Genomic DNA, 57671 nt, shown 5'->3' on the forward strand with positions numbered 1-57671 from the left:
TATCCAGATGATGAAGAGAAACGGTTCGCCGTGCGAGAGCACGGTGATTGGGTCGAGACGACCCGTATTTGACATTGTGAATGGGTTTTTTAAAATCGATGCCGTGAGGTGCTCGATTTTGGGGACGAGGATTGCTTAGGCAGTTCGTGAAGCGCTTCGGCGTAACGCGATCTGGACGAGCGGTTCGAGGCTCCAGATATCGACATCATCATAATATATAATCTGGCTGAGATTATAATCATCCGCACCTGACAAAGACCACGACGCACTGCTCTGCCGAGTTGGTGACCTCCTCTGGAGGCACCCAGTGATGTCGTTGGTGGTGTGGACTCTCAAGCGTGAGGTAAGGGCAATTCGTGGATGCCTTGGCATGTACAGGCGATGAAGGACGTGGCACGCTGCGATAAGCGCGGGTGAGCTGTGAGCAAGCTTTGACCCCGCGATTTCCGAATGGGGAAACCCACCTATCCCGATTAATCCGAACTGTGTGGCAACGCACAGGTTGGGTTAATTAGGTTAGGTATCACTTAGCTGAATAAAATAGGCTTCGTGAAGCGAACCCGGCGAACTGAAACATCTCAGTAGCTGGAGGAAAAGACATCAACCGAGATTCCGTTAGTAGTGGCGAGCGAACGCGGACCAGGCCAGTGCCTGAATTTCAACTAGTAGAAGTCTCTGGAAAGTGACGCCATAGCGGGTGACAGCCCCGTATACGAAAGTGAGAATTCAGGACTCGAGTAGGGCGGAACACGTGAAATTCTGTCTGAACATGGGGGGACCACCCTCCAAGCCTAAATACTCGTACATGACCGATAGCGAACTAGTACCGTGAGGGAAAGGTGAAAAGCACCCCGATGAGGGGAGTGAAACAGTACCTGAAACGGATTGCCTACAAGCAGTTGGAGGGCTTTTATGGCCTGACAGCGTACCTCTTGCATAATGGGTCTGTGACTTAATGTATCAAGCAAGCTTAAGCCGATAGGTGTAGGCGCAGCGAAAGCGAGTCTGAATAGGGCGCCAGAGTTTGATGTATTAGACCCGAAACCCGGCGATCTAGGCATGACCAGGATGAAGGTGCAGTAACATGCACTGGAGGTCCGAACCGATTAACGTTGAAAAGTTACCGGATGAGTTGTGTTTAGGGGTGAAAGGCCAATCAAGCCGGGAAATAGCTGGTTCTCCGCGAAAACTATTGAGGTAGTGCCTCGCACGAACACCTTAGGGGGTAGAGCACTGGATGGGCTAGGGGGTCGCGAGATCTACCAAACCTAACCAAACTCCGAATACCTAAGAGTGATATGCGGGAGACAGACGGCGGGTGCTAAGGTCCGTCGTCAAAAGGGAAACAGCCCTGACCTACAGCTAAGGCCCCCAAATCGTATCTAAGTGGGAAAGCATGTGGGACTTCCAAAACAACCAGGAGGTTGGCTTAGAAGCAGCCATCCTTTAAAGAAAGCGTAACAGCTCACTGGTCTAAACAAGAGGTCCTGCGGCGAAGATGTAACGGGGCTCAAGATACGTGCCGAAGCTTAGGGTGTGCCACTTATGTGGTACGCGGTAGCGGAGCGTTCCGTAAGCCTGTGAAGCGATCTGGTAATGGGTCGTGGAGGTATCGGAAGTGCGAATGCAGACATGAGTAGCGATAAAGAGGGTGAGATGCCCTCTCGCCGAAAGACCAAGGGTTCCTGCGCAAGGCTAATCCGCGCAGGGTGAGCCGGCCCCTAAGACGAGCCCGAAGGGGGTAGTCGATGGGAACCACGTTAATATTCGTGGGCCTGGTGGTGTGTGACGGATCATGTGTGTTGTCATCCCTTATCGGATTGGGATGGCTTCGAAATGGTTCCAGGAAATAGCCCCACCGTATAGACCGTACCCGAAACCGACACAGGTGGTCAGGTAGAGTATACCAAGGCGCTTGAGAGAAGTGTCCTGAAGGAACTCGGCAAATTGCCTCCGTACCTTCGGAAGAAGGAGGCCCTCACTATGCGCAAGCACTTTGAGGGGGCACAGGCCAGGGGGTAGCGACTGTTTAGCAAAAACACAGGGCTCTGCTAAGTCGGCTTCAAGACGACGTATAGGGCCTGACGCCTGCCCGGTGCCTGAAGGTTAAGTGGAGGGGTGCAAGCTCTGAAATGAAGCCCAGGTAAACGGCGGCCGTAACTATAACGGTCCTAAGGTAGCGAAATTCCTTGTCGGGTAAGTTCCGACCTGCACGAATGGCGTAACGACTTCCCCACTGTCTCCAGGACATGCTCAGCGAAATTGAATTCTCCGTGAAGATGCGGAGTACCCGCGGTTAGACGGAAAGACCCCGTGCACCTTTACTGCAGCTTCAGAGTGGCATTAGGAAGAAACTGTGTAGCATAGGTGGGAGGCTTTGAAGCATCGGCGCCAGCTGATGTGGAGCCATAGGTGAAATACCACCCTGTTTGTTTCTGATGTCTAACCTCGTTCCGTAAGCCGGAACAGGGACCCTCTGTGGCGGGTAGTTTGACTGGGGCGGTCGCCTCCTAAAGAGTAACGGAGGCGCGCAATGGTGGGCTCAGGACGGTCGGAAACCGTCTGTTAGAGTGCAATGGCATAAGCCCGCCTGACTGCGAGACTGACAAGTCGAGCAGAGACGAAAGTCGGTCATAGTGATCCGGTGGTCCCTCGTGGAAGGGCCATCGCTCAACGGATAAAAGGTACGCCGGGGATAACAGGCTGATAACCCCCAAGAGCTCATATCGACGGGGTTGTTTGGCACCTCGATGTCGGCTCATCACATCCTGGGGCTGGAGCAGGTCCCAAGGGTTTGGCTGTTCGCCAATTAAAGTGGTACGTGAGCTGGGTTCAGAACGTCGCGAGACAGTTTGGTCCCTATCTGCCGTGGGCGTCGAAATTTGAGAGGAGTTGACCCTAGTACGAGAGGACCGGGTTGAACATACCTCTGGTGTACCAGTCGTTCTGCCAAGAGCGCAGCTGGGTAGCTATGTATGGACGGGATAACCGCTGAAAGCATCTAAGCGGGAAGCCTCCCTCGAGATAAGATTTCATAGAGCCGTCGGAGACCACGACGTTGATAGATCGGATGTAGAAGTGCGGTAACGCATGGAGCTAACCGATACTAATTGCTCTATTCGCGCTTGAGAGTCTCACACCATCAATGACAACACTGGGTTCGCCCAGCGTCAAAGATGCGTGCGGATGATTAAGACGACGCCAGATTGCCAATCCCCTCGCCGTCGAGGGATTGGTCATAAATACCACTAACCTTGCACGGTATCGATTTTAAAACCCTCAAGACCCGTCGCAAGGCAGGCCTCGAGGGACCCAGATATCACAGTGACGCATGTCGCACCGGCTCCATTGCCTGGTGGCTATAGCGTCGGTGTCCCACCCGATCCCATTCCGAACTCGGCCGTGAAACCCGCCTGCGCCAATGGTACTATCGCTCAAGCGATGGAAGAGTAGGTCGTCGCCAGGCATTGAAGCCCGTGCGACATGCATCACACGATATCTAAACCCATTCACAATCTCATCTACCCTTACGTCCCTAACCGGACCGTCGCGGGGTGGAGCAGCCCGGTAGCTCGTCAGGCTCATAACCTGAAGGTCACAGGTTCAAATCCTGTCCCCGCAACCAACGGTATCACAACAGGCCCGTCTCGTAAGAGACGGGCCTGTTGTGCGTTTGGCGCGCACGCTTCCTCCGCGAACGCCAGCATCCGGTACAGGTCACCGTACAGCTGGATGGGGCGGCGCTTGCCACCACGCGCGCTGCCTGGCTGCACCACGATCTTCTCGATGAGCGGGCGGATGGTCTGCCGGGCGCTCGCACCGTCGGTGGAGGCGAGGTGCGTGTCGAGCTCGGCAATCGCGCGCGTGTACAGGCTCTCGTAGTTCGCCGGCAGGCGCACGACCGGCGACGCTGGCGTTGCAGCGATGATCTCCTCCAGTCGCCGTTCCTCGGCTTCCAAATCCTTTACCCGTGTCGTCAGTGCGCGGGGGGCGTCCTCATCTTCCTCAATCTGGGTGACGAGATTGGCGATGCGCGTGCGGATCTCCACCAGTTTGTGCTCGGCCGTGGCACGCTCAGCGTTTCCGGCCTGCGCCGCAGCGGCGAGTTCCTGCTGGAGCAGAACGGCGAAGCGCTTGATGACTGCTGGCGTCAGCAGCCGCTCCCGGATGCCCGCCAGTGCGCGGGCTTCCAGCTCGATGGTGGTGATCGAGCCGTTGTCGCATGTTCCCGTGCGGTGCCCCTTGCACCGCCACCGCCCGGCGCCGGTGGCCAGGAACGCGGCGCCGCACGCGCCGCAGGTCACCAGCCCGGAGAGGAGGTGGGTGGGACGCTTGGCACCCGCCAGCGGGTTGCCGGTCAGTTTGAACTTCGCGTCACGCGCGCGGCGTGCTTCGGCTTGCCGCCCCTTCACCTGCTCCCACAGCAGCTGGTCGATGATGCGGAGCTGCGGCTCGTCGCGGATGATCCACTCCGCCTCGGGGTTGAGGCGCGGGCGGCGCGAGAAGCCGCGCCGCTCGTTGGGCACCTCGACCCACGTCCGGCGGTTGAAGATGCGGCGGCCGATGTAGAGCTCGTTGTTGAGGATGCCTTCGCCGAGCGTCACGTCGCCCGACAGCGTCGAGGGGTTCCAGACCCCGGCATTGTACTTGCCGCGCTCGCGGGCGCGCGGAGAGGGGATGCCGTCGGCGTTGAGGGCGTTGCAGATCCGCTTGAGGCTCCAGCCCTCCGCGTACAGGCGGAAGATGCGGCGGACGAGTTCGGCCTGTTCGTCGTCGATCTCGAGCTGGTCGAGCTCGCGACCTTGCGCGTCCTCTCCGGTCACCGCGCGGCGATAGCCGAGCACGCGACCGCCCGTGGCGCCGCCGCGCGTCGCCTTGCCGCGCAGGCCGCGCCTGGTCGTATAGGCGATGCGCATCCGCTGCTGCTCGCCGATGATACCCTTGAACGCGAGCACGAGGTCGTCGACCTTGCCCGCCACCACCGTGTGCACCGCCACCTGGTGCAGCCGGAACAGCTTGACCATGTAATGGAGATGCTCGGCGTCGCGGCTCAGCCGGTCGACATCCTCGATGATGAGGTTGCGGACCTGGCCTTTGGTGATGAGCTTCAGGACCTCCTGTAGCCCCGGGCGCTCCATCGTCGCGCCGGTGATGCCGTCGTCGCCGTGGAAGGCGATGACCTCCAGCCCGCAGCGCTCGGCATAGCCTTGCGCGAACAGCTGCTGGTCGTCGACCGACGACGTCCGCTCGTCGGGGTCGTCGAAGCTCTTACGGCCATAAGCGACGGCGGCGTGGGTCATCGGTCGGCACCTTGCAGCGGACGGAGGATCAAGAGTGCGAATCCGACTGCGCGGAATCAAGCCGTGGTTGTGTGATCTCCGTCGCCATATCGGCTTCCGCTTCCAGCAACAGCGCACGTGCAAGCCGCCTCGCCAGCAGGAGCAGCAGCGCCTCGTCGACCGCAGACAAACATAGCCGCGGCTCGGCGGTGCTGTTGTTCGAGGAGGTGGCGGGAACGGCCATGACGGCGTTTTGGGAGAGGCTTCAAGGCTGTGTGCAAAAACTCGACATTCGGCTGTTCAACTATTTAAGCCGCGTATAGGTGTGGCGCGGTGTCCCAGCCGGATCGTCCCAGCCGCATGTTGCTGCCGCGAGGCGCTGTCCGGCTGCGGGCCGATTTTGGTGGGTTCCTGAAGCGTCATCGCCAGGGCAAGCTGGAGGGTGCGGCATTCGGGACTCAGGCCCAGGTCGCTGCACGTGCCGGTATCACGCGAGGGGCGCTGTCCGACATCGAGCGTGGTGCCGCGTGGCCGGGGCCTGCCACGCTCGACGCCTTGCTTGACATCCTCGAGCTTGGTTGGGAGCATGTCGCCCATGCCGTCGAGACGGACGCCGACCCCCGCAACTTCGTCAACGACATGTCGGGAGGGGGGCGGCTCGCCAGCGTGCCGGCGGAGGAGGCGCCGCGACGGCACCGCACCTTCCTTGAAGGCGTCAAAGGAAACCAGATCATCGCGCTCGGCGAGCGGATCAGATTCGCGCGACGGCAAAAGGAGATGACGCTGGTGGGAGCGGCCCAGGCCGCCGGGATTTCTGCCGCGCTGCTCTCACGCCTCGAGCGGGGGCAGCTTCGGCGGTCCAACGTGTTCAAGTTTATTCCCGGAACTGACCTACGCGACCCGCCGGTACTGGTGATCTGCAATCCGTGGATCGCGCGGCTTTGTGACGGCGGCGACGAGGAAGGAGATTAAACGCTGCGCAGCCCCGGCCGCGATGCGGTCGGTGGCCACGCAGAGCAGCCGGTCGGCTTTGCATTCTTTGGTGGAAAGCAGCCTGTCTGCTTTCGGCAGGCGATCGGCATAAACGGACGTTCGTTCAGAAGAAGGGGCGGGCGGGGCGAGTGTTGCTCCTTGGTGGAAAGCCGGCAGTCCGCATTAGGTGGCACTTTTAGCGTAAAGCGCCGTATGTTCAGGTGTGCCCCGTCGCCCTTCAAGGCGTCCCGTTCCGGACGTAGTTCCGATCATCAGGGGCGGCGACGCGGTCGCGCCCCATAATGACCTGCGTATGATCAAACGCGCTATCGTCCGATCGGACGCGTCATTTCCGGGAGGTTCCAGCCTCGTAACGTCACCGCCGCCGGTGCCGCGCCGACCGTCTTTGGATAGCGGATTTCAATGCGCCGAGTCTCACCGGGCAGGAGCGCGATATAATTGTCGTTGTAGAATGCCGGCAGGATGCGCTTTCCCGCCGTATCGACCAGCGTCAGCTTCGCATTGAGCGCGGGCACCTTGGTGGCATTGGTGAGCGTCACGGCGACCATCATGTCGTCACCGACGGATATCGGGGCGGCGACCGAAGTGCTCAGGGTAACGCTCTGCAGGCTGTTGAGCATCTGATAGGCAGCCTCGTCCTTGCCGCGCCAGTAGAAATTCTCCGCAACCGTCTTGCCGGACTGATCGGTCATGTCGAGCTTGACCAAAACCATCGGATGCGATGCGAACAGGCGGTTGAGTGGCACGGCGGCAAGCGGGGTTGCCGCATTCGCCTTTGCATCGAGACGATCCTCGCGACTGAACAGTTCGGCATTGTCGAGCCCGACCACCCGCGTGCGAACGCGAAGGCCGGGGCTTGGCTCGCGGGTGGTATTGAGCACGACCAGTTCGTTGCCCGGCAGGTTCAGCTGAACGTGGAGCGGCTCCGCGGCCTTTTTCGCCCCGTAATATGCCGCATGGGTATCATAGTCCCAGCTGTAAATCTGCCATGCGTTCGACGGCCAGGCCGGGTGGGTCATCCACAAGAGCCGGCCGGAGTTCTTGGTCCAGAGATGGCCCAGAAACCCTTCATACATCGCCTTGTGCGTCTCGAGATTCATCATCTGCGCTTTCCGCTCGAAATCGGCGAAACTCGTCGCAGGCCCGAACATCGTCGCCAGCGTCGTCATGAACGTTTTGGTGTCGCCGTTCCCGGCAAAGTGCCAGTCGTGATAGGCCAGCGTGTCGCTGAGCGGCCAGGTCTCGCTATCGGGCATGGTGGCGCGGACGGATTCAAGCGTCGAGAGCGACGGCGTTCCCGTTTCGACTGAGAAGCCGCTGGCCAGATCGGTGAAATAGCCCACCGGTGGCCGGTAGTTGTACGGCCCCGATCCCTGCAGATTGACGACGTTCGAGCTGCCCGTGAACCAGCGCGTGCCATCCTCGCGCGCGATGAGATCGTCGAGCCCTTCGTTGAGCGCGGGATAGGGCACGCCTTCGTTGCGGCCGAACCACAGGATGATCGACGGGTGATTGCGGTAGCGCCGCACGACGTCGTCCGCATTCTTCAGGAAGAGCTCCGGGTCCTGCGGCTCGACCTGGAAATTCTGCGTTGATTGCCAGAAATCGTTGAGCACCATCATGCCGGTCTCGTCGGCGAGGTCGAAAAACTCGGCTTCGGTGTTATTGCCCATCCAGTTGCGAATGACGTTCATGTGCGCCTCCTTCTGGAGACGGAAATAGGGCGCCAGCCGGTCCCGGCCGACGCGTTTCATCGCATCGTCCATGCCCCAGTTGCCGCCGCGCGCCGCGATCTGCACGCCGTTCACGCGGATGGTCAAATGCGGCTCGGGCATCGTCTCCGCGACGGGTGTCACCGCAGGGGAGCGCTCGCCAGCCGCGGTCATCGATTCGGTCCAGCCGTTTGGCGACTGCTTGATCGCTTCGTGACGGACGTCGATAAGACGTTCGCCGCGCAGGCTGCCATCGGTGAACTGCAGATTGACCCGCCGGAGCGCGCCCGCGGTATCGAACAGCGACAGGTCGTAGCTCACCTCACGGATGCCGAACCGGTCGGTACGCGTGTCCGACAGCCGGCCATCGGCCAGCGCCTCGAGCGACAATTGGTACAGCGCCTGCTCGCCATAGCCGTTCGGCCACCAGAGTTTCGGATTTGCGACGCGCAGCTGGGCGAAGTCCTTGGGTGAGAAGGCGACCTTCGTCTCGCCGGGCGATACGGTCACCGTCTTCTCGACATGCACGTCGCCAAACGCCGCGCGAACGGTGACGCTGCGCGGCGTGGTGCCGTCGTTGTGAACGGGGACGGTGATGTGGACATCGGCACGGTCGGTACGCGGCAGCGGCAGATCGGTGACGACCTGCGGGTCGAGCAGGCTGACGTCGCCATGCGCCAGCAGTTCGACCGGACGCCACAGCCCGGTGTTGCGGTCGCGGATGCCGGGAATCCAGTCCCACCCTTCGGTGGCGACGAAGGTCGGGCCGTCGATCGCAAGCTGCCCGCCATTCTCGCCGACGCCGGCGCTGATCGACTGTTCGTGCGGAATGCCGGGATGGGGCGGCGGCGACACGCGCACCGCGACGACGTTCTCACCGGCGACGGGGACGAGATCGAACTGGCCGCGGATGAACGCGCCGCGCGTGCTGCCGAGCTTGCGGCCGTTTGCCCAGACGTCCGCGGCATAGTTGATGCCGCCGAAGACGAGCGTGAGCCGCCTCCCGGCGGCCTCGGACGGGACCGCGAAGCTGGTGCGGTACCAGTAATCCTGCCGGGCGAGGCTTTCGGGGATCTTGAGGTTGTTCAACCCGTAATAGGGGTCGGGATAGACTCCGCGATCGACCAGCGTGGTCAGCACGGTGCCCGGCACGGTTGCGGCACGCCATGTGCCGCTGGGCACCCCCGGACGTGACAGCGTCGCGCCATCGTCGCGCACGTCCGGCGCGGCGGCGAGCTGCCAGCCGTTTACCAGCCAGCGGCCGTCGCGTGCCGGCGCCAACCCCGTCGGCGGCAAGGGCATGTTTACGACCGGCGGCGTGGTGGCGTCGCCGCGTGCCTTTGGCAGCGTCCACGGATCCTGTTGCTGCGTCAAACCGATATTGGCTTGTTTCTGAAGCGGCCAGCCGACGCCGACCTGCCAGAACTGGACGAGCGCGAAGTCTGGCTGGGCGCGGGCCGCGTCGGCCAGTGCCGCGGCGCTCCGCGCGCGCGCGTCGAACGTCGCGTTGGCCAGCGATCCGCCGAAATGCTGCTTCGCGCGGCCGGTGCCGGTGACGGGTGCCAGTGCCAGACGGGGCGTGACGGCGACCGAGCGGCCGGCGCGCGACGCGACCGGCCGGCCGTCGACATAGAGCGTCAGCGTGCGACCGTCAGACACGGCGGCGACATGCGTCCAGCGACCGGCGGCGAGCATGCTTCCGCCGGTGACGCGAACGCTGCCGTCGGCGCTGGTGACGCGGCCATCGACGAGCGAGAGACAGCGGCAGCCCCCCAGCGGATCGCCGACGGCCAGCAGGGTGCCGGTCATGCGCGTTGCACCGGGCCGGACCCAGGTCGACAAAGTCCAGGGCGCATCGGCGGCGACCCCTGCCTGCGCGCCGGTCAGGTCGCGCTCGACGCCGATCCCGCCGGCGAGGATGTCGACGTTATAGGGGCCGGCGTTGCCGATCGCTGCTGGCGCGTCGGCTGGCGCGGTTTGCGCTGCAACCGCGCCCGACAGGGCCGTTCCTAGCAGTAACAGGGTGGTAAGTGTCGCCAGTCGCATGAATAGTCCCTCCTGAGGTGCCGGCTTGGCAATGCTGCCGGTCAGTTTTGTGCCGCGGTATGCCGGGTCAGTGACCGACCTGCGGATCCTTTGTCCATAATCTTGCGGCACCGCGAACGCCGGAGGAGTCGCCCCAGCGTGCGGGCACGATACGGCCGTCCCACAGGTCGGAAAATGTGTGGCGGCGCACGACATCGGGCAGGCCGGCGTAGATTTCGGTGACGTTCGACATGCCGCCGCCAAGGACGATCACCTCGGGGTCGAGCAGGTTGACGACGAGCGCGAGCACACGCCCGAGGCGATCGACATAGGCATCCAGCGCGGCGCGGGCCGCGGGGTCGCCGGAGCGCGCCGCGGCAACGATGTCGGGCGCGCTGAGCGCCAGCCCGTGTTCGGTGGCCGCGGCCCGCGCAAAGCCGGTACCCGAAACCCAGCTCTCGATGCAGCCCGACAGCCCGCACCAGCATGGCGGAGGATCGGCCTCGCGTCCGCCGGGCCAGGGCAGGGGCAGATGGCCGATCTCGCCAGCGATCCCGTGCGCACCATCAATCGCGGCGCCGGAAAGCACGACGCCACCACCGACTCCGGTACCGATCACCAGCGCAAAGACGCTCTGCGCACCCGCAGCGGCACCATCGATCGCCTCCGACAGGGCCAGGCAATTGGCATCGTTGACCAGCCGTACGGGGCGACCGAGCGCCCGGGCGAGGTCCTCGCGAAAGGGGCGGCCATTGAGATAGGTAGAGTTGCTGTTGCGCATGATCCCGGTTCGCGGTGACGGCGAGCCCGGTGCACCGATCCCGACCGTGCAGCGCGCGCCCCCGGCGTCGTCCGCCGCGGCGACCAGGTTCGATATCGCGGTCAGCGCGCTGTCGTAGCTGCCGGGATTGGGAATGCGTTGCCGCCACGCAGCCGCGCCGTTTTTCGAGAGCAACACGGCTTCGATCTTCGTACCGCCGAAATCGATACCCAGCGCCGGCGCTGCGTCTTCGCATACCAGCCCGCCGATGTTGGCAATGGTACCACTCTCCCCCACGATATCCTCCCCCCATGCTCGTGACCACTGCACGGCCATCCTGATCGACAATGCCAGTTCGAAAAATAAACGCAAATTGATTATCCAATTGACGGCGCTTTGCGGCGCGGTAGAACACGGGTGCCAAGACAACGGTAAGTTGCGGCTGGCACGTGGGAGAGGGGTAGGGCGCCGCGGCGCCGATCAACTTCATTCTCGCAGGCTAAAGCGTTCGCCAATCGCTGGCGGTGTTGATTGTGAGGGAGAGGGTCGGAATGTTGCGCGCAAAATCCAAGAACATGTTGATGGTCGCCGCGTCGGTGACGGCGTTGGTCAGCAGCAGTACTGCGCTCGCGCAGCAAACATCGACGACGCAGGGGGTGTTGCAAAGCGCGCCCACAGATCAGGCTGCATCGCCGTCCGCGGCTGCGGCCGATCAGGCGAGCGAAACGCAAACCCCGACCACCCCGACGAGTGATGCCGCCGCAGAAAGCGAGGACATCGTCGTTACCGGCATTCGCGGCGCGCAGCGGCGTGCGGTCAACCTGAAGCGCGATGCCGCGTCGGTCACCGATTCGATCTCCGCCGAAGACATCGGCAAGCTGCCCGACGTGACCATCTCGGATTCGCTCCAGCGTATCCCTGGCGTGCAGATCCGCCGCGACGCGGGTGAGGGGGCCGCAATCAACATTCGCGGCCTGCCACAGGTGACGACGCTGCTCAACGGCGAGGCCTATCTCGGCGCGCAATCGATCACGACGATCCAACCGAATTTCAACGACATCCCGTCGCAGCTGTTCGCCGGCGCCGACGTCATCAAGTCGAGCACGGCGGACCTGCTCAACGCGGGCATCACCGGCACCGTCAACCTGCGTACGCGCCGTCCGTTCGACCTGAAGAAGGGCTTCACCTTCGCGGCTGCCGCCGAGGGCGCGTACGGCGACAAGACCAAGGAATTCGATCCAAACCTGAACGGCTTGTTCGGCTTCCGTGGTGAGAAGGTCGGCTTCCTCGTGTCCGGGGCCTATTCGAACCTGCATTTGTCGAACTCGCACAACGGCATCCAAGAAGGCTATGGCGCAGCGCTCCACAACGAGCAGTTCAACACCGCCGCCAACCCGACTGGCGACGTCAACCTGAGCAGCGGCTTTTCGCCCGCCAATCGTCCCAAGGGCACGATCGTCGGTACCGGCCGCGACGTGAACGGCGATGGTGACTCGAACGACGCGTTCATCGTCCCACAGGGTTTCACCGCCTGGGACAAGGTGAACCAGCGCGAGCGGATCGGTATCAATGCCTCGGCGCAGTGGGAGATCAGCGATGCGCTGACCTTGAACGCCGACGCGTTCTTCACCCGCCAGAACGAGAACGACCGGACTGCCGGCATTCAGATGCAGAACGTCAACTGGCAGGCGGCCGAATTCGTCCCGGGGCAGTCGCGTAACACGGGTTCGGTTGTTTCGCTCAGCAACGGCGGCGTGACTCGCGACTATGACCTGAACACCACACAAGTCTATAATTACGATCTCGGCAACTTCGACTCGTACGCGCAGAATGATCGCTTCAAGTCGCAGTCGCAGAACTACAATGTCGAACTCAAGTACGACAATGGCGGTCGCTTCAAGGCTAGCCTGCGCGGTATCTACGGCAAGGCCTATTCGAATTACGACCAGAGCTATCTGCAGTTCAGCCCGTCCAACGGCGCGCAGTGGCAGCCGGGCGGGATCGGTCATTATCCGACGGGAGACGTCGCGTTCAATCCCGGCGGCTATGTCGTCAACACCTTGGCGGGCGCGGCGTCGCTACCAGCGACGGTCGATTTCACCGGCAACCAGCCCGTATTTACGCTGCCATCGCAGCTGACGAACGCGCTCGGCAATATCGACAGCTACACGATGAAGACGACCTCTTCGGAGGGCAATTACCGGCGCAAGGGCGACCTCAAGCTGATCCGCGGTGACGTCTCCTACGAGGCGAACGACAATGTCAGCCTGGCCCTGGGTGGCCGGTATAGCGAGCGCACGGTCGACGATTTCGAATTCGATCGCGCGGCACCGCTCTATGCCGGGCAGGCGTCGCAGGCGGGTGGCTGCCTGGTCAAATGGAAGGCATTCGACGTCCCCCTGAACGATGCCTCGTGCCGTGCCGGTACGGGCACGTTCGGGACCGCCAGCTTCGCTCCCTACACCGCAGGGCAGGTCCGCAAGGCGAGCGATCCGATCTTCAACGGGCAGGTCAAGCAGTACAACCTGCCGGGCGCTGGCCTGCCGCCGATCTACGTGCTGGATCCCAAGGTGATGGACAACGCGCTGGCGTTCCAGAACAGCTTTTATCCCGGCAACGTGGAAGTGCAGAACCCCGGCGCGTCGTTCAACGTCGGCGTGAAGCAGATTTCGGGCTACGCGCAGCTCAACGTCAAGGGCGACGTGTTCGGCATCCCGGTGTCGGGCAATGCGGGCCTCAAGGTCATCAACACCAAGCTTGACATCACGCAGTTTGTCACCGGTTCGCCACAGCCCTATGGCCTGGCCAATCTGAGCAACGGCACCGTCGAGACCAAGCGCAGCTTCACCGACTTCCTGCCCGCCTTCAATCTCGCGTTCAACCTCGCCGAGAATGTGAAGCTGCGGCTTGCCTATTCGAAGACGATGACGTTGCTCGACCTCAATCAATGGGGCGGTGGCCTTAACCCGACCTATGCGATCGACACGAGCAACCCCGGTTCGCCCGTGTTCCGCGTCACCGGCGGCAGTTCCAACGGCAACCCGCAGCTCGATCCGTGGCGCGCCACCAACGTCGAGGGATCGCTCGAATATTATATCGGCGCGAGCAGCCTGATCAGCGTCGGTGCCTTCTACATCGACGTTGCGAGCTTCATCCAGTCGGGCAACATCGTCCGCACCGACCTGCCCGACAATGACGGCGTCGTTCGCAACCGAACGGTCTCGATCAGTACGCCGGTGCAGGGCGATGGCGGGACGCTGAAGGGCGTCGAGGCCGGCTGGAAACAGTCGTTCAGCGACCTAGGCTTCATGCCGTCGATCCTGACCAACTTCGGTATCGACGCGAACATCACCTATTCGCCGTCCGACTCCGGCGCGGTCGATCTGAAGGGCGATGCGATCCCGTTCCAGGATAATTCGAAGATCCAGACCAATCTGGCAGGCTTCTACCAGGACGATCATTTCCAGGCGCGTGTCGCGTGGAATTATCGCTCCAAACGCGCGGTGCAGCAGAATTTCGGCGGTATCCAGGGTCTCGAACTCTATCAGCAACCAACCAACTATGTTGACGCGTCGATCAGCTACGACTTCACGCCGAACCTGACGCTGTATGCGCAAGGGTCGAACCTGACCGGAGAATACGAGAAATACTATCTGACCTTCCCGGACGAGAAGGCCTACAACAACATTTACGAGCGCCGGTTCATGGCGGGTGCACGCTTCAAGTTCTAAGGCGTAATGTGTGAAGCAGATGCTCGCCGGCTTTCATCGGGGTGGCGGGCACCTGTACGCCGGACTGCGTTGACGGGGAGTTGGTCATGACGGGCAGAACACCGGGTCCGGCATCCGCCCGCGGGCCGCTGCGCTCGATCGTCATCGTCGGGGGCGGCACGGCGGGGTGGATGGCGGCAACGTTGCTCGCCCGGCGGCTCGACCGCCAGCCGGTCAAGATCACGGTCATCGACTCCAGCGCGATCGGCACGGTCGGCGTCGGCGAGGCGACCGTGCCGGGCATCCGCGATTTCTTCCGCGAAATCGGCGTCACCGAGCAGGAGGTGATGGCGGCGACGCAGGGCACGGTCAAACTCGGCATCGAGTTCGTCGACTGGAAGCGCGAAGGCGAGCGCTTCTTCCACCCGTTCGGCCTGTACGGCATGCGATCGCGCGGCGTGGCGTTCCATCATTACTGGCGCAAGATGAACGCTGCCGGTCACGCTTCGCCGCTGGCCGATTTCTGTCTCGCGACCGCGCTGGCGAAGCGCAACCTGTTCATGCCGCCGACCGACCGGCCGGTTCACGATCTGCTGTTTTTCGACTGGGCGGTGCACTTCGATGCCGGGCTATTCGCACGGTTCCTGGCGCAGAAGGCGATCGCATGGGGCGTCGAACACATCGATGCCACTATCACCGATGTGCGCGTCGACGGTCGCACGGGGTTCATCAGCGGGGTGGACACCAGTTGTGGCAAGGCGATCGACGGCGATCTGTTCATCGACTGCTCGGGGTTCCGGTCGCTGCTGCTCGGCGACGCATTGGGCGTGGCGTATGAGGACTGGACGAACCTGCTGCCGTGCGACCGGGCAGTGGCGATGCCATGCACGCGATCGGGGCCGCTGACCCCGTATACACGCAGCACCGCGCTCGAAGCCGGTTGGCAGTGGCGGATCCCGCTCCAGCACCGCGTCGGCAACGGCTATGTCTATTCGAGCCGTCACATCTCTGACGACGAGGCGGTCGCTACGCTGAAGGGGAGGCTCGAGGGCGAAGCGCTAGGCGAGCCAAACATGATCCGCTTTCGCACTGGGCGGCGTACGGCCTTCTGGCAGGGGAACTGTGTCGCACTTGGTCTCGCCGCGGGCTTCATGGAACCGCTCGAATCGACCAGCATCACGCTGATACAGACGGGTATCGAAAAGCTTCTCGCCCTGCTGCCCGATCGCGGGTTTGATCCCGCGCTGGCGGAGGAATATAATCGCACGACCAGACTGGAATATGAGCGGATTCGCGATTTCCTGCTGCTACATTATTTTGCCAATGTCAGGCGTGGAGAGCCGATGTGGGATCGCTGCCGCGACACGGCGCTTCCCGAGGCGCTGGCGCACAAGCTCCGGTTGTTCAAGGCGCGCGGCCATCTAGTCCGGTATGAGTGGGAATCGTTCCAGGATCCGAGCTGGCTGTCGATGTATGCAGGCTTCGGGATCGACGCCGCCGCGCATGATCCCGGTGCCGACCATTTCTCGATTCCGGACCTTGAGTCGGCATTTGCCCGGATGAAGGAGTCGATTGCACAGGCAGTTGCGCTCGCGCAGCCGCACGACGCGTTCCTCGGCCTGGCTGCGCGCAGTCCGGGGCTCGCGCAGCCTGCCGAGCCGGGCGGCCCTCCTGATCGCCTGATGATGCCGGCGCGTTAAGGAGTGTCGCGCAGCGTGCAGATTGGCCCGCGCAGGTCTCGCCGCGCAGCCGGGCCGGTCTGTTCGAACGCCATGTAAGCGCGCGTGTCGACCGAATAGCGCGCCCATAGGGGCAGCCCGGCGCTGTTGGGATTGCCGGTTCTGACGAAGTTGACCCAATAGCGTTGCAGTGGCGGCTGGCCGGGTTGCGGCGGGTTGAACACATAGCCGATCTCGCTTGCATGGCTGACCGTGCCGCCAGTCGGCGCGTAGTCGAACTGATACTGCCACACCGGTACGCCTGCGCGTGCGAATGCCCTCGAGACAGCGATCGTCGGACAGCGAAAGGTCACGTCATCGGCGATCTGCGTGGTGACGTCACCCAGGCGCGGGTCGTCGACAGGTATGCCGCCGCGCTGGAGCCCGTAGAGATCGAGCGCCCGGTCGGCGCCGGCACCGAATTCGCGTCGGACCGTCGCCTCCGCCGCCGCGCGACCGCCATGTAGGGGCAGTTCCTTCGCGTTGACGCCGATGACGAGCGGCGTCCGCGCGAACCGGCCGCTCGCCAGCAGCTTGGCGGGCGTGTCGGTCAGGACGCGACCGTCGATTACCGCCTGCAACCAGATGAAGCTGTCATCGTCCAGATCGGGAACATCGACTGCGTCTTGCGCCTCCAGGATTTTGTCGACGGACAGGTTGCGGAGCTGGGCGGTCGGGGCCGTATCCGGCAGTCCGGCGGCCCTTATGAGACGTTCACCCAGGCGTTCGTTCTGCACTAGCGTGCGCGGCGCGACACCGAAACCGGGCGTTCCGCTTTCCTGGATCGCCTGCGCGAACAACCCGCGCGAAGCCGGGGTCAGCTGGTGAAGCGCGACGTCCTGCGCGCCGGCAGATTCCCCCGCAATCGTGACGCGCTTTGGATCGCCCCCGAAGCGCGCGATGTTGCGCTGGACCCAGGCGAGCGCCGCCTGCTGGTCCATCAACGCGTAATTGCCCGAATGCCCCCCCTGTTCACGGCTGAGGGCGGGATGCGACAGGAAGCCGAGCGCGCCGAGGCGGTACTGGACACTCACCAGCACGACGCCCGCTTCGGTGATCCGCGATGCGACGGTGCCGCCGCCGGCGCCCGCGCGATTGCCACCGCCGTGGATCCATACCAGCACCGGCAGCGCCGCGGTCGCGCTCGACGTCGGCGTGCGTACGTCGAGGAACAGGCAATCCTCCGAGCTATTGATCGCCGCGTCCCGGTTCCAGTCGCCATAGACGGGTTGCGGACAGGCCGCATGGGTCGCAATTGCCTCGACAGGTTCAGTCCAACGCGTCGGCCGTTCGGGCGCGCGCCACCGCAGCGGTCCGGTCGGCGGTTTGGCGAAGCGGATGCCGCGGAACACTGCACCGCCGTTCGCAAGCGCCTCGCCGCGGACCGGACCATCGTCGGCGCGCACCACCGGGCCGGCGGTGACGGCTGCGAGCGCCAGCGCGAGGACGATCACTGGGCGAGCGCCTTTGGCGCCGGCTTGGCGAGCGACGCGCGGATCGCCGCTTCGGCAACCGGTCCCATGACGGCATATCCCGCCTTGTTCGGATGGACGCCGTCATAGGTCAGGCTCGCGCGGAACCCCTTGCCGTCGTGTAGCGCCGTCCAGTAATCGGCATAGGTAGCGCCGGTCTGCGCAGCGTACCCCTTCAACCAGCTATTCATCGCCACGATCTTGTCGGCGGTTTCGAGGCCGGGCCGCCACGGAAAATTCGCGGCGGGCGGGATCGAGGCGAGGATCACGCGGATCCCGTGCGCGCGCGCAAGTTCCGCCATCGTCATGATATTGGCCTTCGACTGGTCGGGCGTCATCGGCCCGGTATTACCGGCAATGTCGTTGGTGCCGGCCATGATCTGTACGACTGCGGGTTTCAGATCGATCACGTCCTGGCGAAAGCGCAACACCATCTGCGGCGTGGTCTGCCCACCGATCCCGCGTCCGATGCGGTTGTTGTCGGTAAAGAAGGTAGGGGCCATGTCGAACCAGCCCTGTGTGATTGAATCGCCGATGAAGACGACGCGTGGGCCCGCCATGCCGGCCGGCAACTCCGCATTGGCCTCCGTGTAGCGGCTGAGCCATGCCCAATCGGTATGCAACCGCTCCTCCGCTTGGCGCGCGGCGCTGGCCTTCACATCATCCGTCTTCGCGATTGTCGGTGCGGCCACTGCTGCCAGAGACAAGCTGAGTAAGATCGTTTTCATATTGCGCTCCGGAACTCTCGCAGCGCTATCGCATAATGAGACGGCAAAGCTAAATTTTGTGCGACCGGCCAACTATGGGTTGTGGTGCCTTATCCTCACACTGATCCAGGGCAGCGTGGGTTTCGCAGAGCGTGGGGCCACGACGGTCTCCAACTTGTTGCCTGCAATCTGGCAGCACGCTTGGGGCGGCGGTGCTGGTCATTGAGCTCAATGACAGCCTAGCACGCTGACCCGCTGGGCCGCTGCAACAGATTCAGTAGATACTCGTAGGGCAGGGGTCGGCGGCAAGCACAGTGGCGAAGTGGGCAGGGCTAGCGCGCGGCCTGCACCTGACGTTCTAAGGCGTCCTGATAATCGTAGGCGTCACGCTCGCGCTCTCCGTGTTCGTGCCGCAAGCGACCAATGAGCACAGCGTGCCAACCTAAACCGATGTCTGTTTGCGGGCCGCAGAAGGAGCGGCTTGAAAGTCTGCCCGTGGGTCGCCGCAGCCGCAGCTGCTGAATATGACGTTGTTGAGCTGACTTCCGATACTGGAATGGGCAAAATATGCGAATTAAGCCCTAGCTTCAATCGCCGCCAAGATTGCGGATCCTGTACGGTCCTGAGCGCTTTGCAAGCGGCTGTCCCTTCCAGCTGAGCTGTACCAGCCCGTTGCTCACTAGCTCGTCTATCGCTTCATGGACTGCAGGCATTGCGCTACGCCAATCCTGTGCAATTGAACGGGCCACTTCGCTTGGGCATATCGTCGCCCCCGGTGCGCGGCGCTCGAGCAGGGAAAGTGTGGCTGCCTTCGGATCCGTCATTCAGACTGCGTCGACCGCGCACTCCGGCTGGTCAAGGTGCTATTGGCATTCGGCGCCTTCCTCGGGCAGCTTATCCGTGCGGAACGTGGCAGGATGGGCGTGGGAAGCTTGCGGCAAGCTGAAATACCTCTGGTCGACGGATTCGACGAAGAACCGGATATTCCCGACTGCGAGCGCCGATGTGATCTCGGATCCGTTCTGGGACGACCTCCGCGCGGTAGCGGCAGCGATGGGTGAGTGGAGCTTCTATCGCAACGAGCGGGTGGGATCCCGGAGCGAGCTTCGCCAAGATCTCCGCCTAGGGGTGCAGGCTGGGTTAGACGTCTCGGCGCCAGTCCGGCGATTGTTCGCCGTCAAAAAGGACATCTCGGCGGAAGTGATCGGCCGGTTCCAGCGGAACTGGTCGGACGGGGCCGACACGGAACACTCTCGCCTATACTTTGGGCCGAGCATCACTTTCGGGACGAGGTTCTAGCCCATCGGATGCAGCCGGCATGGTCGACGAGGACCCCATTGGAACGCCTGCTCGGCTAGCCTGTCGCGGCGGGCGAGTCGGCTAAAATACGAAGCTGAACGAACGTCGCCTCTTCGGGCGAAGGTAGGACGGTCTGAGCGTCGCCTTATGGGTCTTGCCTGTCACCTGACCAAGGGTGATATTTAGGACGGGGCGGAGCTGAATAGCTGGAACCCATGCGTATGCGTCAGCCAAGCGGCTTTAGTTCACCCGCTATGGCCAGCAAAGCGCGCAACCCTGCGGGTAGCTGCCGTCGTCCGGAATAGTAGAGGTAGAAGCCGGGCCCCGTCGTTGCCCAATCGGTTAGCAGCAGACGCAAAGTTCCATCGGTGACATGCTTGGCAAACAGTTGCTCAAGCCCGAACGTCAGACCTGCACCGTTCAACGCCATCGCTAGCGTCGATCGGCTGTCATCGGCTGTCATCGCGCTTTTGATGGGCACGTCAAAGTCACCCTCCGGCCCCTCGAACTCCCAACGGTAGATACTGTCGTCACCGAGCCGAACCCCGAGGCAACGGTGGTGCTTCAACTCCTCCGGATGGGTTGGCGTGCCATGTTCGTCCAGATAGCACGGGGATGCCGCGACGACCCATCTAAGGTCGGCGGAAAGACGCTGCGCGATCATGTCTTCAGGAACGGTGCCACCATAGCGCACGCCTGCGTCGAACCCTTCACCGACGACATCAACGATACGGTTGCTAGAGACAAGGTCGACCTCGATATCGGGGTGGCGGCGAGACAGCTCGGCAAGCACGGGACCGAGAACTAGCGTTACCGCATCGACGACGGCGTTGATGCGGATCTTGCCGCCAGGAGTGGCACGAAGCTGATCGAGGCTTTCGAGTGCGGACCCGATGTCAGCAAATGAGCCGGAGACCGACTGCTCAAGCGCCTTACCAGCCGACGTCAGGGTAACGGAGCGGTTGGTCCGGTTGATCAGACGGACGCCCGCGCGCTCTTCAAAACCTTTAAGGGCGTGGCTGACCGCGGAGGCTGATACGCCAAGCTCCAAACCGGCCAGTCGGAAATTTCGGTGACGCGCGATCGCCAAAAAATAGGCAAGGTCCGTCAGGTTGGTACGGGTAACAAGCATATGCCATGCTGAACTTGATTCATCGTTGCATCAAGTAGCGCATGGGTAACTTGCCACGTTTGAAAGCGTTTAATGATCCTGAGCGGCGCTCGTTGGCGCGCCCAAGGAGGATCGCCGATGGCTAGTAAGACTTTCCAATTGTCACGAAGGGAGATGCTGATGAGCAGCGCCACGACTGCTGCAGTATCCACCATCGTGAGCGAAACGGCCGACGCCGCGCCGCCTATGAAAGCTGTGCCGACGTACAAGGTCGCCATGACGGTGAACGGCAAGCCTCACCGACTGACGCTCGATCCGCGTACGACCCTGCTCGATGCCCTGCGCGAACATCTGCACCTGACAGGCACCAAGAAGGGCTGCGATCACGGGCAGTGCGGTGCCTGCACGGTCATCGTCAATGGGGAGCGGATCAACGCCTGCCTCAGTCTCGCCGTCCAGCATGAAGGCGATGTTGTGACCACGATCGAGGGCCTTGGCACCCCGGAGCGTATGCATCCGATGCAGGCCGCCTTCGTGAAGCACGACGGGTACCAATGCGGCTACTGCACGCCGGGGCAGATCTGTTCTGCGGTCTCTGTGCTGGAGGAAATCAAGCGTGGCATTCCAAGCCATGCACAGGCCGATCTGATGGCAGCGCCGCAGCCGACCGGCGTCGAGCTGCGCGAACGGATGAGTGGCAACATCTGTCGCTGCGGCGCCTATTCCAACATTGCCGACGCAATGGCCGAAATTTCAGGAGTGCGCACGTGAGAAGCTTCACTTACGAGCGCGCCACGACGCCTGCCGAGGCGGCTAAATTGGTCGCGAGCAATTCCGATGCGCGGTTCCTGGCGGGGGGTACAAACCTGCTCGATCTGATGAAGCTGGAGATCGAGACGCCCACTCATTTGGTCGACGTTCAGGACCTGAAGCTAGACCAGATCGAACCGACAGACGACGGTGGGCTGCGGATCGGTGCGCTTGTCAGCAACACGGCGTTGGCGAGCGAGGAGCGGGTGCGACGCGACTACGGCGTACTCAGCCGTGCGATTGTTGCCGGTGCGTCAGGCCAGCTGCGGAACAAGGCGACGACCGCCGGCAATTTGCTTCAGCGGACGCGGTGCCCGTATTTTTACGACACCAACCAACCCTGCAACAAGCGCAAGCCCGGGTCGGGCTGTGCCGCGATCGGTGGTTATTCGCGCCAGCTCGCTGTCATCGGATCGAGCGAGGCGTGTATCGCTACCTATCCAGGCGACATGGCGGTTGCGATGCGCGTGCTCGATGCCACCGTCGAGACGGTGCAAGCCAACGGGAAGACACGATCCATCCCGATCGGCAGCTTCCATAGGTTGCCGGGTACCACGCCCGAGCGCGACAATGTGCTCGACCATGGCGAACTGATCACTGCGGTAACATTGCCGCGTCCGGTCGGCGGTACGCACGTTTACCGCAAGGTGCGCGACCGCGCGTCCTACGCGTTTGCGCTCGTGTCGGTAGCCGCCATCGTCCAGCGTGACGGCAGCGGGCGCGCTGCCTTTGGCGGTGTCGCCCATCGGCCGTGGCGAGTGGAGGCCGCAGACGCGGCGATGCCGCATGGCGCGGTCGAAATGGCCAAGGCGGTGTTTGCCGATGCGCGGCCGACCACCGACAACGCGTTCAAGATTCCGCTCGCTACGCGCACGCTCGCAGCAGTTCTTGCAGAGGTGAAGCCATGATCTTCGACAAACCCGCAGGCGCCAATCCGACCGATCGGATGAAGGTGCTCGGCAAGCCACTCGATCGCTACGAGGCCCATCTTAAGACAAGCGGTACGGCGACCTATGCCTATGAATGGCAGGACGTCGCACCCGGGTTTGCGTACGGCTACATCCTCGGCGCCGCGATTGCCAAGGGCAGGATCACGACAATCGACACGCGCGATGCTGAACGCGCGCCCGGGGTAGTCGGGGTCGTCACCTATCTGAATGCCGGCAAGCCCGGGGTCGGCAAGTTCTACGTCCAGAAGATGCTCGCTGCGCCCGAGGTGGACCATTACCATCAACCGGTCGCCGTCGTCGTCGCCGAGACTTTCGAACAGGCTCGGGCTGCCGCGGCGCTCGTCCGTGTCGCCTATCAGCGGGCGGCCGGACGGTTTGATCTGGCAGCGCAGAACGGGAGCGCGCCCGTCCCGCCGGAAGGCGAGTTTGGCGGCCCCAACGAGAAGCAGGTTGGCAACTTCGCCAAGGCGTTCGCCGCGGCACCGGTTAAGGTCGACGAGACCTACACCGTGCCCGACCAGGCGCACGCGATGATGGAGCCGCATGCCTCGATCGCCAGGTGGGACGGCGACCGTGTGACGTGCTGGACGTCGATCCAGCAGATGAACTGGGGAACGCGCGACCTCGGGTTGATCCTCGGTATCCCCAAGCAGAACGTTCACTTGATCTCGCCCTACATTGGTGGTGGCTTCGGCGGTAAGGGAACCGTGCAGATCGATCTCGCGCTGGCAGCGATCGCCGCGCGCGTGGTCAAGCGCCCGGTAAAGATCGCGCTGCAACGTCCGATCATGTTCAACACGACGATCCACCGGCCCAAGACGATCCAGCGTGTGCAACTGGGGGCGGGCCGTGACGGGCGGCTGACGGCGATCGGTCACGATAGCCTGTCGGGCAACCTCATCGGTGGGCGCACGGAGCCGACCGTTACCTCCACGCGGACGCTCTACGCCGGCGCGAACCGGCTGACGCGGATGCGGCTGGCGACGCTTGATCTTGCCGAAGGCAATGCGATGCGTGCGCCGGGCGAAGCGCCTGGGCTGATGGCGCTCGAGGTCGCGATGGACGAGCTGGCGGAAAAGCTGAAGATGGATCCGATCGAGCTTCGCGTCGTGAACGATACGCAGGTCGATCCGGAGAACCCAAACAAGCCTTTCTCGACCCGAGCCTTTGTCCGCTGCCTGCGCGAGGGTGCGGAGCGCTTCGGCTGGGACAAGCGCCAAAGCAAGCCTGGCAAGGTCCGCGAGGGACAATGGCTGATCGGCATGGGCATGGCGGGCGCAATTCGTGGCGGCAAGATCGCCAAGGCCGGCGCACGGGCCCGGCTCGACCGGCACGGCGTGGTCACGATCGAGACCGACATGACGGACATCGGCACCGGCAGCTACACGGTCGTCCAGCAGACCGCGGCCGAGATGATGGGCGTCATGCCCGACCGGATCGTCGTCAAACTCGGAGACTCCACCTTCCCTGAAACGCCAGGGTCGGGCGGGCAGCAGGGCGCGCCTTCTGTGACAGCAGGTGTCTATGCGGCGTGCATGAAGCTGCGCAAGACGGTCGCGCAGCGGCTCGGCTTCAACACCGCCAACGTCGACTTTGCCGAGGGGCAAGTCCGCAGCGGTAACCGGTCGGTAAAGCTCGCTGACGCGGCGAAGGACGGCGATATTGTGGTCGAGGACCTGATGGAGTTCGCCAAGCTCGCCGATCAGTTCCAGCAGCAGACCTTCGGGGCGCATTTCGCTGAGGTCGCGGTCGACGCATACACTGGCGAGGTCCGGGTACGGCGTATGCTCGCGGTGTGCGCGGCGGGGCGAATCCTCAACGCAAAGACCGCACGAAGTCAGGTGATCGGTGGGATGGTGATGGGCGTCGGTGCGGCGCTGATGGAGGACATGGCGATCGACAAGCGCTTCGGTTTCTTCGTGAACCACGATCTCGCTGGCTACGAGGTGCCCGTGCATGCCGATATCCCGCATCTCGACGCCTTTTTCATCGACGAGGTCGATCCAACGATCTCGCCGGTAAAGGCCAAGGGCGTGGGCGAGCTGGGTCTGACCGGGGTCGCGCCAGCGGTCGCCAATGCGATCTACAACGCAACAGGCGTCCGCGTGCGCGAGTATCCGATCACGCTCGAGAAGCACCTCGACGCGCTGCCGGTGCTGACGTGATGCGCTTGCTGAAATTCGGCACGATCGTCGCCTTGCTGCTGCCCGTCAGCTTCGCTCAAGCCCAAAGAGGACCTCCCGACATGACCATCGCCCGCAAATCCGAGATGAAGACCGTCGACGGGCCGGAGGCGAATTTTACCGGCAAGGTTACGATCTCCGGGCGATTCCAACGCGACGACCCGTCGCGCGTCTCTGGCGCGATCGTCCATTTCGAGCCCGGCGCCCGGAGTGCCTGGCACACGCACCCCGCCGGCCAGACGCTGATCGTGACCGAGGGCATAGGCTGGACGCAAATCGCGGATGGCCCGAAGCTGGAGTTCACCGCGGGCGACATCCTGTGGTGCCCGGCAGACCGGAAGCACTGGCACGGCGCGACGGCGCATCAGGGCATGACGCATGTCGCCATCCAGGAGTCGGTCGACGGCTCGGCCGTGACCTGGATGAACAAGGTGACGGACGCCGAGTATCTCGCGCCGCTCGGAACCGAGTGAACAGTCGCACCCCCCCATCAAACGCGAGTATCTTCCATGACCAATCCCCATCGCTTTTCCGGCAAGGTCGCCTTCGTCACCGGCGCCGCCAGCGGCATCGGCCGCGCGACCGCCGTCGCCTTCGCAACCGAGGGCGCGCAGGTCGCGATCCTCGATCTGACCGAAAATGCCCTGTCCGAAACCGCGGACGCCGTCAGGAACGCCGGCGCACAGGTCTTGGTCCTTGCCTGCGACGTGTCGAAGCCGGACCAGGTCGAGGCGGCGATCGGGCGGGTGATCGAGACCTTCGGCAGTCTCGACATCGCCTTCAACAATGCCGGAGTCGAGAACAAGGCGGCGCCGGTCGCGGAGATCGACCTCGCCGAATGGGACCGGATTCTCGACATCAACCTGCGTGGCACGTTCGTCTGCATGAAGCACGAGCTTGCGCAGATGGTGCGTCAGGGTAGCGGCGTGATCGTCAACACGTCGTCGGGGGCTGGTGTCCGGGGGGTGGCGGGCGGATCGTCCTATGCCGCTTCCAAGCACGCGATCATCGGCCTGACGAAATCAGCCGCGCTCGACTATGCGAAGCAGAATATCCGCGTGAATGCGATCCTGCCGGGCAACATCGAGACGCCGATGATGGATCGCTTCACCAACGGTGACATCCAGAAAGCCATCGATCTCGAGCCGGTCGGTCGTCTGGGAAAGCCCGAGGAGATCGCCGACGCCGTGCTGTGGATGAGCGCGGATCTTGGCGGATTCGTCACCGGTGCCGCAATTTCCGTGGATGGCGGCTGGTCACTTTAACTGCCCAAGTAGAGGCAGACTCAAGACGGTGAGCGCGACAGCCGCTATCAATTCCTGTCTTGCGCCATTTGCTCTTAAATGGAGCGGCGTCGCGAACGGAAAATGAACGAACGGCTGAATCTGGAGTTCGCAAATACTGCCGCAAACGTCCGCTTCTGGGTCTCCGCTGACGCAAGGTCCTGACCGGAAGCCTCACGCGATCTGCCACCTTATCGCCTTAAAGACCTCGCATGATCTGCCAAGTTTCGTTCCGGACCGGCGAAGGAAGGCAGGCTGGACGTCGATAGGAGGCTGGAAGTTGCGCTTCAGAGTATTCGCGAGCTGGCTTCTCCGAATAGGCGTCGTCGCCTTATTCTCCAGCGGGTCCGCCATACATGCGGGCGACGTTCACCGTACCGCGATAATTGCTGAAAAATCGAACCCGGCACAGAAAGTCGATTGGAGGCCTGTAGTTAATGGGCGTCTTCCGAACGGTGTGCGCTATGCGATCCTCGCAAGGCAGTCAGACGAGCCTGGCATAAGTCTGCTCATGCGAAACGAAGGTGGCTTCATCGAGGAGCAACGGCCGGGCGAGCGCGGGTTGACACACCTTATCGAGCATCTCGTATTCGTCAGTCCGACGATAAACGCGCCGAACGATTTGCATCATCTTGTGAAGATCGGTTTGCCGCTAACTTTCGCCGCCCCTTCCGCCGGTACCACAAGCTGGCGAGAGACCAATTACTTCGTGTCGACCAGAACGACGCGGACGGCAGACCTCGACACACTGCTGCGTCTATTCCGCGAGGTCGCGACCGACCTCACGTTCAGATCCGATGCAGTCGACGATCAGCGTGCGGACGTGATGCGCGAGATGGCCGGCAGGAAGCCCGGCAACGTGATCTACGCCGACTATATCGCGGGCATAGCACCAGGCTCTCCGACGGACGTCATCGACGGGCAAAATTCCGACGACGTACCGACAGCGAGCGTAGAAACGATCCGTGCTCTATACCACCGCCTATACCGACCCGAGAACATGATGGTCGTGATCGTCGGAAACGTCGATCCGACCACCGCGAAGGCTCTTATCACCCAGCGTTTCGGGAGTTGGAAAAGCATCGGGTCGCCGGTCGGCCATGTCCCTGTTCCGCGCTTGCGCTACGATCGCATCGCGCCGATCAGTTTCTCAGCTCTGCCGCAGGGGCGCAGGACAGCGCTGATCACCGTGGCAATGCCGACACTTTCGTCACCCGGCTCCAAAAGATCGCAGATGGACGCAGAGCTCATGGACAGGCTGGCGATCCGCGCGGTCAACAATCGACTGGCAAGAGCTCAGCCAGGCAGTCCGTCCGGAAAGGTCGGAATGTTCATCGAGAATGGCGAGCAAGGCCACCGGCTTATCATGCTGTGGGACAACTTTACGGGCGACGCATGGCAGCCTGCACTGGTCGACCTTAAACGTACCACATGCCGACTAGGTACGGCGGGCCTCTCTGCAGACGAATGGGACAGGGCGAGGCGTGACCTGATCCAGGAGCTCGAGCAGATTACTGGAGACATGGGCCACGCCAAGAACGTCGAACTGGCAAAGGATCTATCTCACGCCATCGCCGCAGACAGGGAGCTGATCGCTCCGAGCGCTTTGCTGCGACGTGCTCGGATCTGGTTGCCGACGATCGATGCAAGCACTGGGAATGCTTGGTGGCGTCAGCAATGGCAGAGCGGCCACGAACATGTCCGGGTCGAAGCGCCTGAGCTTGCCCGGGTGGTGGACCCCCGTCAGGCGATACGGACCGCACTGGATGCAGCATCGTCGCGAGCGAGCTGCCACTAACTACGACAATAGCGAGGCCGGAACAGGGAGACACGGATGGGAATCGTCCTAATCGTCGCAGCGGTCGCATCGCAGACCGGACCTATGACGGTCGTTCCAAAGGTCGTGGATTTCGACCTTGCCAAGGTGCGCCCCAGAAAACCGACGTGCTTGGATCGAGGGCAGTCGGACGAGATCATCGTGTGCGCTCCAAAGGGAATGGACATCTGGCTGGGTGACGTAAGCGGATTTGCCGCCAAGCAACTGAATGCCGAATTCAAAGGGCCGCTGAACGCCGAGACGACCATTCACGTCATTCAGCAAAAGAGCCCCATTGCTACGACCCCGGCAGCGGCCGTGGCATTGAAATGGCGTTTCTGATATTTCTGGTCGCGGGAAAATCCCGTGTTCGACCGCAATCCAAACTGAACCGCATCTGCCGTTGCCAATGTTACTCGCCCCACTTTTCTAAAGCTTAATGAATGTCCGAAGCTGGTGAGCCAGAACCTGGCTGTGAATGACCGAGATTGGGTAAATGTACCTCGGCGTCTTCACCCGAGATCAGCTCCTGCACTCATCCAGAAGCATTTGCAGCCGCTCGGCATCGTCAGGCGTGGCGGGGTTGTAGATAATCATCCCCAGTTCCGGCCTTCCTTCGACGGCGAACGACGAAAACTCCATCGCCAGCAGCCCCGCGTCGGGATGGTGGATACGCTTTACTCCTTCGCCGTGAGCGACCACGTCGTTATCCTGCCACAGCGCTTCGAACTCAGGGCTGAGCCGAGACAACTCCATGACGAGCTTTATCACCTCGGCGCTGGTGCTAGCGCCGGCGCGCGCCACGTCGGCGCGGAAGGCGCCGACGACGAAGCGGGCGATGCTGTCGAAATCGGCATTGCGGGCGCGTACATGATCGCTGCCGAACATCAGGCGCAGAATGTTGCGTCCCTCGCGCGGCAGCTTGGAATAGTCGGTCAGTAAGACCGCAGCGGCACGGTTCCAGCCGACAACGTCCCACATTGCGGTCTTGATGATCGCTGGGCTGAGCACCATCCCATCTAGTACCCGTTGCAGGCGAGGGGTGATGCCGTCGACCGGCTGATATCGGGCCTCTGGCAGACGACCCAGTCCGAGCATGTAGATGTGCTCGCGCTCCGGCTCGGTCAGCATCAGCCCCTTCGCGATGCGATCGAGGACATCCGCAGATGGCGCGCCGCCACGGCCCTGCTCGAGCCAGGTGTACCAGGTGGGACTGATATTCGCGCGGCTCGCAACCTCTTCACGGCGCAAACCGGGCGTCCGGCGGCGACTGCCGCTGAGCCCGAATGTCGCCGGGTCCAAGCGAGTGCGGCGGTCGCGCAGGTACGTGCCCAGCGAATTTGGTGCTTCAGTAGACAAGATGTATCCTGTTGCAGCTTATACCACGATAAGCTCACTACTTTAACAGGGTCGGGCGCAAGGCGATACATCCCTCGTCAACGAGGAGATTTCCATGCGCGTGTTCTTGACCGGTGCGACCGGCTTTATCGGCTCCCATGTCATTCCCGAACTACTCCGCCGCGGTCACAATGTGCTCGGGCTCACTCGCTCCGACGCGGGCGCGCAGCAGCTCGAAGCGGCTGGCGCCGATGTTCATCGGGGCGACCTGGAACGACCGGAGACCCTTGCGAGTGGTGTCGCTGCGGCTGACGCGGTCATTCACTGCGCATTCGATCACGACTTTGCCAACTTCGTCGAGAATACTCGAAAGGATGAACGCAACATCGCCGCGATGGGCGATGCGCTGGCGGGAACCAACAAGCCGATCCTGATAACCTCGGGCATCGGTATTGGAACGCCGCGCAACGGCGGTCCTGCGACCGAGGATGTGCTCAACCCGCTCCACGCCAATCCGCGCATCGTGACGGAGCTGGCCGCCGCAGCGCTGATCGCCCGCCGCATCGATGTCCGCACCATTCGCCTGCCGCAGGTGCACAATACTACCAAGGCCGGTCTGATCACGCCGCTGATCGCCGAGGCCCGCCGTGCCGGGGCGGTGGCGTATCTCGGCGAAGGGAAGACGCGCTGGGCTGCCGCGCATATCAGCGATGTCGCCAAGCTATACGTGCTGGCTCTCGAGCGCGGCGAGCCGGGCGCGCGATACCATGCGTCGGTCGAGGAGGGCGTCGATGCACGCACGATCGCAGAGGCCATCGGCGAGGGAACCGGATTGCCGGTACGTTCGATCGCAACCGAAGACACCGAGCGCTTCTTCGGCTGGATGGCTCCCTTCGCCGCTCTCGACATGACCGCGTCGAGCGTCTTGACGCAGGAGCGGCTGGGATGGGAGCCTACAGGTCCCGATCTACTCACCGATCTCGCCGCGATGAATCATTACGAGCCCATGATCGGATAACAGATCGCCGTTGCACGCTGATGAGAGTAGTTCCGCTGGCGTGCAGCGGCGTGACTATAGCCTGAGGATCACACCATGGCCTCGGCCGGTTACGTGAATGAACGGCCGATTCTGGGATGCCGCTTTCGGGCACTGAACGACCGCTTGTGGGTCGTAACGCCAACAGGCCATTCGTTGAAGGAAGCCACCCGGCAGTCGGTCTAAGCGTCGGAGCGGACTGCTCGTTGAAACGGGCGCCACTGCATATGCCCGAATAATGGCGTCACGATTAGATGCGGTACAGCGAGAGCCGCAATGCCCGCGAATAGGGGGCGAACGCCGGAAGGGTCAGAGTGTAACAAGAGAACGCCTGTTATGGTAGCGAGCAGTATCGCGGCGACCAGTATCGGAGCAGTTGCTCGGAGGTAGCTGCCCATCGTTGCACAACCGATCTGCGTACGACGTTCGAACGTTTGGGGTGCGGCATGCAGAACGAGAAAGCCCACCGAAAACCCCACGAGTGGCGGCAGAACGACAAGGGCCACCGTCCCGACCAGGAGGCGCAGGTCTTTGCGCTGACATGCTTTTACGACCAAATACGCTGCGGCTATTGCGCCGATCAACGCCATTGTCGACACCATTGCGGGCAGCACGTTTGTCGAGGTGCCCCCAAGACGAAGAATATCGGTCAGGTTCGTGGCATGGAGAGTGGCGGGGGTGGCGACAAGGCTCGTTCCTCTCGCCACCCTCTCCAACGGCCGATCCGCTGGTGCATCTTCCACGCCGAAATGAACTGCCGACGCGACGAGAAAAGCCGGAAGTGCGACCGCTGGATCAATGACCCACCAACAGAGGCAAACTGCACCAACAAAGACGTATAAGGCGACGAACAAAGGGCGTTGCCGCGGCTCGACGATTGCCAAGTCGCTGGCGCCATGTGCCATGCCGATGAAACCTATCGCCACAACCGCAAAAGCTAATTGTACGGTCAACGCGCTAATGGAGGCGGCGGCTGCCGCCCCTAGAAGCAGGCTCCAGCCCCAGGCTGGAGCGCGGGCGATCATGACTGATGACCGCGTTCGGTGCTATGCTGCTCCAGCGCCTTGTCCAGATTGCTTGCCGCATAGAAGGCGTAAACAACCTTGGCGACGACATCCATGATCAGAATTGCCCAGACTGATGTCGGATCCGTGATGATCTTCATTCCTTCAGGACCGATCAGGAAGACGATTGGATAGAGGAACCAGATAACCGTCAGGAAGGCGACGTTCTTATTATATGCCGTGCCCAAGGCCATGCCCCGGCTTTTCGCCAGCATGCGTAGCGGCCCCCACAAGAGGTACAGAACGCCGAGAAAGGCGACGCATGACCACGCATACCAGACCCATTTTGCGAACGATGGGCCGGTTAGCGACGACACCAGTCCCGTAGCTATCATTAGCACGTCAAGGACGATGATGGCGGTGAGGTGGCCGCCAACCTCGCCGGTTCTACCATGCTCATGGAAGGCCAGAAGAACGAGGCTCGATAGCAGGATCGGCGTTGTCACCGACCAATCGAGGTATCTTGCGAGATAGGTGACCGAGCCGTCGAGCTTGAACAGCGTACCGATGCCGAAGGCCATTGCTAGATACGCCGTAGCTGCAATGAACGGCACGCTGGCATGCAGCAGCGTATGGTGGCCGGACGGGTGACTTTTCTTCCCCGTCGCATAGATCGCCAGCGAACCCAGCGACATGATTGTGAACCCAAGTAGGAAGGCAGTCTGATCCATGCGGGATCCCCAGCACAAGGGGGCGACCCGATGCCAACCCAAATCGCATAACATGGATTGTATCGTTTTGTGTCCACGCCGGAGCAAAGTTCATCGGCTTGTCACGAAGCGCGGTCGATAGGAGACGAACGGACACTTCGTCAGTGAATTAAGCCGGCGGACTACCCTGCGCGACGCTGCGTAAGTAATCACTGGTACCGGATGCCTTCATGAGCATCGTATCGACTAGCCGTTGTCCTCTGCAGCCCCGGCGAACTGGATTGCGCGGCTTTGGTATCACGATACTGAAGCTTGGCTGATTGTGGAACGCGCGGTCGCCTGGATCGCTAAGATGGACCGCCTATCGCTCACCCACAAACTGAAAGTTCCGCATGTTCAACGGACTCGGCCTGCCGGTTTTGCTCGCCATCTTTGCCGCCTGCGCAGGCGTAATCTGGGTAGCGGGCGTGAAGCTAGCTGATACGACGGACATTCTGTCCTCGCGCCTTCACCTAGGCAAGGCGCTCGGCGGTATCATCGTACTCGCAATAGCCACCAACCTGCCCGAGGTCGCGATCACCGTCAGTGCGGCGCTGGCAGGCAATCTGGGGGTGGCGGTCGGCAATATACTAGGCGGCATCGCCATCCAGACGGTTGTGCTCGTGGCGATGGACATCGCCATGAAGGAGCAGGTGCCTCTGACCTACCGCGCCGCCAGCCTCACGCTGGTCGTGGAGGCGGTGCTGGTCGTGGTGGTCTTGATCGTGTCGATCATGGCGACGCAGTTGCCGGGCACGCTGATTGCGGCTCGCCTGACTCCCGGGGCGGTGTTGATCGGCGTCTTGTGGATCATTGGCGTGTGGCTTTCCAGCAAAGCCAGCAAGGGGCTGCCTTGGCAAGATACGAGCGGCACGGCTCCCGACGCGCAAAAAGAACCCAAGGGCCACTCGCAGGCGAAGAAGGATGACGCCTCTGGACAGCGCGGCGAGAGTACGATTCACGTCGCATTGGTCTTCGGCGCTGCGGCGCTTGCGACATTGGCAGCCGGTGTACTCTTAGAGCGAAGCGGCGATGCCATAGCGGAACACATCGGCCTCAGCGGGGTCATCTTCGGGGCAACGGTGCTTGCGGCCGCCACGTCGCTGCCCGAGCTTTCGACCGGTATCACCTCGGTACGCATGAAGGACTATCAGCTGGCCGTCAGCGACATCTTTGGTGGAAACGCCTTTCTGCCAGTGCTCTTCCTCCTAGCCGTCGTCGTCTCAGGCAAGGCGGTGCTGCCTGATGCTCAGGCAAGCGACATCTATCTTGCGGGCCTTGGAGTGTTGCTGACCTGCGTTTACGCCGCAGGCCTGATTTTCCGACCCAAACGTCGAATTTGGCGCATGGGCATCGATTCCTTCGCGGTGCTTACCCTTTATGCCCTCGGCGTGGGCGGCCTGTTCGCAATATCTAGCGGTCACGGCAGCTGAGCCGCTTATTCCAAAACGCGACTTTCTGAGGTGGAAGCCAGCTTTTGAAACTAGCCGTGTTGAACATGAACAGGTGTCCGATGTTGGGAGGAGAGAAGGAGCACGTGTATGGCCGATTCTGGGTCGTCGGGGCTGCTCGAGGAGGCTTTGCGTTACCCTCGCGCTCACAGCCGCAAACCGTCGTCGCCTATGACATGCTGGGTGCTTATAGGTTGGCCTGTTCCTCTTTGTTTAAGTCAGCATCGGGACCATAATAGAGTTCAGCGCACGCGTCGCGCAGGCAGCCACCCTCGATCTCGATATCGTCCCGATAGGCGTCCCCGATGAAGCCGAGAGTGTCGACGTGCTTTGCCTCGAAATACATCGGATGCACATCGTTGCGACCAGCACCGTAAACGACGCGGCCGACTTTCGACCAGATCGATGCCATCGTGCACATGCCGCAGGGCTGGAGTGTCGAGTATAACGTCACCCCGCGCAGCTCCAGTTCTCCGGTTTGCTCACAAGCCCAACGGATAGCCATCATCTCGGCATGGGCCGTTGCGTCAGGCAACTCCTTGGTCTGATTACGTTCGGCTGCAATCACCTTCCCGTCTAGCACGATGACGCATCCAAGCGGGGAGGTTGAGGGATCGGACCCTTTGGAGCGTGCGACGTCTATCGCCATTTGCATCCAATGTTCGTCGGTATCGGTCTGCATTGCGTATCCATCTAATTGCAGTTGCTGTAAGATTTGGCGTGTCGATGCGGTTGCGGCGTCAGCTTTGAACCACCCTGACGGTCGCTTCCGTGGGATCGACCGGATCCATCACGAAAACCCCCGCATCACGGTTCGCGACAAGCCATGCGACGTGCGCGGCAGAGATGCGCTGGCCCGGCACCAGTCGAGGGACGCCCGGCGGTGCGGGCGCGATCATCTCTGCTGCGATCCTTCCCTCAGCCGCCTCGTAGGCCACCATTTCGGCTGGGCCGTAGAGTGCCGCAGGCCCGGGCATCGCCATGTCGACGGACAGGGTACCGATCCCGGGCATAGGCGAAATTGCCGGCAGGATGGAGGGATCGGAACCGAGCTGATTCACGAGATCCTGCAAGCCGCGGACGAGCTTGCGGAGATCGGACCTGGTTGTGCCCAGCGACAGAACGGCCAGGATATGCCGGGCGTCGGATAGCCCCATACTGATCCGGTGATGCTTGTAGAGCCAGTCATCGATAGCATACCCCGATACGCCCAGCACCGAGACGTCGATCAGCACCTTGGTGACGTCCAGATCGGCATCGGGCGGCAGATGATCGCAACCTAACACTCGCAACGGGGCAATACCGGCAATCTTTCTGCGGACCTTCTCCGCCAGCGCAATGACGCCGTTCCACATCTGCTCCCCGTTCAACGCGTGATCTCGCCGGGTCGCGTCAAGCGTTGCTAGGATCGGTACCGATGGGCTGGTGGTCTCGAACAGCTCATAGGCCATCCACAATCGCTGGCGATCGATCAGGTCGCCCTTGGCGACGATCACCGATCCCTGCGCGAGAGCCCCCATCGTCTTATGGGCGCTGTAGACGGCGGCATCCGCCCCCTTGGTCAGCGGATCGTCGGGCAGTCCTTCACAAAATGCGAACGCACCACCCCAAGCGGCATCGACGATCATGGGAATACCGTGATCGTGACAGACAGTGGCGAGTGCCGCGATATCGCTCGTCACGCCGTAATAGGTTGGGCTGACGACGATGAACGCCTTGGCGGTTGGATTGGCCGCCAAGGCGGCGTTCAGCGCCTGCGGCTCAACACCATGCTCAATGTCCCATTCCCCGTCGATCTGGACCGGCACGATGGCGGCATTGAGCCCCGTCGCGAGCGCGTAGGCACGCTCAGCCTTGTGGGCATTCGCCGCGACCAGAATGGTGTCACCTGGTCCGGCGACCGAGGCCATAACCGTGTGTAGACTCTGGGTGGATCCGCCGGTTACAAACCGGCAGAAGTCGGCATTCCAGGCCTCCGCCGCGATCTCGTGCGCACGTTGAAGGGCCAGCTTGCCTTCGGTACGGTCGTCGAGCCCCTTCGGCGTCAGCACGTCGGCGTGAAAAACGCGCTTGCCGAGCAGTGCCTTCATCCCGCCAGGAATGACTGCACCCTGGTTGTGGCCCGGCGCTCCAAATCCGATGACCGGCCTCTTCTCGATCGCCGCCAACGCATCGGCCAACGGCGCACTCTTCTGATCCATGCCGAACACTCTCCTGATCGAATGGGTGAAACGCATGGATACTGGAAAGCCCCTCCACGATGGTTGATCTTCTTTATCAAACAAGCAGTTATCCGCCGAAGGTGGACATGGATCAAACCTTCCGCCTAGCTGGCTAGGGCGCTCATCGATAGCAAAGCCCTTTCCAACATTCCGTCACCAAGGGTACGAAAGAGGAAGAGCTATGAGGAACGAGATGCCGATCAACGTCAACGCGGCGAGTGCGGCGGAGTTGGACACCATCCCGGCGCTAGCGGGGCACGGGTTCGAGATCGTCCGCTATCGTGAGGAACGTGGCGGGTTCAGTGACCTGAGACAACTTGATGAAGTACCCGGTCTTACCGGTAAGGCCGATGGGGCGACTGCTTCACTGACCGTCGGCGATTGCTGACTCAGGCGGGCGCCAGACTTTGGAACGCCGCGATAAGAGCCTGTTCGTTGATCGGTTTGTCGAGAACGATCATCGATGGCCGACTTACATGGCATGCTTCGCGCGTGCCGGTCACGAAGATCACGGGCGTCGGCCCATGCTCCAAGATGATGGCTTCCACCGCGGCAGGGCCGGTACCGGCTGAGAGATTGACGTCGGACATGATGATGGAGGGAGGCCTCAATCTCGCAGCATCGATTGCCTCATCTTGCGAGGCAGCCTGATCAAAGGATGTGCCGCCAGCCCTCGCGATCAGCTGGATGATGTGGTCGGCGATGAGGAAATCATCCTCGATGACGAGCACATGGCACATATGACGGATCCCGATAAGCTGAGCTCTTAACCAATGTGGTCACGCAACGGGCCCGCCACGGCGTTAATAAATGTCAGACAAGGTCGAGAGCTCAGATCGGCGCTTCGATTGCGAAGCGAACACCTTCCGGCAAATATTGGATTTCCGCCTTGCCGCGGATGTGGCGTGATAGGACGCGCTCAATCATTCTCGTACCAAATCCAACACGTGTTGGCATAGCAACGATAGGTCCATCCTGCTCCGCCCAGGAGAAGGTAAGTCGGCGTTCGGTTGCATTGCCGTTCAGGTCCCAGCGTATGCTCACCTGACCCTCCGGTACCGAGAGCGCTCCATATTTGATCGCATTGGTCGCCAGCTCGTGCAGTGCCATAGACAACGCAAGTGTCACTTCCGGGGTCAGCCGTATCGTCGGGCCGACAGCGGAAAACCGTCGACCGTTGCTGTCCATGAACGGCGCCAGCACCCGCTCGACAATCTCACCGATTGCCGCGCCTTCGATCTCGTCCTTGAGCAGCAGTTCGTGCGCAGACGCGAGGCTAGCGATGCGGCCCGACACCGCATCCCGAGCCTCAGCAAGGGATCCAGCATCGCGTAGCGTCTGACTGACAACGGCACTGACCGTCGCAAGTGTGTTCTTCACGCGGTGTGTCAGTTCATGGGCCAGAACCGAACGTTGCTCCTCGGCGAATTTGCGCGCTGAAACATTGCTCGAAAAGCCCGAAACCGCCAACGGCGTGCCATCCGCACGGCGCTGCAGCGAGCCTTGGGAATGGATCCAGCGTTGCTCGCCTTCAGGCGTCAATATGCGGTATTCGACATTATAACGCGTGCCATGCTCGATAGCGCTGTTCAGCGAAGATCTGACGAGTTCGCGATCTTCTGGGTGTACGCAAGCCAACAAGCCTTTCGCCGATAATATCTCTCCGGCCGGCCTTCCAAAGTTTGCAAGACAGCTTGGCGAATAGCTAAGCCGCCATTCTGGCAGGTCGATGGTCCAAGTGCCCAGTCCGCCAGCATCGAGCGCAAGCGCCAGGCGCGCTTCTCGTTCGGCTAGCGCAACTTCGCGCTTCGCAAGCTCGGCACTCAGCGTGTCTCGGTCGCGTTCCAACTGCAACAGCCCGTGCCGCTCAAGTGTGACATCGAGCTGGGATGCCACGAAGTAGCGTAGGCTGCCGGTCGCGTCATGCACGGGCGCGACCATGAGGCGGTTCCAGAACGGCGTGCCATCACGACGGTGATTCAGGAGGTCGATATCGATCGGCTCACGGAGAGCAATCGCGTCCTTCATGCGTTGGACGTCGGCCTGATCGGTCAACGGTCCCTGCATGAAACGGCAGTTCCGGCCAACAACCTCGACCGCCGAGAACCCCGTCAGAGCCTCGAACGCGCGATTGACGTAAACCAGCGGGTTATCCGGTAGCGTTGGATCGCTGACGACCATCGGCGTAATGCAGTGATCGAACGCCGCAACGAATGGGTCATGCTCGTTGAGGCGGGACGCAAAGGCGTCGACAGCCTCACGTACGACACCTGAGGTATCGTGCGGTCGAATAGGCGAAGGTGGGAGTGGCTGACGGTCCAAAGCGGGAACGTCCTAGCGGTAAGCCGTTGATGGATCAATGTAATCGAATTTATGTAGAACATCTGTCATCTGTCGTCCCACCTCGTGAGGCCATGCGGTTGTCGGTTATGATCTTAAATCAGCGGCTAGTCTGGGACCACTCTGCGGCGAACGCGGGTGCTGCAATAAAGCTCGCCGGCTGCGGGGATACGGGCGGCGGATCGCAGACACCCTCTTCAATGTAGCGCATTGCGGACATCAGACCATTCCGGGAGAAGGGCTTGGGTATGACGCCATGGCCACCGGCAAAGTCGGCTGGGATCTTAAGTGGGTTTGCAGTGACGAAGACGACTATCGCGTCCGCCCATCGCTTCCGGATTAGTGCACAGACATCCAGGCCATTGGTGCCTTTCGCAAGCTGTATGTCGACAAAAGCCAAGTCCGGATGGAGATCGCCTGCCAGGTCTTCAACTTCGTAGAGAGACGCGGCCTCGCCGACGACACGGTGACCGGCGTCTTCGATCATCGCTTCGATATCCATGGCCAAAAGAGCTTCGTCCTCGACGATCAGCACGTTCAACGGCGGTTGCGCACGTACACTCATTAATCGTCCACCGGGAATGAGAGAGATACACGGACCCCGGGGGCGGCGTCGGACCACATGACGTCGGCCCTGGCTTGCTTGGCGAGGCGGGAGATAAGCATTTTGCCAATGCCGTCCGGCTGAACGTCATTGCTGGCTAGCCCATGCCCATCATCGGTGATTTCGATCAGGGCATTATTGCCTTCTAGGGCTGTGCGAACAGAAATCGTACCGGCTCGCCCGTCGGCAAATGCATGCTTGATGGCGTTGGTCGCTATCTCGTTGAGGATCAACCCAAGCGATGCCGCCTTACTGGACGGCACCTCTATTTGCGAAATGTTCGAAACCAGCTTGATGTCGTCGCGTCGGCTGGCACCAACGACGTCGCCGATTAGATTTTCGGTAAACGCCCCGACGTCGAAGCGGGTGACGTCGTCCGACTGATAAAGGCGGCGATGCACTGTCGCCAGCGCATCAACCCGTTCAAGCATAGTTTCAAGTTTTGATGAAACGGCCGGGTCTGATATGCTACGCGCCTGCAAACGCAGAAGTGAACCGATCATCGTAAGATTGTTCTTTACGCGATGGTCGACTTCGTGAAGCAGCAGAGTTTTCGCATCTAACGCGGCCTCGAGGTCTGACGTGCGCGCCTCGACTTCCTGTTCGACCAATAACTTCTGCTTTGAAATGATAGTCTGCGCTTTGACGCGGTCAGTAACATCAAGCTGGGAGGCGAAGAAGAATACAACCTTACCGGCGTCATTGCGTACAGGGCTCAGATACAACGCGTTCCAGAACGCAGATCCATCCTTCCGATAGTTTAGAAGGTCCACGGCAATGTCGGTCTGGGCGTCGATTGCCTGACGCACCTTAGCCACCTGCTCTCGGTCAGTGTCGGGACCCTGCAGGAAGCGGCAGTTACGGCCGATGATTTCACTTCGGTCATAGCCCGACAGCGTTTGAAAGGCTTCGTTGCAGAAGACGATCGGGTTATCGGTCTGCGCGGGGTCCGTAATGACCATAGGCATTCGTGTAGCCCGAACTGCCGCGGCAAAAGGGTCCGCTCGTCCGTGCTCGTAATCGAGCGCTTCCGTCAGATGCCAATCGTCCCGCTGCTTCATCACGCCTCCGTGGAGCGTGCCGATCAGCCGAACCCCGTGTCGGGACTAAATCGTTTTGATCGTTTTCCGTTCCGCTGAGAGATCGAGTTCGTCTCACTAAGGCATGGCTATTGCGCGGCATGGCTTGCGCGTACAAAGCCTCTTGAGATCGAGAATCGGCGCCCCGTCTTGCAGGCTGGAAGCTGAACGAATGGCAGAAGTAGGGAAAGCGAAAACGGCTCATGAGTGTCCGCTTGTGGGTCCTCGTCAGCGCGGAGCAGCTTGGTTGCAAGGCACCATGGCTTTGCCCGCTGTCGTGTCAGCCGCTACCCAACGTGTGATAAGTAAAGGACATGCGGTGGCGAGCGTCAAAATCAGCGGACTTTCCAAGAGCTTCGGCGACACCACAGTGCTCCTGCCGACCGACCTGACGATCGAGGAAGGCGAGTTCATCGTCCTCGTCGGACCGTCGGGTTGCGGCAAGTCGACACTGTTGCGGATGATCGCCGGGCTTGAGGTGCGAAGCACCGGAAGGGTGGCGATCGATGGACGCGACGTGACCGATGCGGCGCCGTCGGATCGCGGGCTGGCGATGGTGTTCCAGTCCTACGCGCTGTACCCGCATCTCACAGTCGCGGAGAACATCGCGTTTCCGTTGAAGGTCGCAAAAGTCGCCAAGCGCGAGATTACCGAGCGCGTCGCGGAGGTCGCGGCGATGCTCGATCTGTCGGATCTGCTCGACCGGCGGCCGCGGGCCTTGTCGGGTGGGCAGCGTCAGCGGGTATCGATCGCGCGCGCAGTCGTGCGTCGACCGAAGGTATTGTTGCTCGACGAGCCGTTGTCGAACCTCGATGCCAACCTGCGTGCGCGGATGCGGCACGAGTTCGCGCGACTGCATCAACAGCTCGGTGCGACGATGATCTACGTCACGCACGACCAGCTCGAGGCGATGACGCTCGCCAACCGCATCGTCGTGATGAGCGAGGGGCGCGTCGAACAGGTCGGGCCGCCGATCGAGGTGTATCGGCGGCCGGCGAGCCTTGCCGTTGCGGCGGCGATCGGATCGCCGGGGATGAACCTGCTCGCGGCAACGATCGCGTCGGTCGACGAGTCTGGCGGCACGGTGCGGTTGGCTGGGGGCGAGATAGTGAGGACCGGCGCGATCATGCCTCCGGACTCGGTCGGCGCGGCAGTCACGCTTGGGGTTCGGCCCGAACACGTGCATCTCGATGACGCAGGGCCGTTCGTCGGCGCTGTCGAGCTGTTCGAACGGCTCGGGCCGTTGTCGTTCGCGCATCTCGGCGCACGCGGCGCGGCGGATACGATCGTCGCGCAGTTGCCGGGGGATCGGTCGGTCACGCTCGGGGAAGTCCTGCGGGTCGGCGTCGCGCCTGAGGACGCGCATGTGTTCGCCGCCGATGGCCACGCCTATCCCTTTACGCTGCCGCCGAGCAGTCCGGTCAGGTAATAACGCTGCATCGCGAGGAATAGCAGCAACACGGGTATCGTCGTGACGACCGCCGCGGCCATCATCAGTTCGCCGTCCGCGGAATGCTCGCGCGCGATCGCTGCGACCGCGACCGGCAGCGTGTAGAGATGCTGGTCGGCCAGCACGATCAGCGGCCAGAGGAAGTCGTTCCACGAGCCTAGGAACATGAATAGCGCCAGCGTGACGACGATCGGGGTGAGCAGCGGAAGGACGATCGTGACGAAGATCCGCGCCTCGCTCGCGCCGTCGATCCGCGCCGCGTCGATCATCTCGTCGGGGATCGCCAGCGTCGCCTGCCGCACGAACAGGATCGCGAAGATGCCTGCGAGGCTTGGCAGGATCACGCCGGCATAGCTGTTGACGAGCCCGAGCCGCTTGAAGATTAGGAACAGCGGCAGCATCGCAACCTGGCCCGGTACGACCAGCGATGCGATCAGGATCTTCAGTAGCCGTTCTCGTCCGCGGAAGCGGAGTTTAGCGAACGCATAGCCCGCGGGGACCGTGAGCAGCAGGCCGAGCAGCGTCGAGATCGTGGCGATGGCGACGCTGTTGAACAGTGCGGGGACGATCCGGTAGTCGAACCACGCGTCATCGATCAGCCGCCGGACGAGCAGCTCGTGGTAATTCTCCAGCGACCAGCGCGATGGCCAGAGCGGCGTGGGGAGGTTGCTCGACTCGCCGCGCGGCATGAACGAGACGATCACCATGTAGAGCAGTGGCGCGATCGTCAGCGCGGTCAGCAGCACCACCGCCGCATTGGCGAGGAACGCACGCGGTTTTATCAGAGCCATTCGTAGCGCCTCCCGATCCGCGTCTGCACCATCGTCAGCGCGAGGATCATCAGGAACAGGACGAACGCGACTGCGCTGGCCTGGCCGAGATTCCACCATTTGAAGCCTTCGTCGAACATGAAATACAGGATCGTCGTGGTGCTTTGCGCAGGGCCGCCGAGCGTCATGACATAGGGCTCGGCGAAGATCTGGAGAAAGCCCGCGACGCTCATCACCGCGGCGAGCAGCAACGTCGGGCCGATCGCAGGGAGGGTGACGTGGCGGAAGCGGCCCCAGCGACCGGCGCCGTCAAGCCGCGCGGCTTCCATCAGGTCCTGCGGCACTGCAGACAGCGCGGCGGTGAAGACGATCATGTTGTAGCCAAAGATCTTCCACGTGACGAAGATGAGGATCGCGGGAATCGAGGTGTGCGGGTTGCCCAGCCAGTCGACCGGCGCTGCCCCAATTGTCGCGAGTGCGCGGTTGATCAGCCCCGAGCGTTCGTTGAACAGGAAGCGCCATACCACCGCGGTCGCGACGATGCTGGTGACGTAGGGCGCGAACAGCAGCACGCGCCACAGCGGCTTCCACCGCACCGTCGCGTCGTTGAGCAGCAGCGCGACGGCGAGCGACGCACCGATCGCCATCGGCACGCCGAGCAGGGCGAACAGCGCGGTATTGCCGATCGCGCGCCAGAACAGCGGCGTCGAGAACAGGTCGATGAAATTGCCGAGCCCGACGAAGCGCAGGTTCGCCCAGTCGGCGAGCGCGTAGATCGAGTAATCGGTGACCGACAACGCCATCGCCAGTGCGGTCGGCAGGACGAAGACCAATGCGATGATCACGAGGACCGGTGCGGAGAAGAGCCAGGCGGCCCGTTCCTGGCGGGTCATGCCAGCGTGCCCGCCTCGACCAGCGCGCGGCGCTTGGCGAGCAACTGGTCGACGCGCGTGTCGAGCCCGGCGAGCGCCTGCGGAATCGTCTGGACGTTTCGAACGACGCGTTCGGCGGCGAACTGGATTTCGAGTTTGATCCGCTCCCATTCGATCACCTTCGGTGCGGTGGCAGGGAAGCGCATCTGTGCCTTGAACGGCGCGAGTATCGGCGCGCGGAGTTGCGGCGACGTCCACGCACTAAGCCGGGCCGGGAGATTGCCGATCATGGTCTGGTAGCGGAGTTCGCTCGCCGGTGAACTGAGGTGGCGGACCAGGGCCCAAGCTTCGGCCGGGCGCGGTGTCGACGCGGACACGCACAGGCTGGTGCTCAGCCCCGACACTGCGCCGACGCCGTGCGGACCCGCGAGCCGCGCCGTCGCCCAGCGCTCGGCGGGGATCTCCGTGGCACGTCGATGGAGGTCGAGCATCGTCGTCGGCCCGGTCGGCCAGATCGCGAAATAGCCTTGCGCGAACGCCGCGACCGGATCCTGAATCTCGGTCGAGAGCGCTTTTGGCGCGAGCCCTTCGGCAAATATACGCGCGTAATAGGCGAACGCGGCACGAGCCTCCGGCGTCTGGAAATTGCCGCGCGTATCATGGTCGCGCAGCAGCGTCGCGCCGGTCTGGCCGAGCATCGTGATGAGCATGTCGGGCCAGTTGAGCAGAAGCATGAACACGAAGTCGTCCGGCCGCTGTCGCTTGATGGCATGACCCATGCGGAGCCAGCCGTCCCAGTCTTCGGCAGGCGCGGCATAGCCAGCCTTGGCGAGGATATCTCGTCGGTAGAACTGGACCTGAGGCGCGACCGACCACGGCACGGCGAAGTCGCGCCCGCCGACACGGGTCGCGTCGAGCACCCCGGGGAACAGATCGGCGACCATGGCCGGCGACGGGACGGGGGCGATTGCACCGATCGTGGCGAATTCCTGGACCCAGCCGGTATACAGCATCAGCACGTCGGGCATGGCGCCGCCAGCCTGCGCGGTCAGCAGCTTTTCGTGTGCTGCGGTCGCAGGCAGCGATTGTATGTCGACCGGGATCCCGGTCGCGGCGGTGAAGGCGGGCATCAGCATCGGCGAATAATCGCCCTCGTAACTCATCGCCCAGAATTTCAGCGGTTCGGGTGCGCGCGATCGGGCACAAGCCGCGAGGCCGAGCGTCGGCAGAAGCCCGAGCGCGCTTCGTCGAGTCCAGTCGTGCGGCTGTGCCCCCATCGCCGGATCGTGGCGCATCGCGGCCTTCCACGCCACCCCCTGCGGGAGGCGATACCCAGCGAAATACTGCGTTAGGTTAATGCCTTGGCGGGGATTGCACGGCCGACATGCTTGCCCCGTGGCGGCCGATGCGCTTAAGCCGGAGGCAACGCTGGCGGGGGCCAATGCCGGCGAACAGGGAGAGAAGTTATGCGTATCCTTTGCCGCCGTCATCTGCTGTCTGGCGTCGCGCTGCTTGCCGCAACGTCGGTACAGGCACAGGTCGCTTCACCGGCCACTGATGCGCCCGCGGACCCGGCCCCCGAAGCAGCAGGTGAGATCGTCGTGACCGGTTCGCGCATCGCCCGCCCCGATTACGCGCCGCCCAACCCGATCGTCTCGTTCAGCGCGGCCGACCTCCAGCAGTCGGGCAACACCAACGTCACGACCTTTCTCCAGCGCGTGCCGGCGCTCACTAATTCGCGCGACAGCACGCGGACGGCGGGCAACGCGCAGGCCGACGGCAGCTTCGGGCAGATCGGGCTCAACCTGCTCGATTTGCGCGGGCTTGGCCCCAACCGGACGCTGGTGCTCGTCAACGGCCGCCGCCATGTCGCCGGCCAGCCCGACACCGCTGCTGTGGACATCAATGCGATCCCCACTGATTTGATCGAGCGCGTCGATGTGCTCACAGGCGCGGCGTCGGCTGTGTACGGCGCGGACGGCGTCTCGGGCGTCGTCAACTTCGTGCTGAAGCGCGATTTCGATGGCGTCGCGGCCCGCAGCCAGTTTGGCATCTCTGAGCGGGGCGACGCCGCCAACCGCTTCGCCTCGCTGATCGCGGGCCGCAACTTCGCCGACGGCCGTGGCAATCTAACGCTCGCCTACGAGTATAACGCCGACCAGCCGCTCGCGAACGACGATCGTCGGTATCTCGCACAGGGCGAACGCCAGTATTTCGTCAACCTCGACAATTACGACCCGACGCGCCCTGGCAGCTACAAGGTCGGACCGGTCGGCGACCTGCGCTATCCGTACAGTTCGAACCAGGGCATCGTGTATATCGGCGACCAGGTTTTCCGCGGCGACGGCGCGCTCTACACGCCCGGCCGGTTCCTGCAGAACGACGGGTACACGGTCGGCGGTGACGACACGCCGGTCGCGGGCTATATCGGCGATATCTTCCCGCGTACCCGCCGCCACGCGATCAACGCGCTGACGCATTACGGCGCGTCGGACGCGTTCAAGGTCAGCCTGGAGGGCAAGTTCGTCCAGTCGACCGTGACCAGCTTTGGCGGTTATGGCGGCAATTATCCCGCGACAGCCGCGCTCGACAATCCGTACATCCCGGCAAGCATCCTCGCAGCGGCGACCGCAGCCGGGCTCGGCTCGGTCGACGTCAACCGCAACAACTTCGACATCCCGCGGCGTGGCGAGGAAGACCGCCGGCGCACCTATCGCGGCGTCGTCGACGTCACCGGCCGGATCTCGGAGCATGCCAGCTACGACGTGTCCTATACCTATGGCCAGACCGACGTCCGCGCGACCAAGCTCAACGACCGCCTCAACGTTCGCTTCCTGAACGCGCTCGATGCGGTGCGCGGGCCGGGCGGAACGATCGTGTGCCGCTCCGCCGACGCCCGCGCGGCCGGCTGCATGCCCGTCAACACATTCGGCGGCAACACTGTGGATCCGGCCTCGTTCGGGTATTTCCTGAGCAACCCGGCGAGTGATGCACGGCTCACGCAGCATGTCGCCAACGCCTCGCTGAACGGTGACTTCGGGCAGTTCTTTGCGCTGCCCGGCGGCCCGGTCGCGTTCGCGGTCGGTGGCGAATATCGTCGCGAATCAAGCAGCTTCCGTCCGGCGCAGGCGATCACCGACAATCTGTTCTACCAGTATGACGAATACATCCTGCCGACCCCGTCGAGCGGCCATTTCGATGTCTGGGAAGCGTTCGGCGAATTGAACGCGCCGATCTTGAAGGACGTACCGTTCGCCAGCCTGCTCTCGGTCGGTGCCGCGGGACGCTATTCGGATTATTCGACGGTCGGCTCGACCCGTGCGTACCAGTTTAACGGCATCTACGCGCCGATCCGCGAGATCAGCTTCCGCGGCTCCTACGGCCGCTCGGTACGCGCGCCCAACATCGGTGAGATATTCCGTCCGCAGACCGGCAGCAGCAACTTTTTCTCCGATCCCTGCTACCTCGGCAACCGCACGCTCGGGACTCAGTTCCGCACCGCGAACTGCCAGACGCTGATCACCGGCGCAGGGGGCAATCCCGCCACCTTCACCGCGCAGAACAACCCGAATGCGACGATCTTCATCCCCGGCACGCAGCAGGGCAATCCGGACCTGCGCGCCGAAGTCGCCCGTACCTGGACCGCAGGCGTCGTGGTACGGCCGATTGCAGGGTTGTCGATCGGGCTCGACTGGTACGATATCCGGTTGCGCGACGCGATCAACACGCCCGATGCGAACACGATCGCGTCGCTGTGCGTCGACCAGCCGACGCTCGACAACGCCTATTGCAACGCGATCAGCCGCGAGCGCGGCACCGGGTTCATCAACGGCTATGTCGTCCAGCCGCAGAACGTCGCGGCGTTCCGCACTGCCGGTGCCGAACTCAACATTGCCTATCGCTTCCGGACGGCGCGAGCAGGCGCGTTCGATATCCGGCTGGTCGGCGGCTATCTCGACAAGCTCGAACAGGTCACCACGCCGGGCGCCATCACCGAGGACAATGTCGATCAGCCGTTCCGTCCGAAATATACCCTCACCTTCTCGCCGAGCTGGACCGCGGGGGCGCTGACGCTGAGCTACAACCTGCGCTGGCAGGACGGCGTCCGCCGGTTCGCCAAGGTTGATACTGATGCGAACCCAAGCCTCGTCGATCCGCGCTATCTCCGGTACAAGGAGCTGTGGCAGCACGACGTGCAGACCGAGGTCGCGGTCGACGAGAGATTCTCGTTCTATGGCGGGGTCAACAACCTCGCCGACCAGAAGCCCGATATCGGTTTCGAGACCAACGTGCCGATCTCGCCAGTCGGCCGGTACTTCTATGCCGGCGCGAAGGTTCGGTATTGAGCCGCTCGGGCGTTGACGTTGGACGATGCCTCGACGACGGACGCCTGATCGCCAAAACGAGAAAAAAGACGCCGTGCTAACCAAAGACATGCTGAGCCTTATCACGATGGAGGAAGGGGCCTTCATCGATCCCAGTTGCACAGTCGTCGATCCGCACCGCCTGACACTGCGCAAAGGCGCGTTCGTCGGCCCCGAGGGACTGATCGACGCCGGCGGTGGCGTCGAGATCGGCGAAGCGGTGCGGATCAGCTACCGGTGCACGATCATCTCGCTGACCCACCACATCACACGCTCGGTCTGGCGACGGGGCGTGGACGGGGATCGACTTCGGCCTGTCCTGATCGAGCGCGGTTGCTGGGTAGGCGCCAACGTCACCATTTATCCGGGCGTCACCGTGCGAGAGGGGTGCGTCATTAATGCAGGATCGGTGATCGCAAAATCTACCGAAGCACATGGACTTTACTGTCCCTCATATGCCGTGCGTATCAAAGATCTTGATTTCAAGTGACGGCTGATCACGATCGCGTCGTCAAGACCAACTATCTACGTTCCATCTGCCCGAAGCTCTCGTACGAAGCGCCGAAAAAATGGCGTATCGCCAAATGAACGGACGGCCGGAGTTGGGGCGAGGCCATGGGGCCCTGAACGTCCGAATGTGGGTCGACACGTCAACCATCGGGATCTGAAAAAGGTAGCTCTAAACAGCTTGATGTGCTGGCGCCACACGCGTTCCTAAATCAGCAAGCCAAAGGCATCATCTCAGCCTTCGTGATTCGATCGATGAAATAATCGTCATGGAGCAGCCTGCTTGGCTATCCCGCGTTGGTTCCAGAGACGTGTATGGAGCAGCAGAAATGAGACGTAACCTAGCGCGCGCCCTTGGCTGGATCATTGCGCTGCTGGGCGGTTTTTTCGTCTCCGCCGGTGCCGTCCTGCTGTCTCTTCACGGGTCGCCTTATTATCTGATCGTCGGCCTCGCGATGATCGTCAGCGGTGCGCTTGTAGGTCGGGACGATCGGCGTGGCAGCTGGCTGTTCACAGTGATCTGGATCGCCACCCTGGTTTGGGCTGTCTGGGAAGTCGGCTTCGACGGTCTGCAGCTCATGCCGCGCGTTGTCGCGCCGACCGTCCTCTTGGTCTTAATATTTTTGGTGGGCTGGCGGGATGGGACAGCGTTCGGCCGTTCCGGTTTGTCACGCGCCGCGCCCGTCCTCGCAGCGAGCGTTGCGGTTTTATGCTTAGGCCTGTTCGCGGTGCGTGGGCGCGATGTCGATGCACAGGGGCTGGTAGCATCCACTCCAAGCGCCCTCACGCAGGTAGCGACAGGCGAGGCCGATAACGACTGGAACGAGTATGGCGGTACCGCATCAGGCCGGCGGTATTCCTCGCTCGCTGACATCACACCCGCCAATGTCGAGCGTTTGGCGCTCGCCTGGACGCAGCGGACTGGCGATCTGCCAGCCGCGGCAGAGACGACCGAGCATAAGCGGGAATATCATTCCGAGGCCACGCCGATCCACGTCGGCGATAGCCTTTACACCTGCACGCCGCATTCGTTCGTGCAGGCGATCGATGCGACCACTGGGCGGACCAAGTGGAGCTGGCACGAGGCGGCTAATGTGCAGGACAACAACTACCTCGTCTGCCGCGGGGTGGCGTATTTCGAGGCGCCGGCCGGAACGCCGTGTCCGCACCGCATCTTCGCGCCCACCTTTAACGCGCGACTTGTGGCTCTTGATGCGGACACCGGGCGGGTATGCCCGGGTTTCGGCCAGAACGGCAGCATCGACCTTCGAGCTAACATGGGCTTGTCAAACGTATCCGATCAGATAGGGACGTCGCCGCCGATGGTGGTCAACGGGCGATTGATCATCGGCGAGCGGATCACCGACAACGTTAACCGCAACATACCGAGCGGCGTGGTGCGGGCGTATGACCCGGTATCGGGAAAGCCAGTATGGGCGTGGGACGTCGGCCGGTCGCAGGACGCGATCACGCCGCTGCCCGCAGGTCAGGTCTACACGCGTGGTACACCCAACGTCTGGGGCGCGATCACTGCTGATGCCGCGAACGGTCTCGTCTATCTGGGCACGGGCAATGCCTCGCCGGATTACTGGATCGGTTATCGCCGGCCGTTCGACGACCGGTTTGGCACGTCGATCGTCGCGCTCGACGTCGCGACCGGCAAGCTGCGCTGGAGCCGGCAGCTGGTCCACCACGACATGTGGGACATGGACTTGCCGATCGGGCCGTCGCTGTTCGATTACCGTGCGCCCGATGGGCGGACGATCCCCGCGCTGCTCCAGACGACCAAGATGGGCCAGGTCTATTTTCTCAACCGGCTGACGGGCGCGCCGATCGCCGCGATTGCCGAGCGACGCGTGCGGACCGACGGTGCGACGCCTGGAGTCACGGTATCGCCGACGCAGCCTTTCTCGGTCGGCATGCCGTCGTTCACCCCGCCCGCGCCGAGCGAAAAGGCGACCTGGGGCGCGACGCCGATCGACCAGTTGCTGTGCCGGATCGACATCCGCCGCGCGCAGGGGGCTGGGATCTACCAGCCGATCGGGCTGACGCCGATCATCGGCCACCCCGCGTTCGACGGCGTGACCGACTGGGGCGGCGCGGCGGTCGATCCGGTGCGCGGCATCATGACTGTCAACACGATGGAGATGCCGTTCAAGCTGTGGCTGATGCGACGCGACGACCCGCGCGTCGGGCCGTTGATGGCGCAGAAGCAGGGCGGCGAGAATGCGCGGCAGGCGCAGTTGCAGACGCAGTACAACACGCCGTACGTCGCGGTGGTGCAGGCGTGGATCGGTATCTTCGGCGCGCCGTGCAACGCACCACCCTGGGGGCATCTGACCGCGGTCGACCTGAAGACGAAGAAGATCCTGTGGCGCGAGGTGCTCGGCACGGCGCGCGATACCGGCTTGTTCGGGTCGCATCTGGGTGTGCCGATCAAGACCGGCGTGCCGAACCTCGGTGGATCGATCGTCACCGCAGGCGGGCTGGCGTTCATCGCTGCGACTACCGATCAGTATCTGCGCGCGTTCGACCTGAAGACCGGTAAGGTCGTTTGGAAGGCTCGGCTTCCGGCCGGGGCGCAGGCCACACCGATGACGTACCGAGGTGCCGACGGGCGGCAGTATGTCGTGATTACCGCGGGCGGGCATGGTGCGCTCGGGACGCGGTATGGGGATTATACGCTGGCTTATGCCTTGCCCCGAACGTGATGGGTGTTGAGGCCGGTCGCTCGCGCTGCTCATTCGGTCAGCGTCAAAGACCGTCCGCCATTTTCGACCGGCAGTGGCGGACGGTCTGTAAATTCAGGACGTCAGCGCGCTCGCCGCTTATGATGGCGGACGGGATGATTAGGGGGATACGTGGTCGGACGGGTCAAGCGAGTTATATCGCGTCTATCGCTGGTCGCGACGCTTGTTGGTCTGGGCGGTTGCACGGCGTTGTCGCTCGGGTTCTTCAACCCGCAGGGGCCGGTCGCCGGGCATGAGCGCGACCTGTTCGTCACCGTGTCGATCGTGTTGCTGTTCGTCGCGGGGCCGGTACTGCTGCTGACGCCGCTGTTCGCGTGGCATTACCGGCTGTCCAACCGCGGCGACGCGTACCGGCCGAAGTGGAATTTCTCCTGGTGGGTGGAAGGGCTGATCTGGATTCCGCCCGCCGGGATCGTCATCGGGCTTGCGGTACTGCTGTGGCACTGGACGCAGATCGACGATCCGTATCGGCGGTTGCCGGGCGCGGCGCCGGTCGAAGTGCAGGTGATCGCGCTCGATTGGAAATGGGTGTTCGTCTATCCCGACCTCGGCGTCGCATCGGTCGATCGGCTGACCATTCCCGCCGGGCGCCCGGTGCATATCAAGCTGACCAGCGGCACGGTGATGCAGTCGATGCTGATCCCGCAGCTTGCCGGGCAGATCTATGCAATGGGCGGGATGACGACCGAGCTGAATATCCAGGCGCACCGGGCGGGGCGGTTCCGCGGCGAGAACACGCAGTATAACGGGGCTGGCTTCCAGCAGCAGAAGTTCGAGGTCGTTGCGGTGTCGCCGGCGGAATACGATCGCTGGGCCGCCGCAGCACGCCGCGGCAAACGTACGCTCGATGCGCAGACGTGGCGGCGGCTGTCCGCGCGGTCGATCATCACGCATCCCGTCGAGTTCGCGCACGTCACGCCGAATCTGTTCGACCACGTTGTCGTCGCGATCGGCGGCATGACCCATTCTCCTCCGAAGGCCGTTCGATGACCGTTTCCGTTCCCCTCTGGCCAGCGGTGTTCGGCCGGTTCGGCTGGCAGGACCTGCCGTTCGTGCGCGCGTGGGAGAACCCGACGATCAGCGAGATCATCGGTGCGTTCGCGGGCGCGCTGGTGGTGGTCGGTGCGGTCGTCGTCGCTGTGCTGCTGACGCGCTATGGCAGGTGGCGGTATCTGTGGACCGAGTGGCTCACCAGCCTCGACCATAAGAAGATCGGCATCATGTATATCGTCGTCGCATTCGTGATGCTGTCGCGCGCGCTGGTCGAGGCGGTGCTGATGCGGATGCAGCAGGCGGTGGCGATCGAAAATCCCGGCTTCCTGACGCCCGACCATTTCGGCCAGCTATTCTCGACGCATGGCTCGATCATGATCTTCTTCATGGCGATGCCGTTCCTGACGGGGATGATCAATTACGTCCTGCCGCTCCAGATAGGCGCGCGCGACATGGCGTTTCCCTGGGCCAATTCGATCGCGCTGTGGCTGACGATCGGCGCTGCCGGCCTGATGATGGCGAGCCTCGTCGTCGGCGAGTTCTCGACCGGCGGATGGAGCGGCTACCCACCCTATACCGAGCGCGCGTTCAGCCCCGGCGTCGGTGTCGACTACTGGATCTGGGCGGTGACATTGGGGTCGATCGGCTCGACGATGGCGGGGATCAACATCGCCTGCACCGTCTACAAGCTGCGCGCGCCCGGCATGCGGTTCATGCGGATGCAGATGTTTTCGTGGACCAGCCTATGCACGTCGATCCTGATGATCTTCGCGATGCCGCCGCTGACCGTCGCCACGCTGCTGCTCGCGCTCGACCGCTATCTGGGATTCCATTTCTTCACCAACGACCTCGGCGGCAACATGATGAACTACGCCAACATGTTCTGGCTGTTCGGCCATCCCGAGGTCTACATCCTGATCCTGCCCGCGTTCGGCGTGTATTCGGAGGTCGTGTCGACCTTCTCGACCAAGGACCTGTACGGCTACACCTCGCTGGTGATCGCGACGATGGCGATCGCGGTGCTGAGCTTCACCGTGTGGGTCCACCATTTCTTCACGATGGGGCAGTCGGCCAACGTCAACGCGGCGTTCGGGATTGCGACGATGACGATCGGCGTGCCGACGGGGGTGAAGATCTATGACTGGATCTGGACGATGTTTCGCGGCGAGGTTCGCTTCACCGTGCCGATGCTCTACGCGCTCGCGTTCATGATGACATTCGTGCTGGGCGGCTTCACCGGCATCATCCTGGCGATGCCGCCGCTCGACTACCTCGTTCACAATACGCTGTTCCTGGTCGCGCATTTCCACAACATGCTGATCCCGGGGCTGCTCTACGGGATGCTCGCGGGCTATCATTACTGGTTCCCCAAGGCGTTCGGGTTCCGCCTCGACGAGCGCTGGGGGCGGATCGCGTTCACCTGCTGGGTAGTCGGGTTCTACCTCGCCTTCTTCCCGCTGTACGTGCTCGGCGCGAGCGGGATGGCGCGGCGGACGCAGGCGATCTTCGAACCGTCGTTCCGGCCGTGGCTGTATGTCGCGGGCGTCGGCGCGTTCGTCCTGCTGGCGGCACTGACATCGCTCGGCATCCAATTGTGGGTGAGCATCCGCGACCGCGTTTCGCTGCGCGTGGAAGCAGGCGATCCGTGGGATGGCCGCGGGCTCGAATGGTCGGTCAGCGCACCGCCGCCCGAATACAACTTTGCGGTGCTGCCGCTGATCGACGGGCGCAACCCGTTCTACGATCACAAGCATGACGAGGGCCAGCCTGACCCTTACGCCTCGCCGCCGTCGTACGAGGACATCGTCGTGCCGCGCGGCAGTGCGACCAGCGTCGTGATCGGGCTTACCGCCGCGGTCGCCGCGTTCGGCCTGATCTGGGAGATCTGGGGGCTGACCATCGTCGCTCTCCAGGTGATCGTTGCGGCGGTCGTGCTGCGCAGCTTCGGTCGCAACCAGCACCGGACCATTCCCGCTGCGGAGGTCGCGCGCGAGCATGAGGCCTGGCTCTTGCGCGTCCGGGCGACGCCCGGGATCCCGCGCCAGTTGGAGACCGCCGCGGTCAATCGTGGCCTTGCGGAGATCGTGGCGTGAGCGAACCCGAACTGGCGCATGCCGGCCTCAACCTCGGCGACACCGGCGCGCTGACGCAGGACCAGGCGGAGAACGCGATCTTCGGCTTCTGGATCTTTCTCATGAGCGACGCAGTGATCTTCGCGCTGCTGTTCGCGACCTATGGCACGATGATCGCCAGCACCGTCGGCGGCCCGACGCCTGCCTCCGAATTCAAGCTGCTGCCGGCGTTCGCCGAGACCCTGTTGCTGCTGACGAGCAGCGCGACGTTCGGCCGCGCGACGATCGCCATGAAGTACGACGAACCGCGCCGCGTGCTGTTCGGCTGGCTCGGCGCGACGCTGGGCCTAGGCCTCGTCTTCCTCGCGCTGGAAGCGAACGACTTCGCGACGATGTTCGCGCACGGGGCCTACCCGATGCGCAGCGGCTTCCTGTCGTCGTTCTTCGCGCTGGTCGGGTTGCACGGGCTGCACGTCGCGGTCGCGTGCTTCTGGCTGGTCGTGATGGTCGCCCAGGTCTGCGCCTACGGCCTCGACGCGCGGGTGCGGATCAACCTGTTGCGGCTGGGGCTGTTCTGGCACCTGCTCGACATCGTCTGGATCGCGATCTTCTCGGTCGTCTATCTGCAAGGGAACATCGGATGAGCGACCGGACACGCGAACTCAGAACCTATGCGATCGGTTACGGCCTGTCGCTCGTGCTGACCGTAGCGGCCTTCGCGATGGTCCGCTGGCCGTCGTTCGGTGCGCGCGAGATCTTCGGCGGCGTGCTGGCGCTGGGGCTGGTGCAGATGGCGGTGCAGTTCCGCTGCTTCCTCCACATCAGCCTCAAGCGTTCCTCGCGGCACGACCTGCAACTGATCCTCTTCTCCACGCTGATTATCGCGCTGATGGTATCGGGGACGCTGGTGATCCTTTTCAACCTGCGTGGGCGAATGATGGGGTGACAGGGGTGTGAAGTGTTAACTTTGCTATCTCAGTTCGAAAGAACGCGCTGACCCAATACGAAACTTGAACATGAACGAATGGCCATATGTGGGAAAACTTGTAATGCCCATTAGAGGTCCGGTTATGGGTCTTGGCAGCCGCAAAGCGGACCGGCGGCTAGCGCCCACACCCGGACGTTCCAGTGGGTAACTCGCAGTCTCGAAAGCGGACATCCGTTCATCTCGATGATGCCAACTCGCTCATTCATGATTCAAAAATCAGAAGTTTTGCGTCGCCGTCAGTAACCGACTTCTAGCGTCACGACAGTCAGCCGGCCTTTGACCTTACCAACCAACGTCACGTTGCCACCCGGCCAATCAGGGCCGTTCATCGCCATGATGGCGCTGGACGTCATTTGAGCAGTAATAAGCGGTTGAAAAGTTGTTGCCCCCGGCGCGGTAACAATGGTGGTTTTTGCCCGATCATCGACCCAAGCCCCATAGCCCCAAGCCGTCCCGATCAATCGTAATGAGCGTCCGGAAGGTGGTGCTGGAAGGGGCGGCTCATCGAACTTCAGCCGTCCCTCGCATCCTACCTTGCTCAACCGGCCGTTAGAGAGTGTGCCTCCCTCATAATTGGCTTGTAGCGAGTAGCAGCGGCCATCGTTCAATGAGAGCGTGACGGGCAGAAAACCGGGAGACCACGCAGCAACGACGTGTGTTTTGCTCGTTTCAGCTATCGCAAATGCACCAACAACTTTGGCATGGCCCACCGCCGCGCCGCGCTTATACGCCGGATCGACGTGGATCAGGCTTGATACAGCCGTATCAGAGATGCGGGTTAGTCGCGGCGCACTAGGATCTGAGGGCACCGCGACACCTGGTCTTGATCCGCCGCCACCGTATCCGGCGGGCGGGACGAACTGCGCATGAGCGCTGATTGCTGCGACTGCTATCGCGATCCCCGGGCTCACGCGGGCATATGCTGATGCTTTGCTGTTCTTCATTTGCGACTCTCTGATCAGGGCAGCGTACGACCGTGATGGCAAATAGCTAGCCAGCATGCCGGCAGCTTGGTTGATGCAGAACTCACGGGTTTCGCATCGGCAAAGGAACGGCAGAAAAGCGACTCTGGGGGGGGCATAAAAAAGACAAAGCGTTACCTGTGAGCGTACGGTTTCGTGCCGACGATTAAGGTGTGTCGCTTCCTGTTCTGGCAGCATGTAGCGTCACGGGGTGAGACTAGACGATCCCCACAATTTCGACGGCTCCACTAAGGGAGACGGCGAACAAGAGACTGTGCACGATCTGGTCGAGCGCCTGGCGGAGCTTCGTTTGCTTGCTATTCGGCTGGACCTTAAGGTCGTTGGGGCGCTGATTGGCAGCGCAATCGGAATGATACCTCTTGTGAAGCATTAACTATGTCTATTACGCATGAGGAGCACGAGGCTTTGAAGGGCTGTCTGGAGGCGGTGCTAGTAGTTGCCGACGCGCACAGCCTGTCTTTGACTGCGGCGCGGATCAGCGGCGCGATCGACGCACTCGCTTCCGAGGCCGGCCCGAAAGTTAGGGCGTCGAGCCCCTCGCCGGTGCCAAGTCGTAAGGTGCCTTAAAGTTGTTGATCGATACTTTTAGTCCTGCCTCAGCCCGCCGGTTAGCGGCGACTAGAGGCCGCGGTCCGTGGTCGCGTCCGCTTGCGCCCACACCCGGTCGTATTCGTCGTCATAACGGTCACGATTGCCGACACTCATTCATCGGCTACAAGGAGATTGGACTAGGGGGGCGGAGACTGTCGCAATGATTGGCTTGTTGGCACTTACGGCAGCTATGATAGCTTCCTGTCCGGTTGAGCAGGCGCATTATGTTTTGCGCCACGATCCAAGCGTAACTGCCTACTTTCGCCCCGTCGACAGCGGTCCAGATTGGCCAAGCCATGTTGCGATAGCAGTCCGGCATAAGGAATTCGGGAAGACCTTTTGGTGGCTGCCGTGGAACGGCGGCTCGAACGGGCTCCAAAATGTTGCGTCTACTGAAGATGTTACCGCCAAAGGTTGGCAGCCGCCAAGTCCGGATGGGGGGCCTCGTCCATACGGAGACAGGCAATATACCGGAACCGATATCATGTATAATTTGATCAATCACGTTCCGAAGCAGGGAGAACCTGCTCCGGCTCATATGCTTTTCCGGGACGCGGCGGGTTCCAAAGACACCGCTTTCCTCGACAGACAATTTTTTGATCTTGTTGGTTGCCGGAAGGAAGGCAGTTAAGACCGCGTCACTTTCCCATCTGCCTCCTAAAGTGGACCGACCGCTGTCCAGCAATTTCGGCTATTCGGCTTCCGCCGATAGCGGTCGGCGCGATCTAACGGTATCAAGGGGCTACCTGAGAGAGCAGTCTTGAGCATGACGTTCTTAATCGCGATCGGTGCACCTGCTATCATCGCGATGCTGGTCGCCGATTTGCTATTCTATCGTTTGATAATTTGGGCCTTGTTCTCGCTGGTTGGCCGTCTTCCACCTTATCGGCCGGGCGGGCGTTACCAGTCACAAGCCGATCCCGAAAAGTATGCGCCGCTGCGCAGGCCACGGAACGGCAGCTACTACTGATTTCGAACATTTCTTTTGCGATCGGGAAATACAAACTGCGGTCCCATTTTTAAGTCTATTATGGGTGTGTTGGTGCTGCTATAAGGTAGAGATAGAAACCGGCTATTTTTTGCGCTTTTACAAAATATGTAATAATTAGTTCGTGCTTGCCGGTTCGGTTTGACGCAGAGCCATACGGACACATACGCTTAACGTCGACAAAGCGAATGTCCGATCGAACTGGATCTCGTTGAGCCGTTTCTTGCGTGCTGGTTATGTGGCAACCATACTTTTCCAGTACGCCCAAGATCGATACCGTATCTTTATTTAGCGGACCGCCGACATCACCCATTCCAAGCTGAGCATCAGCTGTCAGCATAGCGAGTGCGGTGGGCCAATCCTCCTTCGCACTTGCTTCCAATAGACGTTGAACAACTACGGCTGGCGTCTCGACGTTCGACATCACCATAATGTGAGCGGCACCAGCCAGTAATGCGACAGTGAGGCTCATAATAATTTACCTCGGCATCAAAGCACTAGCTTAGCTTTAAGGCGGATTGGCGCAAATCGAAAAACTCGGCCGACCGGCCCTTGCCCTACCTACCGCACGAACGTCCGCTTACGCCATCTGCCTCCTCGATAGCGGACGGTCTACATCCCCACCAATGCCGGCCATTCCGCTTCCGCCCAAAGGCGGACGAACGATTGCGGTCGCGGTCTCGGTTGGTTAG

At 62.2% G+C, this 57671-nt stretch carries 44 protein-coding genes, 1 tRNA gene and 2 rRNA genes; 25 read left to right on the plus strand and 22 right to left on the minus strand.

What is annotated here, in order from left to right; all coding sequences use genetic code 11:
• Positions 1 to 333 precede the first annotated feature (333 nt).
• From NEF64_RS08085 to NEF64_RS08095, 3 genes are all read left to right on the plus strand, one after another.
• A 23S ribosomal RNA gene (locus tag NEF64_RS08085) occupies positions 334 to 3130 on the plus strand.
• A gap of 221 nt (positions 3131 to 3351) precedes the next feature.
• Positions 3352 to 3466 (plus strand): 5S ribosomal RNA (rrf, locus tag NEF64_RS08090).
• Between the two features lie 82 nt (positions 3467 to 3548).
• Positions 3549 to 3625 (plus strand) — tRNA-Met (locus NEF64_RS08095).
• Here NEF64_RS08095 and NEF64_RS19355 read toward each other — a convergent pair.
• Both NEF64_RS19355 and NEF64_RS08105 read right to left on the minus strand, forming a co-directional pair.
• A complete protein-coding gene (locus NEF64_RS19355) occupies positions 3582 to 5300 on the minus strand; it encodes a recombinase family protein (protein WP_192191341.1) in 1719 nt (572 codons plus the stop codon). The genes NEF64_RS08095 and NEF64_RS19355 overlap by 44 nt on opposite strands.
• 28 nt (positions 5301 to 5328) lie before the next feature.
• Positions 5329 to 5523, minus strand: coding sequence for a hypothetical protein (locus NEF64_RS08105; RefSeq protein ID WP_192191340.1), 195 nt, complete (start codon positions 5521 to 5523; stop codon positions 5329 to 5331).
• 116 nt (positions 5524 to 5639) lie between these two features.
• On the opposite strand from NEF64_RS08105, the gene NEF64_RS08110 reads away from it, so the two are divergent.
• Positions 5640 to 6251 (plus strand): helix-turn-helix domain-containing protein, encoded by a 612-nt coding sequence (locus tag NEF64_RS08110; RefSeq protein ID WP_252574784.1) that lies wholly within the window; start codon positions 5640 to 5642, stop codon positions 6249 to 6251.
• 326 nt (positions 6252 to 6577) lie between these two features.
• Here the strand turns inward: NEF64_RS08110 and NEF64_RS08115 are convergent, their stop codons facing one another.
• A complete protein-coding gene (locus tag NEF64_RS08115) occupies positions 6578 to 10030 on the minus strand; it encodes a glycosyl hydrolase 2 galactose-binding domain-containing protein (protein WP_252574785.1) in 3453 nt (1150 codons plus the stop codon).
• 67 nt (positions 10031 to 10097) lie between these two features.
• Complete coding sequence (locus NEF64_RS08120) at positions 10098 to 11066, minus strand: ROK family protein (protein ID WP_252574786.1); 969 nt, start codon at positions 11064 to 11066, stop codon at positions 10098 to 10100.
• A 254-nt stretch (positions 11067 to 11320) separates the two neighbouring features.
• Here NEF64_RS08120 and NEF64_RS08125 point away from each other — a divergent pair, with 254 nt between their 5' ends.
• Together NEF64_RS08125 and NEF64_RS08130 are read left to right on the plus strand one after the other, a co-directional pair.
• On the plus strand, positions 11321 to 14500 hold the full coding sequence (locus tag NEF64_RS08125; RefSeq protein WP_243845751.1) for a TonB-dependent receptor: 3180 nt from the start codon (positions 11321 to 11323) through the stop codon (positions 14498 to 14500).
• 86 nt (positions 14501 to 14586) lie between these two features.
• Positions 14587 to 16179, plus strand: coding sequence for a tryptophan halogenase family protein (locus NEF64_RS08130; protein ID WP_252574787.1), 1593 nt, complete (start codon positions 14587 to 14589; stop codon positions 16177 to 16179).
• On the opposite strand, the gene NEF64_RS08135 is transcribed toward NEF64_RS08130, so the two are convergent.
• The 4 genes from NEF64_RS08135 to NEF64_RS08150 form a co-directional block, all read right to left on the minus strand.
• The gene (locus tag NEF64_RS08135; protein ID WP_252574789.1) at positions 16176 to 17651 is read right to left on the minus strand and encodes a carboxylesterase/lipase family protein; all 1476 of its coding nucleotides are present in this window, start codon (positions 17649 to 17651) and stop codon (positions 16176 to 16178) included. The two genes, NEF64_RS08130 and NEF64_RS08135, sit on opposite strands and share 4 nt — an antisense overlap.
• Complete coding sequence (locus tag NEF64_RS08140) at positions 17648 to 18397, minus strand: SGNH/GDSL hydrolase family protein (RefSeq protein WP_252574791.1); 750 nt, start codon at positions 18395 to 18397, stop codon at positions 17648 to 17650. Before NEF64_RS08140 ends, NEF64_RS08135 begins: the two co-directional genes overlap by 4 nt.
• 566 nt (positions 18398 to 18963) lie before the next feature.
• Positions 18964 to 19200 (minus strand): DUF3253 domain-containing protein, encoded by a 237-nt coding sequence (locus NEF64_RS08145; RefSeq protein ID WP_107934154.1) that lies wholly within the window; start codon positions 19198 to 19200, stop codon positions 18964 to 18966.
• 701 nt (positions 19201 to 19901) lie between these two features.
• Positions 19902 to 20807, minus strand: coding sequence for a LysR family transcriptional regulator (locus NEF64_RS08150; RefSeq protein WP_192139311.1), 906 nt, complete (start codon positions 20805 to 20807; stop codon positions 19902 to 19904).
• Positions 20808 to 20924: 117 nt separating this feature from the next.
• Here NEF64_RS08150 and paoA point away from each other — a divergent pair, with 117 nt between their 5' ends.
• From paoA to NEF64_RS08185, 7 genes are all read left to right on the plus strand, one after another.
• The gene (paoA, locus tag NEF64_RS08155; protein WP_192071946.1) at positions 20925 to 21557 is read left to right on the plus strand and encodes an aldehyde dehydrogenase iron-sulfur subunit PaoA; all 633 of its coding nucleotides are present in this window, start codon (positions 20925 to 20927) and stop codon (positions 21555 to 21557) included.
• A complete protein-coding gene (locus NEF64_RS08160; protein WP_252574793.1) occupies positions 21554 to 22504 on the plus strand; it encodes an FAD binding domain-containing protein in 951 nt (316 codons plus the stop codon). The genes paoA and NEF64_RS08160 overlap by 4 nt, the downstream gene beginning before the upstream one ends.
• Positions 22501 to 24711, plus strand: coding sequence for an aldehyde oxidoreductase molybdenum-binding subunit PaoC (gene paoC / locus NEF64_RS08165; protein WP_252574795.1), 2211 nt, complete (start codon positions 22501 to 22503; stop codon positions 24709 to 24711). The genes NEF64_RS08160 and paoC overlap by 4 nt, the downstream gene beginning before the upstream one ends.
• Positions 24712 to 24791: 80 nt before the next feature.
• On the plus strand, positions 24792 to 25202 hold the full coding sequence (locus tag NEF64_RS08170; RefSeq protein WP_197976038.1) for a (R)-mandelonitrile lyase: 411 nt from the start codon (positions 24792 to 24794) through the stop codon (positions 25200 to 25202).
• Positions 25203 to 25238: 36 nt separating this feature from the next.
• Entirely contained in the window at positions 25239 to 25994 is a 756-nt protein-coding gene (locus NEF64_RS08175; RefSeq protein WP_192139319.1) for an SDR family NAD(P)-dependent oxidoreductase, read from the plus strand.
• Between the two features lie 529 nt (positions 25995 to 26523).
• Positions 26524 to 27810 (plus strand): M16 family metallopeptidase, encoded by a 1287-nt coding sequence (locus NEF64_RS08180; protein WP_192142732.1) that lies wholly within the window; start codon positions 26524 to 26526, stop codon positions 27808 to 27810.
• Between the two features lie 36 nt (positions 27811 to 27846).
• The gene (locus NEF64_RS08185; RefSeq protein WP_252574797.1) at positions 27847 to 28170 is read left to right on the plus strand and encodes a hypothetical protein; all 324 of its coding nucleotides are present in this window, start codon (positions 27847 to 27849) and stop codon (positions 28168 to 28170) included.
• A 180-nt stretch (positions 28171 to 28350) separates the two neighbouring features.
• Here the strand turns inward: NEF64_RS08185 and NEF64_RS08190 are convergent, their stop codons facing one another.
• On the minus strand, positions 28351 to 29187 hold the full coding sequence (locus NEF64_RS08190; RefSeq protein ID WP_209570701.1) for a helix-turn-helix transcriptional regulator: 837 nt from the start codon (positions 29185 to 29187) through the stop codon (positions 28351 to 28353).
• Positions 29188 to 29281: 94 nt separating this feature from the next.
• Here NEF64_RS08190 and NEF64_RS08195 point away from each other — a divergent pair, with 94 nt between their 5' ends.
• Entirely contained in the window at positions 29282 to 30184 is a 903-nt protein-coding gene (locus tag NEF64_RS08195) for an SDR family oxidoreductase (protein WP_192071677.1), read from the plus strand.
• A gap of 200 nt (positions 30185 to 30384) precedes the next feature.
• On the opposite strand, the gene NEF64_RS08200 is transcribed toward NEF64_RS08195, so the two are convergent.
• Both NEF64_RS08200 and NEF64_RS08205 read right to left on the minus strand, forming a co-directional pair.
• Positions 30385 to 31227, minus strand: coding sequence for a Brp/Blh family beta-carotene 15,15'-dioxygenase (locus NEF64_RS08200; protein ID WP_192071678.1), 843 nt, complete (start codon positions 31225 to 31227; stop codon positions 30385 to 30387).
• Positions 31224 to 31937 carry a bacteriorhodopsin gene (locus NEF64_RS08205; protein WP_252574799.1) on the minus strand — a complete coding sequence of 238 codons (714 nt, stop codon included), beginning with the start codon at positions 31935 to 31937 and terminating at the stop codon, positions 31224 to 31226. Before NEF64_RS08205 ends, NEF64_RS08200 begins: the two co-directional genes overlap by 4 nt.
• Positions 31938 to 32308: 371 nt before the next feature.
• On the opposite strand from NEF64_RS08205, the gene NEF64_RS08210 reads away from it, so the two are divergent.
• Positions 32309 to 33388 carry a sodium:calcium antiporter gene (locus NEF64_RS08210; RefSeq protein ID WP_209570699.1) on the plus strand — a complete coding sequence of 360 codons (1080 nt, stop codon included), beginning with the start codon at positions 32309 to 32311 and terminating at the stop codon, positions 33386 to 33388.
• 205 nt (positions 33389 to 33593) lie between these two features.
• Here NEF64_RS08210 and NEF64_RS08215 read toward each other — a convergent pair whose 3' ends face one another.
• Positions 33594 to 34088, minus strand: coding sequence for a nucleoside deaminase (locus NEF64_RS08215; RefSeq protein WP_252574801.1), 495 nt, complete (start codon positions 34086 to 34088; stop codon positions 33594 to 33596).
• Between the two features lie 58 nt (positions 34089 to 34146).
• Complete coding sequence (locus NEF64_RS08220) at positions 34147 to 35643, minus strand: aminotransferase class I/II-fold pyridoxal phosphate-dependent enzyme (protein ID WP_252574803.1); 1497 nt, start codon at positions 35641 to 35643, stop codon at positions 34147 to 34149.
• Positions 35644 to 35821: 178 nt separating this feature from the next.
• Here NEF64_RS08220 and NEF64_RS08225 point away from each other — a divergent pair, with 178 nt between their 5' ends.
• Positions 35822 to 36016 carry a ComEA family DNA-binding protein gene (locus NEF64_RS08225; RefSeq protein ID WP_192191641.1) on the plus strand — a complete coding sequence of 65 codons (195 nt, stop codon included), beginning with the start codon at positions 35822 to 35824 and terminating at the stop codon, positions 36014 to 36016.
• A gap of 1 nt (position 36017) precedes the next feature.
• On the opposite strand, the gene NEF64_RS08230 is transcribed toward NEF64_RS08225, so the two are convergent.
• The 4 genes from NEF64_RS08230 to NEF64_RS08245 form a co-directional block, all read right to left on the minus strand.
• Positions 36018 to 36368 (minus strand): response regulator, encoded by a 351-nt coding sequence (locus tag NEF64_RS08230; RefSeq protein ID WP_209570696.1) that lies wholly within the window; start codon positions 36366 to 36368, stop codon positions 36018 to 36020.
• 91 nt (positions 36369 to 36459) lie between these two features.
• A complete protein-coding gene (locus NEF64_RS08235) occupies positions 36460 to 37809 on the minus strand; it encodes a PAS domain-containing protein (RefSeq protein ID WP_252574804.1) in 1350 nt (449 codons plus the stop codon).
• 259 nt (positions 37810 to 38068) lie between these two features.
• Positions 38069 to 38503 (minus strand): response regulator, encoded by a 435-nt coding sequence (locus NEF64_RS08240; protein WP_252574920.1) that lies wholly within the window; start codon positions 38501 to 38503, stop codon positions 38069 to 38071.
• 29 nt (positions 38504 to 38532) lie between these two features.
• Complete coding sequence (locus NEF64_RS08245; protein WP_252574806.1) at positions 38533 to 39633, minus strand: histidine kinase dimerization/phosphoacceptor domain -containing protein; 1101 nt, start codon at positions 39631 to 39633, stop codon at positions 38533 to 38535.
• Between the two features lie 337 nt (positions 39634 to 39970).
• Between NEF64_RS08245 and NEF64_RS19290 the strand changes: the two genes are divergently transcribed.
• Positions 39971 to 41080 carry an ABC transporter ATP-binding protein gene (locus NEF64_RS19290; RefSeq protein ID WP_276576763.1) on the plus strand — a complete coding sequence of 370 codons (1110 nt, stop codon included), beginning with the start codon at positions 39971 to 39973 and terminating at the stop codon, positions 41078 to 41080.
• Here NEF64_RS19290 and NEF64_RS08260 read toward each other — a convergent pair.
• Genes NEF64_RS08260 through NEF64_RS08270 form a run of 3 tightly spaced genes read right to left on the minus strand, consistent with a single transcriptional unit; the run spans position 41041 to position 44038 of the window.
• Positions 41041 to 41892 carry a carbohydrate ABC transporter permease gene (locus NEF64_RS08260; RefSeq protein ID WP_252574808.1) on the minus strand — a complete coding sequence of 284 codons (852 nt, stop codon included), beginning with the start codon at positions 41890 to 41892 and terminating at the stop codon, positions 41041 to 41043. The two genes, NEF64_RS19290 and NEF64_RS08260, sit on opposite strands and share 40 nt — an antisense overlap.
• The gene (locus NEF64_RS08265; RefSeq protein ID WP_252574809.1) at positions 41883 to 42764 is read right to left on the minus strand and encodes a carbohydrate ABC transporter permease; all 882 of its coding nucleotides are present in this window, start codon (positions 42762 to 42764) and stop codon (positions 41883 to 41885) included. Before NEF64_RS08265 ends, NEF64_RS08260 begins: the two co-directional genes overlap by 10 nt.
• Positions 42761 to 44038: an extracellular solute-binding protein gene (locus NEF64_RS08270; RefSeq protein WP_162235431.1), complete on the minus strand. Its 1278-nt coding sequence runs from the start codon at positions 44036 to 44038 to the stop codon at positions 42761 to 42763. The genes NEF64_RS08265 and NEF64_RS08270 overlap by 4 nt, the downstream gene beginning before the upstream one ends.
• 171 nt (positions 44039 to 44209) lie before the next feature.
• On the opposite strand from NEF64_RS08270, the gene NEF64_RS08275 reads away from it, so the two are divergent.
• The 7 genes from NEF64_RS08275 (at position 44210) to NEF64_RS08305 (ending at position 54375) form a co-directional block, all read left to right on the plus strand.
• Positions 44210 to 47089: a TonB-dependent receptor plug domain-containing protein gene (locus NEF64_RS08275; RefSeq protein ID WP_235516540.1), complete on the plus strand. Its 2880-nt coding sequence runs from the start codon at positions 44210 to 44212 to the stop codon at positions 47087 to 47089.
• Positions 47090 to 47177: 88 nt separating this feature from the next.
• Positions 47178 to 47597: an acyltransferase gene (locus tag NEF64_RS08280; RefSeq protein ID WP_200912229.1), complete on the plus strand. Its 420-nt coding sequence runs from the start codon at positions 47178 to 47180 to the stop codon at positions 47595 to 47597.
• Between the two features lie 346 nt (positions 47598 to 47943).
• Positions 47944 to 50325: a membrane-bound PQQ-dependent dehydrogenase, glucose/quinate/shikimate family gene (locus tag NEF64_RS08285; protein WP_252574810.1), complete on the plus strand. Its 2382-nt coding sequence runs from the start codon at positions 47944 to 47946 to the stop codon at positions 50323 to 50325.
• Between the two features lie 228 nt (positions 50326 to 50553).
• The gene (locus NEF64_RS08290; RefSeq protein ID WP_235516538.1) at positions 50554 to 51354 is read left to right on the plus strand and encodes a ubiquinol oxidase subunit II; all 801 of its coding nucleotides are present in this window, start codon (positions 50554 to 50556) and stop codon (positions 51352 to 51354) included.
• Positions 51351 to 53450, plus strand: a complete 2100-nt coding sequence (locus NEF64_RS08295) for a cbb3-type cytochrome c oxidase subunit I (protein WP_082447080.1) — start codon at positions 51351 to 51353, stop codon at positions 53448 to 53450. The genes NEF64_RS08290 and NEF64_RS08295 overlap by 4 nt, the downstream gene beginning before the upstream one ends.
• On the plus strand, positions 53447 to 54073 hold the full coding sequence (locus tag NEF64_RS08300; RefSeq protein ID WP_056409520.1) for a cytochrome c oxidase subunit 3: 627 nt from the start codon (positions 53447 to 53449) through the stop codon (positions 54071 to 54073). The genes NEF64_RS08295 and NEF64_RS08300 overlap by 4 nt, the downstream gene beginning before the upstream one ends.
• Positions 54070 to 54375: a cytochrome o ubiquinol oxidase subunit IV gene (locus NEF64_RS08305; RefSeq protein WP_056409518.1), complete on the plus strand. Its 306-nt coding sequence runs from the start codon at positions 54070 to 54072 to the stop codon at positions 54373 to 54375. The genes NEF64_RS08300 and NEF64_RS08305 overlap by 4 nt, the downstream gene beginning before the upstream one ends.
• Before the next feature lie 278 nt (positions 54376 to 54653).
• Here the strand turns inward: NEF64_RS08305 and NEF64_RS08310 are convergent, their stop codons facing one another.
• Positions 54654 to 55361 carry a hypothetical protein gene (locus tag NEF64_RS08310; protein WP_156360501.1) on the minus strand — a complete coding sequence of 236 codons (708 nt, stop codon included), beginning with the start codon at positions 55359 to 55361 and terminating at the stop codon, positions 54654 to 54656.
• Between the two features lie 1390 nt (positions 55362 to 56751).
• Between NEF64_RS08310 and NEF64_RS08315 the strand changes: the two genes are divergently transcribed.
• On the plus strand, positions 56752 to 56961 hold the full coding sequence (locus NEF64_RS08315; protein WP_162235430.1) for a hypothetical protein: 210 nt from the start codon (positions 56752 to 56754) through the stop codon (positions 56959 to 56961).
• A 58-nt stretch (positions 56962 to 57019) separates the two neighbouring features.
• On the opposite strand, the gene NEF64_RS08320 is transcribed toward NEF64_RS08315, so the two are convergent.
• The gene (locus NEF64_RS08320; protein ID WP_156360499.1) at positions 57020 to 57451 is read right to left on the minus strand and encodes a hypothetical protein; all 432 of its coding nucleotides are present in this window, start codon (positions 57449 to 57451) and stop codon (positions 57020 to 57022) included.
• Positions 57452 to 57671: the final 220 nt, after the last annotated feature.

Source organism: Sphingomonas aerolata, from assembly GCF_023935825.1.
In the GTDB taxonomy this organism is placed as follows: Bacteria; Pseudomonadota; Alphaproteobacteria; order Sphingomonadales; family Sphingomonadaceae; genus Sphingomonas; species Sphingomonas aerolata.

Bases quoted from the DNA above. Each gene is read 5' to 3' on its own strand.
- NEF64_RS08280 (WP_200912229.1), top strand. From the start codon at position 47,178: ATGCTGAGCCTTATCACGATGGAGGAAGGGGCCTTCATCGATCCCAGT.
- NEF64_RS08200 (WP_192071678.1), bottom strand. From the start codon at position 31,227: ATGATCGCCCGCGCTCCAGCCTGGGGCTGGAGCCTGCTTCTAGGGGCG.
- paoA (WP_192071946.1), top strand. From the start codon at position 20,925: ATGGCTAGTAAGACTTTCCAATTGTCACGAAGGGAGATGCTGATGAGC.
- NEF64_RS08230 (WP_209570696.1), bottom strand. From the start codon at position 36,368: ATGTGCCATGTGCTCGTCATCGAGGATGATTTCCTCATCGCCGACCAC.
- NEF64_RS08275 (WP_235516540.1), top strand. From the start codon at position 44,210: ATGCGTATCCTTTGCCGCCGTCATCTGCTGTCTGGCGTCGCGCTGCTT.
- NEF64_RS08295 (WP_082447080.1), top strand. From the start codon at position 51,351: ATGACCGTTTCCGTTCCCCTCTGGCCAGCGGTGTTCGGCCGGTTCGGC.
- NEF64_RS08235 (WP_252574804.1), bottom strand. From the start codon at position 37,809: ATGGTCGTCAGCGATCCAACGCTACCGGATAACCCGCTGGTTTACGTC.
- NEF64_RS08270 (WP_162235431.1), bottom strand. From the start codon at position 44,038: ATGCGCCACGATCCGGCGATGGGGGCACAGCCGCACGACTGGACTCGA.
- NEF64_RS08225 (WP_192191641.1), top strand. From the start codon at position 35,822: ATGCCGATCAACGTCAACGCGGCGAGTGCGGCGGAGTTGGACACCATC.
- NEF64_RS08175 (WP_192139319.1), top strand. From the start codon at position 25,239: ATGACCAATCCCCATCGCTTTTCCGGCAAGGTCGCCTTCGTCACCGGC.
- NEF64_RS08170 (WP_197976038.1), top strand. From the start codon at position 24,792: ATGACCATCGCCCGCAAATCCGAGATGAAGACCGTCGACGGGCCGGAG.
- NEF64_RS08130 (WP_252574787.1), top strand. From the start codon at position 14,587: ATGACGGGCAGAACACCGGGTCCGGCATCCGCCCGCGGGCCGCTGCGC.
- NEF64_RS08310 (WP_156360501.1), bottom strand. From the start codon at position 55,361: ATGAAGAACAGCAAAGCATCAGCATATGCCCGCGTGAGCCCGGGGATC.
- NEF64_RS08210 (WP_209570699.1), top strand. From the start codon at position 32,309: ATGTTCAACGGACTCGGCCTGCCGGTTTTGCTCGCCATCTTTGCCGCC.
- NEF64_RS08215 (WP_252574801.1), bottom strand. From the start codon at position 34,088: ATGCAGACCGATACCGACGAACATTGGATGCAAATGGCGATAGACGTC.
- NEF64_RS08195 (WP_192071677.1), top strand. From the start codon at position 29,282: ATGCGCGTGTTCTTGACCGGTGCGACCGGCTTTATCGGCTCCCATGTC.
- NEF64_RS08110 (WP_252574784.1), top strand. From the start codon at position 5,640: ATGTTGCTGCCGCGAGGCGCTGTCCGGCTGCGGGCCGATTTTGGTGGG.
- NEF64_RS08150 (WP_192139311.1), bottom strand. From the start codon at position 20,807: ATGCTTGTTACCCGTACCAACCTGACGGACCTTGCCTATTTTTTGGCG.
- NEF64_RS08185 (WP_252574797.1), top strand. From the start codon at position 27,847: ATGGGAATCGTCCTAATCGTCGCAGCGGTCGCATCGCAGACCGGACCT.
- NEF64_RS08145 (WP_107934154.1), bottom strand. From the start codon at position 19,200: ATGACGGATCCGAAGGCAGCCACACTTTCCCTGCTCGAGCGCCGCGCA.
- NEF64_RS08245 (WP_252574806.1), bottom strand. From the start codon at position 39,633: ATGAAGCAGCGGGACGATTGGCATCTGACGGAAGCGCTCGATTACGAG.
- NEF64_RS08125 (WP_243845751.1), top strand. From the start codon at position 11,321: ATGTTGCGCGCAAAATCCAAGAACATGTTGATGGTCGCCGCGTCGGTG.
- NEF64_RS08180 (WP_192142732.1), top strand. From the start codon at position 26,524: ATGCGAAACGAAGGTGGCTTCATCGAGGAGCAACGGCCGGGCGAGCGC.
- NEF64_RS08140 (WP_252574791.1), bottom strand. From the start codon at position 18,397: ATGAAAACGATCTTACTCAGCTTGTCTCTGGCAGCAGTGGCCGCACCG.
- NEF64_RS08220 (WP_252574803.1), bottom strand. From the start codon at position 35,643: ATGCGTTTCACCCATTCGATCAGGAGAGTGTTCGGCATGGATCAGAAG.
- NEF64_RS08320 (WP_156360499.1), bottom strand. From the start codon at position 57,451: ATGAGCCTCACTGTCGCATTACTGGCTGGTGCCGCTCACATTATGGTG.
- NEF64_RS08285 (WP_252574810.1), top strand. From the start codon at position 47,944: ATGAGACGTAACCTAGCGCGCGCCCTTGGCTGGATCATTGCGCTGCTG.
- NEF64_RS08260 (WP_252574808.1), bottom strand. From the start codon at position 41,892: ATGGCTCTGATAAAACCGCGTGCGTTCCTCGCCAATGCGGCGGTGGTG.
- NEF64_RS08305 (WP_056409518.1), top strand. From the start codon at position 54,070: ATGAGCGACCGGACACGCGAACTCAGAACCTATGCGATCGGTTACGGC.
- paoC (WP_252574795.1), top strand. From the start codon at position 22,501: ATGATCTTCGACAAACCCGCAGGCGCCAATCCGACCGATCGGATGAAG.
- NEF64_RS08265 (WP_252574809.1), bottom strand. From the start codon at position 42,764: ATGACCCGCCAGGAACGGGCCGCCTGGCTCTTCTCCGCACCGGTCCTC.
- NEF64_RS19355 (WP_192191341.1), bottom strand. From the start codon at position 5,300: ATGACCCACGCCGCCGTCGCTTATGGCCGTAAGAGCTTCGACGACCCC.
- NEF64_RS08115 (WP_252574785.1), bottom strand. From the start codon at position 10,030: ATGCGACTGGCGACACTTACCACCCTGTTACTGCTAGGAACGGCCCTG.
- NEF64_RS08105 (WP_192191340.1), bottom strand. From the start codon at position 5,523: ATGGCCGTTCCCGCCACCTCCTCGAACAACAGCACCGCCGAGCCGCGG.
- NEF64_RS08205 (WP_252574799.1), bottom strand. From the start codon at position 31,937: ATGGATCAGACTGCCTTCCTACTTGGGTTCACAATCATGTCGCTGGGT.